We start from the raw sequence: 47,669 nt of genomic DNA, 5'->3' as shown, positions 1-47,669 counted from the left end.
CGCCCCCCGCCGATCCCAACGCCCCGGTCCCGCCGCCGGTGGATCCGAACGCGCCGCCGCCACCGCCGCCACCGCCGGCGCCGCCACTCGATCCCAACGCGCCGCCGCCCCCCGCCGACCCCAACGCACCGCCCGTCGATCCCGACGCGCCCGCCCCCGAGCCGGGCCGCGTCGACAACTCCGCGGGTGGCTTCAGCTACGTGGTGCCCGCGGGCTGGAAGGTCGCCGAGGCGCAGCAGCTGTCCTACGGCCAGGCGCTGCTGACCAAGCTGCCCCCGGAAGGTTCGCCGCCGGACGCGCAGCCGCCGAACGACACCAGCGTGCTGCTCGGCAGGCTCGACCTGAAGCTCTTCGCCGGCGCCGAGACCGACAACACCAAGGCCGCCCAGCGGCTGGCCTCGGACATGGGCGAGTTCTTCATGCCCTTCCCGGGAACCCGCGTCAATCAGCAGACGGTGCCGCTCGACGCCGCCGGCATGACCGGTGTGGCCTCCTACTACGAGGTGAAGTTCACCGACACCACCAAGCCCAACGGCCAGATCTGGGCCGGTGTCGTCGGTGCGCCGACCACCGCGGGGACGCCCCGCGGGCAACGGACACCCGAGCGCTGGTTCGTCGTGTGGCTCGGCACCGCCGCCAACCCGATCCCGCAGGGCGAAGCGGTGACCCTGGCCAACTCGATCCGGCCGTGGACGCCTCCGCCGCCGCCACCTCCGGCGGACCCGAACGCGCCGCCGCCCCCGCCGGACCCCAACGCGCCGCCACCGGATCCGAACGCAGCGCCGCCGCGGCCCGCGGTCGGGGTGCCGGTCCCGGTCGACCCGAACACGGCCCCCGGGATGCTGCCGCCCGCTTAGCGCGCCTGCAACCACCATCTCGGTGGTAATCGTGTCCGATTGCGATGCCTTCCCATCGCCGAACCGTTACCCGTGACCGGTATATCTGGGTCACGGACCGACAGCGACCGCTGCGGGCCGGGCTGGCAACAGACGGGAGATTTTCATGGAGTTGGTTGCGGCTACCGAGTTCCTCGCACGCTCATCGACCCTGACGAGCGTGGGATGGATCGGCTACATCATCATCGGCGCCATCGCCGGGTGGATCGCCGGCAAGATCGTCAAGGGCGGCGGTTCGGGCATCCTGATGAACATCGTCATCGGCATAGTCGGTGCCCTCCTGGGCGGGTTCCTGCTCAGCTTCTTCCTCGACACCGCAGGCGGTGGCTGGTGGTTCACGCTGTTCACCGCGATCCTCGGGGCGGTGATCCTGCTGTGGATCGTCGGCCTGGTCACGCGCAAGAACAGGGTCTAGCCGAGGATCGTGGCATCGTGGGGTCGTGACCGACCCCACGATGCAGGCCTGGCAGGTGCGCCGGCCCGGCCCGATGTCCACCCGGCCGCTCGTGCACGCCACGGTCGCGGTGCCACAACCCGGCGCCGACGAACTGCTCGTGGCGGTGCGCGCCTGCGGGGTGTGCCGTACGGATCTGCATGTCGCCGAGGGTGACCTGGCGGTCCACCGGCCGAACGTGATCCCGGGGCACGAAGTGGTGGGCGAGGTCGTTTCGGTCGGTGCGGACCTGGAGTCGGGCTCAGCGGCCCGGTTCTCGGTGGGCGACCGTGTCGGGATCGCGTGGTTGCGCCACACCTGCGGGGTCTGCGGGTACTGCGCGCGCGGCCAGGAGAACCTGTGCCGCGAATCCCGCTACACCGGCTGGGACGCCGACGGCGGCTATGCCGAGTTCGCCACGGTGCCTGCCGCTTTCGCGCTCCACCTCCCGACCGGCTACTCCGACACCGAACTCGCACCTCTGCTGTGCGCGGGCATCATCGGCTACCGCGCGTTGCTGCGCGCCCAGCTTCCCGCAGGCGGCCGGCTCGGCATCTACGGCTTCGGCGGCAGCGCGCATCTCACCGCCCAGGTGGCGATCGCCGAGGGCGCGGAAGTTCACGTCATGACCCGTGGCGAGCAGGCCCGCGAACTCGCGCTCGCGCTCGGCGCCGCATCGGCCCAGGGGGCCGACGCACCGCCGCCGGTGCCGCTGGACGCCGCGATCCTGTTCGCACCCGTGGGGGAATTGGTGCTGCCCGCCCTCGAGGCGCTGGACCGCGGCGGCACCCTGGCGATCGCCGGTATCCACCTCAGTGACATCCCGACGCTGAACTATCAGCGACACCTGTTCCAGGAACGTCAGGTTCGTTCGGTGACGTCGAACACCCGCGCCGATGCGCAGGCGTTTCTGGACTTCGCGGACCACCATCACCTCGAGGTCACCAGCCCGCACTACCCCCTCGATCGAGCGGACGAGGCCCTCGCCGATCTCAGTGGCGGGCGGATCGCCGGTGCCGCGGTACTGATCGTCTAGAGACGCTCAGGTACCGCTCGCGGCGCCCTCAGGACAGATGCCACACCATGGCGGCGGCCAGAGCGCCCAACCCGTTGAGCGACCAGTGCAGCGCGATCGGCGCGATCAGGCTGCCGCTGCGCCGCCGCAGCCAGGTGAACACGAAGCCCGCCGCAGCGGTCGCCAGCACTGCTCCGACCACGCCGACGACGGTGCCGAACACGCCGCCACCCAGGATCTTGGTGAAGCCGACGTTGCTCGCCGTCAGACCCATCGATGTCGCGATGTGCCACAACCCGAACAGCAGCGACCCGGCGGCCGCGACACCGCGCCAGCCCCACGCACGGTCCAGCGCACCGTGCAGCACACCCCGGAAGGCGAGTTCCTCGGGGATCACGGTCTGCAGCGGGATGATGATCATCGAGGCGATCAGCGCGCCCGACAGCGTCGCGTAGTTGTTGTTGAGGAACATCGGTCGCGTCCACGGCAACAGCGCACCGACCGCGATCACCGTGCCGACCAGCGCCACAGCGGCAATCGCGTAGCCGGCGCCGGAGCGCCAGTGCTCCCGGCCCAGCCCCAGCTCCGTCCAGCCCAGCCCGCGCGAGCGGACCAGCAGCAGCAGCGCGACGGCGGCCGCGGGCACGACGGCGACATTGGCCCACGGTGTCGTGAAGTGCGCCAGAAGATTCGTCAGCGCGAGCACCACGACGACGATCGCGATGTCGGCGTAGATCCGGAAGTGGTGCAGCGCGGCCAGTTGAGCGACCAACGGATGCTGGGCGACCAGCGGGTGTGGCTCCGGGGCTGCGGCGACCGCGCTGACGTCAGACATAACCTCTCCACACTACCGCCCCCCGGTATCCCCGCAGGTCAGGTGTGACGCATTCGCCAGAGCAGCCGCCTATTCGTTGTCGCCCCCGGTGTCGGCGGTCCCGGCGATCTGGTCGGTGTCCAGGCCCGCCTCCTTCGCCGCCGGCCACACCCATTCCTTGACCTCGGGGATGTCGTCGCCGTGGGCGCGGGTGTACTCGCGGGCGGCGATCCGTTTGTCGGCCATCTCCTGACGCAGCGTCGCGCACGTGGACCCGAGGGCAGGCACCCGGTCGATGACGTCCATCACCAGGTGGTAGCGGTCCAGATCGTTGAGCATCACCATGTCGAAGGGCGTGGTCGTGGTGCCCTCCTCCTTGTATCCACGGACATGGAGGTTGCCGTGGCCGGTGCGCCGGTAGGTCAGCCGGTGGATCAGCCACGGGTAACCGTGGTAGGCGAAGATGATCGGTTTGTCGGTGGTGAAGATCATGTCGAAATCGCGGTCACGCAGGCCGTGCGGATGCTCTGTGGAGTCCTGGAGCCGCATCAGATCGACGACGTTGACGAACCGGACCTTCAGGTCGGGCAGCCGGGTGCGCAGGATGTCGGCGGCGGCGAGCGCTTCCAGGGTGGGGACGTCCCCGGCCGCGGCGATCACCACGTCCGGATCGGTACCGAGCACTTCGGTCCCGGCCCATTCCCAGATCCCCAGCCCGCGGGTGCAGTGCGCGATGGCCTGGTCCATGGTCAGGAAGGTGGGAGCGGGTTGCTTGCCGGAGACGACGACGTTGACGTACTGGCGCGACCGCAGGCAGTGGTCATAGGTCGACAGCAGCGTGTTGGCGTCCGGCGGCAGGTACACGCGCACCACGTGTGCGCTCTTGTTGACGACATGGTCGATGAACCCGGGGTCCTGATGGGAGAACCCGTTGTGGTCCTGGCGCCAGACATGGCTCGACAACAGGTAATTCAGGCTCGCGATGGGCCGCCGCCACGGGATGTCGTCGGTGACCTTGAGCCACTTGGCGTGCTGGTTGAACATCGAGTCGATGATGTGGATGAACGCCTCGTAGCAGTTGAACAGGCCGTGCCTGCCGGTCAGCAGGTAGCCCTCCAGCCAGCCCTGGCACTGATGCTCGGAGAGCATCTCCACCACCCTGCCTGCGCGCGCGAGGTGTTCGTCGACCTCGGAACCGTACAGTTCGGCGTTCCACTGCTTGTCGGTGGTGTCGAACACCGCCTGCAACCGGTTGGAGGCCGTCTCGTCGGGCCCGAAGATGCGGAAGTTGTCGGGGTTGCGCTTGATCACCTCGGTCAGCCACTGGCCGAGCACGCGGGTCGCCTCGGCGACCGTCGCCCCTGGCGCGGGCACCTCCACGCCGAACTCGCGGAAGTCGGGCAGCCGCAGATCCTTGAGCAGCAGACCGCCGTTGGCGTGCGGGTTGTCGCTCATCCGCAGCTGACCGGGCGGCGCCAGCGCGGCGATGTCGTCGAGCAGCTTCCCGTCGTCGTCGAACAACTCCTCGGCGCGGTAGGACGCCAGCCAGTCGGCGAGCACGCGGAGGTGATCGGCGGTGTCGCGCGCGTTGGCCAGCGGCACCTGGTGGGCGCGCCAGGATCCGGTCGTCTTCTTGCCGTCGATGTGGTCCGGCCCCGTCCACCCCTTGGGGGTGCGGAACACGATCATCGGCCAGGCGGGCCTGGACTCGTCGCCGTCCGCCGCGCGCGCCTTGATCTCGGCGATCTCGTCGAGCACGTCGTCCAGCAGTGAGGCGAAGCGACGGTGTGCGTCGGCATGATCCGTCTCGGCCTCGTCCGGCACCTCGAAGAAGTACGGATTGTGGCCGTAGCCGACCATCAGGGCGCGCAGCTCGTCGGCCGGAATGCGGGCCAGCACCGTGGGATTGGCGATCTTGTAACCGTTCAGGTGCAGGATGGGCAGCACCACGCCGTCCTTGGCGGGGTTCGCGAACTTGTTGGAGTGCCAACTGGTCGCCAGTGCACCGGTTTCGGCCTCGCCGTCGCCGATCACCGCGGCGACCAGCAGGTCGGGGTTGTCGAACGCCGCGCCGTAGGCGTGGGAGAGGGCATAGCCGAGTTCACCGCCTTCGTGGATCGAGCCGGGGGTCTCCGGCGCTACGTGCGAGGGGATGCCTCCCGGGAAGGAGAACTGCCGGAAGAGCCTGCGCATCCCTTCGGTGTCGGGGGTGATGTCGGGGTAGATCTCGCTGTAGGTGCCGTCGAGGTAGGCGTTGGCGACCAGCCCGGGACCGCCGTGGCCGGGACCGGTGATGTAGACCGTCGACTGTGCCCGCTCGCCGATGGCGCGGTTGAGGTGCGCGTACAGGAAGTTCAGGCCGGGCGTGGTGCCCCAGTGCCCCAACAGGCGGGGCTTCACATCCTCGGGGGTGAGAGGGGAGCCCAGCAGCGGGTTGTCGAGCAGGTAGATCTGACCCACGGACAGGTAGTTCGCGGCCCGCCACCACCGATCGATTCGCTCCACCGACTCGTCGCTCAGCGGGTTGCGGTCGACGGTCTTCCACGCGGTCGAGGTAGTCATCTGTCCATCCAACTCTGCATCGGGGTGACGTCCAACCCGTACCCGATGGCGCGGACGTTAATCTTTCGCCCACCGTTAGGGTGAGCGTCACCGCGAGCAGAAGGGCAGGACGAGTGGATGGCCGAGGGAGCGTTGCTGGCATCCCTGCGGGTCCTCGACCTGTCCACCGGCGAGGGTGACGCCGTCGGCCGGATCCTGGCCGACCTCGGCGCCGACGTGCTCAAGATCGAACCGCCCGGCGACAGCCCGGCTCGACGCGCGGCACCGCTGGTCGCAGGCGCCGGTATCCCGTTCGCACTGCACAACGCCAACAAGCGCTGCGCCCGGCTGGATCCGGGCCGTCCGCAGGACCGTGAGCGGCTGATCGAACTCGCCGGCGGCGCCGACATCGTGGTCGACTCCGGGAATCCCGGTGGCGCAGCACGGTTCGGAACATCGTGTGCCGCGCTCGCCGAGCGCTTCGGTCATCTGGTGACGCTGTCGGTCACCGACTTCGGCGCGACGGGACCTGACGCGGCGTGGCGCGCCACCGACGCGGTGCTGTATGCGATGTCCTCGGCGCTGTCGCGCACCGGGCCGACGTCGGGCACCCCGGTGTTGCCACCGACCGGTGTCGCGTCGGGGACCGCCGCGGTTCAGGCGGCGTGGGCGGTTCTGGTCGCCTACTACGATCGGTTGCGTTGCGGGGAGGGAGAATTCATCGACTTCTCCCGATTCGAGGCGGTGGTGCAGGCGCTCGACCCGCCGTTCGGTTCCGAGGGTCAGGCGGCGGTCGGCCTCAAGGCCCCCACCGAGTTGTGGCGTGGCCGCCCGCGCAACCAGCAGATCTACCCCATCTTCGGGTGCCGGGACGGACATGTGCGGATCTGCCTGCTGTCGGCCCGGCAGTGGCGGGGGATGCGGGCCTGGCTGGGCGAGCCCGCACAGTTCTCCGGACCCGAATTCGACACCATCGCCGCGCGTTACGCCGCCTCCGAGGAACTCAACGCGGCCGTCGCCGAGTTGTTCGCCCGCGAGACGATGGCCGACCTGGTGGCTGAGGGGCAGACCCGCGGGGTGCCCGTCGCAGCGGTGCTCACACCCGTAGAAGCGTTGTCGGAAGAGCACTTTCAGGTGACGGGTGCGCTGGCCGGTGCCACGATCGCTCCCGGGGCCGAGGTGACGGTCCCGGTGGGTCCGCTGGTGATCGACGGTGACCATCACGGCTACCGCCGGGGGGCACGGCCACCGGGCGCCGACGAGGCCGAATGGTCGGTGCCGCGGTCGTCACCTGCGACGCCCCCCGGGGAGGTGACGAGCCGGCCGTTTGACGGCGTCCGGATCCTCGACCTCGGGGTGATCGTCGCAGGCGGCGAACTGGGCCGGCTGTTCGCCGATCTGGGCGCCGAGGTCATCAAGATCGAGAGCCCGGCGTATCCGGACGGGCTGCGACAGGCACCGCCGGGCAAGCCGATGAGCCGGTCGTGGGCACTGACGCACCGCAACGAGTGCAGCCTCGGCCTGGACCTGCGGCATCGGTCCGGCGCCGACCTGTTCGGCAGGCTCGTAGCGGGTGCCGACGCCGTGTTCGCCAACTTCAAACCGGGCACGCTGGCTGCCCTCGGCTTCTCATATGACCGGCTGCGCGCGCTGAACCCCGGCATCGTGCTGGCCGAGAGCAGCGCGTTCGGGGACCGGGGGCCCTGGAGTGCGCGGATGGGTTACGGCCCACTGGTGCGCGCATCCACCGGCGTCACCCGGCTGTGGACGTCGCCCGACGCCGAGCCGGACAGGTTCTACGACGCAACGACGATCTTCCCCGATCACGTGGTCGCCAGGCTCACCGCGATCGCCACGCTGGCGGTGCTGATCCGCCGCGGCCAGACCGGTCGCGGCGGGCACGTGCACATCTCACAGGCAGAGGCGGCGATCAATCAGCTCGCCACCGCGTTCGTGGCCGAATCTGCCAAGGCCGCAGGACTTCCCGTGGCAGAGGACGACGCGATTCATGCGGTGCACCCGTGCGCCGGCGACGACGAGTGGTGCGTGGTCTCGATCCGGGACGCACAGGACCGGGCGAGGGTCGCCGAAGCGATGGGGTGCTCCGGGATACCCGAGGGCCGCGCCGAGGCGATCGCCGCGGTGTCCCGCTGGACGGCCGGGCGGGACAGGAACGAGGTCGCCGCGCAACTGCAGGGGCTCGGGGTGCCGGCCGGGCCGATGAACCGTGCCGCCGACGTCGCGAGCGACCCGCACCTCGTCTTCCGGAAGTTGTTCTCCGACATGACCCATCCGCTCCTGGACAAGCCCATACCCAGCGAAACCGGGCCGGCCCCCTACACGCGCATACCGCGGGCGCCGCTGCGGCCCGCGCCCATGCCCGGCGAGCACACCCGGGTGGTCTGCCGGAAGATCCTCGGGTTGACCCCCGACCGCATCGACGAACTCATCGCCGACGGCGCGCTGTTCGCGTGGCGCCAAGACGACCGAGAAACAAACTAGGAAGGCCCGCTCCATGCCCCTCGACCCCAGGACACCGGTTCTCGTCGGCTACGGCCAGGTGAACCAGCACACCGAGGACCCCAGCGTCGAACCCGTCGACCTGATGGCGGCGGCGGCACGGGAGGCCGCCGATCCGCGGGTGCTCGAGGCAGTCGACGCGGTACGCGTCGTCAACCTGCTGTCGTGGCGCTATCGCGACCCTGGTCTGCTTCTCGCACAGCGGATTCGCGCCGACAAGGCGGAAACCCGGTACACGGGGATCGGAGGGAACGTACCGCAGACGCTGGTGAACCTGGCGTGCCTGGACATTCAGCAGGGCAGGGCCGACGTGGTGCTGATCGCGGGGGCGGAGACGTGGCGGACGAGGAGCAGGCTGCGCGCCGCGGGGAAGAAGGCGCAGTGGACGAAGCAGGACGATTCGGTGCCGATCGCGCCCGGCGCCGACGACGGCGTGCCGATGGCGGGACCCGCCGAGATCCGGATCAACCTGGACCGGCCCGCCTACGTCTATCCGATGTTCGAGCAGGCGGTGCGGATCGCCGCGAGGGAGACAACCGACGAACATCGTCGTCGCATCGGAGAGCTGTGGTCGCAGTTCAGCGCAGTCGCCGCGACCAACCCCCACGCCTGGAGCCGGGAACCGCTTGCGGCCGAGCAGATCTGGCGTCCGTCCCCGAATAACCGGATGATCAGCTGGCCTTACACCAAGTTGATGAACTCGAACAACATGGTCGACCAGGGGGCCGTTCTGATCCTGACGTCGGCCGAGAAGGCCACCTATCTCCAGATTCCCTCGGACAGATGGGTTTTCCCGTACGCGGGAGCCGACTCGCACGACACCTACGCGATCGGTGAGCGCGCGGAGTTCTCCACCTCGCCTGCCATCAGGATCGCGGGCAAGCGGGCGCTGGAACTCGCAGGCGCCGGGGTGGACGACGTCGAGCTGGTCGACGTCTACTCCTGCTTCCCGTCGGCGGTGCAGATCGCCGCCAGGGAGCTCGGGCTCCCCATCGGCGATCCCGACCGGCCGTTGACCGTCACCGGCGGCCTGACCTTCGCCGGTGGCCCGTGGAACAACTACGTCACCCACTCCATCGCCACGATGGCCGAACAGCTGGTGTCGAAACCGGGCACGCTCGGCCTGATCACCGCCAACGGCGGCTATCTGACCAAACACAGCTTCGGCGTGTACGGGACCCGGCCGCCGGAGCATGAATTCCGTTGGGAAGACGTCCAACCCGCCGTCGACCGCGAGCCCACCCGCACGGCTCTGGTGGACTGGAGCGGCACGGGCACGGTGGAGTCGTGGACGACACCGGTGGACCGGGACGGACGCGCGGAAAAGGCGTTCCTGGCGGTGCGGACCTCCCAGGACGCCGATGCCGCCCGGGTTCTCGCGGTGATCCCCACCGCAGACGAAGCCGAGGCCACCGTGACCGGCGACATCGCCGGCGCGGCGGTCCAGGTGCGTCCCGACGGCACCGCGTCGCTGCGTTGACGACGGTCAGAGCAGGCCGAGGGCGGCCACCGCGTCGCGTTCGGCACGCAGTTCGGCCAGCGAGGCGTCGATGCGGGTGCGCGAGAACGGGTTGATGTCGAGGCCTTCGACGATCTCCCACCGGCCACCGGCCGAGCGGCACGGGAACGAGCAGACCAGGCCCTCGTCGACGCCGTACACGCCGGGGGAGGGCAGCGCCACCGACGTCCAGTCCCCGTCGGGCGTGCCGTGCACCCAGTCGTCGATGTGGTCGATCGCGCCGTTGGCGGCCGACGCCGCAGAACTCGCGCCGCGCGCCTCGATGATCGCGGTGCCCCGGCGCGCCACCGTCGGGATGAAGTCGTCGGTCAGCCAACGGGTGTCGGCCGCGTAGTCGGCTCCGGACCGGCCTGCGACGACGGCGTGGAAGACATCCGGGTACTGCGTCGGTGAGTGGTTACCCCAGATCGTCATCTTGCTGATGTCGGTGACGGACACATCGGCGTGCCGGGCCATCGCGGATATCGCCCGGTTGTGGTCGAGGCGGGTCAACGCGGTGAACCGGTCGCGGGGGATGTCGGGCGCGTGGGCGGCGGCGATCATCGCGTTGGTGTTGGCCGGATTGCCGACCACCAGCACTCGCACGTCTGCTCCGGCCCCGGCGTTGAGCGCCTCACCCGCGGTCGCGAAGATCTGCGCGTTGGCCTCGAGCAGGTCGGCGCGCTCCATGCCCTTGGTGCGAGGTTTGGCGCCGATTAGCAAGGCGACGTCGACTCCGCCGAATCCCGTGACCGGGTCGTCGTAGATCTCGGTGCTCGCCAGCAGCGGGAACGCCCCGTCGTCGAGCTCCATCACCACGCCCTCGGCGGCGCGCACCGCGCCCGGTACCTCGAGCAGTCGCAGCGCGACCGGGGTGTCGTGGCCGAGCATCGCACCCGCGGCGATGCGGAACAGGGCGGCGTAACCGATCTGCCCGGCCGCGCCGGTGACGGCGACGGTGACCAGAGATTTCTGTGAGGTCATGTGGCCAAACCTAGACGGCGCGTCAGGGGGCGTCGGCGGGCACGTCGGTGTAGGTCATCGCATGGCCTTCGGCGGAGAAGGTGAAGCCCTTTCCGCTGGCCTCGGACATGCACGAGACGCCGTTGGCCTCCTGCACGTTGCAGCGGAACCCGGCCACCGCCAGGATCCGGTTGAACGGCAGCACGGTCGCAGCGCCCTGATCCGGTCCGAACTCCGGCGGCGACTGTGCGACGAACCGCGGGTCGCCGCCACGATCCACCACGATCGCGTTCGGGACGCCGGGTTCGCCGTCCGAGCCGTCCACCTCGTCGGGTGCGCCGGTGATCGCGACCGCCGATGTCGGGCTGTTGGCGTTCTCGCAGCCCGCCTTGGCGCGCGGCAGGATCGCACACTGCCAGCGACCGCTCGGGGTGGTGAAGTAGTAGCCGGTCGCGCCGTCGACCCGGGCGGCGAAGTGGAACGCGTTGGCCAGGTGGGCGTTGCTCGGTCGGGTTGTCGACGGGGCGGGTTGGGCGGTGGGTGTCCCGGCCGGCGGGGTGTCGTCGGTGTTGACCACCGACGGCCCCCCGGAGCAGGCGGCGACCAGCAGCAGCGGCGCGCAACCGTAGGCGAGTTTCATGGCAGACATGTCGGTGTTCCAGCGTGCCGCAACGACCGCAGAGTTCCGCGCCGGGGTGTCGTCACGGCGCGACCAACTGCTTGAGCGTGCGCGCGTTGCGCACCGCGTGGCCGCCGAGGTCGTTGTTGAAGTAGACGACGACGTCGTGGCCGCGGTCGTGCCAGCCGAGGATGCGGTCGGCCCATGCGCGCAGTTCGTCGTCCGGGTAGCTGCCGTGGTAGAGCGCCTGCTCGGCGGGACCGTGCAGGCGCAGGTAGGCCAGTCGCGCGGTGACGCGGGGGACCGTCGACAGCCCGGCGCCGCTCATCACCACGTACGCGGCATCGTGGCGCTCGAGCAGGCGATACACCGCCGGGTCGTCCCAGGACCGGTGACGCAGTTCCATCGCCACCGGGATCCGGTCGGGCATGACGGTGAGGAAGTGGTCCAGCCGCTCGTCGTCGCGTTCGAGGTCGGGATGCAGTTGGACCAGCAGCGCCTCACCCCGGTCACCGAGTGCCGTCCAGCACCGCTCGAAGCGTTCGACCCATGGTTCGGGGGACTTCAACCTCCGGAAATGGGTGAGGCCGCGGTGCGCCTTGACCGTCATCGTGAACCCCTCGGGCAATCGCTCGCGCCAGCCGGCGAACGTCGCATCACGGGGCCACCGGTAGAAGCTGGCGTTCAGCTCGACGGTGTCGAACTCGGCGACGTAGAGGGCCAGCCGCTTGCCCACCGGAGTGCCGGCCGGGTACAGCACGTCGACCCAGTGGTCGTAGGACCAGCCCGACGTGCCGATCCGGATCATCGCAGCTGCGCGCGAAGGTCGCCGTTCAACGACACCCGCACCAGCGCGGCGGCCAGCGTGGCGCTGCGGCGGGGCGCCAGCGAGGCGAGCTCGGCGGGATCGTCGGGCAGGCCGAGCTCGGCCGCGGTGGCGATGGCGCGGTCGTCGAAGTACGGCCGAACCCACGTCCAGATGTCCTGGACCTCACGCAGGAAGATGTCGGCCCCGGTGGCGCCAATCCCCTTGAACTCCTGCAGGAGTCGGCTCGCTGCGGCGATGTCGCACCCACTGGCCGTGGCCAGCCTGCGCAGGTCGCCACCGTATGCTTCGGTGACGGCGGCGGCGATGTCCACCGCTCTGGTGGCCGAGCTCTCGTCGTAGCGGACGTAGCGGGCGCGGCCGAACGTGGAGATGAGTGTCGACCGTTCGGCGGAGAGCATCGCGCGCGGCGTGCGAAGCCCTGCCCGGTACAGCTCGCGGGCGGCCCGCATGGCGATGGCGGCGTCGATCGGCTTGCTGGCGAGCATGCACAGGATCAGCAGCTGGAACAGCGGCATCGGCTTGTCCCGCAGCCGGATCCCGGCTTCCTCCGCGTAGGTGGTGCCGGCCTGTCCCAGGAGCCGCTCGACGACACGCTGGGGTGTCGATGAAGCCATTCGATGGTCTTACCCGGTGTACCGCCGGGAAAACACCGGACTACTTGGGCGGCAGCCCCTTGGCGACGTCCGCGCCGCGGTCCACCCATTCGGACAGCTGCCGTTTGGTTTTCACCCCGTCGCGATGTACCCGCAGCCAGCCACGCGTTTCCCGGCCGGCCATGACCATCGGTTCGACGTGGTTGCGCGCCAGCAGGCGATCGGTGTCGTCCCGCGGCACCCGCACCATCAGACCGCCCTTGGAGCTGACGACGGCCATGTTGCCGTTGAGCAGGAACGCCAACCCGCCGAACATCGCCTTCTCTTCGACACCGCGCTCCGGCGCCATCAGCTCACGGACGCGGTCAGCCAACTCGCCGTCATAGGCCATGCTGCGACCGTAGCGCGGGCCACCCACAGCGGCTCATGCCGCGACGGCGGTCGCCCCGGCGGCAGGCTCCAGTGCCAGCGCGACGATCTCCGCGACATCGGTCATGGGCTTCACCTCCAGCGCCTCCAAGACCTCGGCGGGCACGTCGTCGAGATCCGGCTCGTTGCGCTGCGGGATGAACACCGTCGACAACCCTGCCCGTTGGGCGGCCAGCAACTTCTGCTTGACCCCGCCGATGGGCAGCACCCGGCCATTGAGCGTGACCTCACCGGTCATCCCGACGTCGGCACGCACCTGGCGCCCGGTGGCCATCGAGACCAGCGCGGTCACCATCGTCACACCGGCCGACGGGCCGTCCTTGGGCACCGCGCCCGCGGGGACGTGCACGTGGATGCGGCGGTCCAGCGCCTTCGGATCGACGCCGAGCAGTTCGGCGTGGCTGCGGACGTAGGACAGCGCGATCTGCGCCGATTCCTTCATCACGTCGCCCAGCTGACCGGTCAGCTGCAGCCCGGGCTCGCCGTCGGTCGCGCCGGCCTCGATGTAGAGGACGTCGCCGCCGAGGCCGGTGACCGCGAGACCGGTCGCCACGCCGGGCACCGCGGTGCGCTCCTGCGAATCCGGGGTGAACCGCGGACGACCCAGGTACTCAACCAGATCCGGCTCATCAATGATGAGGCTGGTGATTCCACCGGCATCGAGTTTGGTGGTGACCTTCCGCAACGCCTTGGCCAGCAGCCGTTCGAACTGCCGCACACCCGGTTCGCGGGTGTAGTCCGCGGCGATCTTGCGCAGTGCGGCATCGGTGACGGTCACTTCGTCCGTGGTGAGCGCGGCGCGTTCGGCCTGCCGGGGGAGCAGGTAGTCACGGGCGATGGCGACCTTGTCGTCCTCGGTGTAGCCGTCGATCTGCACCAACTCCATGCGGTCGAGCAGCGCCGACGGGATGTTCTCGATGACGTTGGCCGTCGCCAGGAACACCACGTCGGACAGGTCCAGATCGAGATCGAGGTAGTGGTCGCGGAACGTGTGGTTCTGTGCGGGGTCGAGCACCTCCAGCAGCGCCGCCCCCGGGTCGCCGCGGTAGTCCGAGCCGACCTTGTCGATCTCGTCCAGCAGCACAACGGGATTCATCGAACCCGCCTCGCCGATGGCCCGCACGATGCGACCGGGCAGGGCGCCGACGTAGGTGCGCCGGTGGCCGCGGATCTCGGCCTCGTCCCGCACACCGCCGAGGGCGACGCGCACGAACTTGCGTCCCAGCGCCCTGGCGACCGATTCACCCAGCGAGGTCTTGCCGACACCGGGGGGACCGGCCAGCACCATCACCGCGCCGGAGCCGCGGCCGCCGACCAGCGCCATGCCGCGCTGGGCACGACGCGCGCGCACCGCCAGGTACTCGACGATGCGGTCCTTCACGTCGTCGAGACCGTGGTGGTCGGCGTCGAGAATCTCTCGCGCCGACTTCAGGTCCGTCGAGTCCTCGGTGGTGACGTTCCACGGCAGGTCCAGAACGGTGTCCAGCCACGTGCGGATCCAGCCGCCCTCAGGGCTCTGCTCGCTGGAGCGTTCCAGCTTCCCGACCTCCCGCAGCGCCGCCTCGCGGACCTTCTCGGGCAGTTCGGCGGCCTCGACGCGCGCACGATAGTCGTCAGTGCCCTCTTCGCCGTCCGATCCCAACTCGCCGAGTTCCTTGCGGATCGCGGCCAACTGCTGGCGCAGCAGGAACTCCTTCTGCTGCTTGTCCATCCCGGACCGGACATCCTCGGCGATCTTGTCGTTGACCTCAACCTCGGCCAGGTATTCGCCGGTCCACTCGATCAACAGCCGGAGGCGACGGCTCACATCTTCGGTTTCCAGCAACTGCCGCTTCTGAACGTCGGTCAGGTACGAGGCATAACCGGCGGTGTCCGCGAGCGCCGACGGGTCGGTGATCTTGTTGACCACGTCGACGATCTGCCACGCCTCGCGGCGCTGCAGCATCGCCAGCAGCAGCTTCTTGTACTCGGCGGCCAGCGCCTGGGCGTCCGGGCCGGCTTCGACATCTGCGACCTCGGTCACCGACACCCACAGCGCCGCGCCCGGACCGCTGGTTCCGGACCCGATATGGGCACGCCTCTCTCCGCGCACGACCGCGGCGGCGCCGCCGCCGGGTACCCGGCCGACCTGGACGACGGACGCGAGCACGCCGTAGGTGGGGTAGCGGTCGTCGAGACGCGGGGCGATCAGCAGCTTGCCGCTGTCGCTCGCCTGAGCCGCGTCGACCGCAGCGCGGGCGGCGTCATCCAACTCGATCGGCACCACCATCCCGGGCAGCACGATCGGTTCGCTGACGAACAGGACGGGCACAGCACTCGCCGTTGTCGTGGCTTCAGCCATTGATCCTCCAAAGTTGAACCTGATGCGCTCAACCCTGGTATCGGGTCGTTTGTTCCCCCGCATCGCTGAGAGCAGAACCCGTCGTCACGGAATAGCACCCGCCTGCGTTCGTCGTACCCGTCATGACCACAGCGGTGTTGCGACGATGACCGAGGATCCGATCAGCGGGATGGTGGTGGCGATCACCGGGGCCAGCAGCGGCATCGGCGAGGCGACTGCCAGGCTGCTCGCCTCCGCCCCACGGTCCAGGGCTGATACCGGCCGACTCGCGGTTCCCCCGGGCAACCACCCGAAAGGGCGATACCCGGACCCGGACATGGCGCTACAACTGTCCCGCATGCCCCTCTGGCGCTTACGCGACTTTCACGATGACGACCTCGACCAGGCCATCTCGGTCTGGGATCAAAGCCGCGAGCCGACCGAAGCGACGCCGGCCTTCCGGGTCTCCGAGGTGGTGTCGGCGGCGCGCTCTGGTCAGCCGGCGGTCGTCGCCGTCGTGGGCGATCAACTCGTCGGAATCGCCGTCGCCCAGATCAATGGCGATCGCGCATGGATAACGATGGTGGCGCTGAGCAACCGCTGGCGCAATCGCGGAATCGGCAGCGCCCTTCTGGCCGAGCTGGAGTTGCGGCTCCGCGCGCTCGGGGCACGGCGGATCAGCGCACTGCTGCCCGCGTCGGCCACCGGAACCGCCGCCCTGCGCAACACCGGCTACACCGAACGAACCGATCTGAGCTTCTTCGAAAGTGTCGATCACATCGGCCCGTCGGACGCCGGCCTCCTGCACGCGCTCGGCGGCAGGATCATGGGCCGTGGGCTGTGGGATGCCATGGCAGGCATGGAAACCGAGAAGCGGATGATCGAGCGCCGGATAGTGCTGCCGCTGGCCCGGCCCGAGGTGGCCGCCCGGTACGGGGTGTCACCACCCAAGGCGGTCATCCTGTTCGGGCCTCCGGGAACCGGAAAGACGAGCTTCGCCAAAGCCGTTGCCGGACGACTGGGCTGGCCGTTCGTCGAGCTCTTCCCATCACGTCTGGCCGCGACGGACGTCACCATGCCCACGGCGCTTCGCGAGATGTTCGGCAGCCTCACCGAACTCGAGGCTGCCGTGGTGTTCATCGACGAGGTCGAGGAGATCGCGGGGGCGCGCTCGGGCATCCCGTCCGATCCCGCCCACGGGGTGACCAACGAACTCCTCAAGCTGATCCCGGCGTTCCGCACGCAGCAGGAGCGGCTCCTGATCTGTGCCACGAACTCGGTGCGCTCCCTGGACTCCGCCTTCCTGCGGCCCGGGAGATTCGACTACATCATCCCGGTCGGCCCGCCGGATGCGCTGGCGCGCAAGGCGATCTGGACCCGCTATCTCGGTCCGACCGCGGGGTCGGTGGAGGTCGACAAACTCGTCGAGGCCACCGACATGTTCACCCCGGCGGACATCGAGTTCGCCGCCAGGAAGGGCGCCCAGTGCGCGTTCGAGCGCGAGATCGAGTCCGGTGACGGCGACCCTGCACGCACCGACGACTACCTGGCGGCGATCTCCGAGACCCGGCCGACGTTGACCGATGGGATGCTCACCGAGTTCGACGAGGACATCGAGACCCGAACCCGGTTGTGACACCGGTAGACCCGACACAGCAGGGAGCCTGCCGTTCGGGGGAAACGGCAGGCTCCCTGGGTTGTGGGTGGTCGCTAGGCCTGAGCCTGAGCTCCCAGCACCCGCTGGATATCGGGCTTCATCTGCAGAAGCTGCTGACCCCAGTAGCCCCAGCTGTGCGTCCCGTTGGACGGGAAGTTGAACACGCCGTTGGTGCCGCCCGCCGCGATGTAGTTGTCGCGGAAGCTGATGTTGGTCCGCAAGGTGAATCCCTCGAGGAACTGCGCCGCCATCAGGTTCTGGCCCGGGGTCCCGGCGTCCAGGTCGGACGGTGTGCCGGTGCCGCAGTACACCCAGATCCGGGTGTTGTTGGCCACCAGCTGGGCGATGTTGACCATCGGATCATTGCGCTTCCACGCCGGATCCGACGACGGACCCCACATGCTCTCGGCGTTGAAGCCACCCGCGTCGTTCATCGCCAGGCCGATCAACATCGGCCACCAACCCTCGGACGGGTTCAGGAAGCCCGACAGCGAAGCGGCGTAGATGAACTTCTGCGGATAGTAGATCGCGAGGTTCATCGACGCGCTGCCCGCCATCGACAGGCCGACGACTGCGTTGCCGTTCTGCGACACACCGCGGTTGGCCTCCAGCCACGCCGGCAGCTCCTGCGTCAGGAACGTCTCCCACTTGTAGGTGTAGTCCTGGCCGTTGCCGCGAGACGGCTGATACCAGTCGGTGTAGAAGCTGGACTGGCCGCCGACCGGCATGACGGTCGAAAGGCCCGACTGGTAGTACCACTCGAACGCCGGGGTGTTGATGTCCCAGCCGTTGTAGTCGTCCTGCGCGCGCAGGCCGTCGAGCAGGTAGACCGCGTTCGGGCCGCCGCCCTGGAACTGAACCCGGATGTCGCGATTCATCGACTGGGAGAACACATCCAGATACTCGACGGGAAGACCCGGCCGGGAGAACGCTCCCGCGGTGGCCGAACCCCCGGCGAAGCCGATCAGTCCGGGAAGTGCTGCTGCCGCCATGGCGGCAACAGCCACCCGGCGCAGCAATGTCTTCCCGGTACCTCGAAACTTCTCTGTCAACCTCATAACGGCAGCCAACCCACCTTTCTGTACAAGTCCCGCTCGCCTGGAAAAACGCGGTCGCGTTGCAGGGGTAATGCAACACGGTCGACCCGTCCGATCAGGCTTCCGACACAGCGAATGGACGTCGCGTTTGGCTAACGATTGCGCCTCGGCGCGGACTCACCCCGTGCGCATTCTTGGTGTGGTCAGTGTGAAAGAAGTGATAGCGAGGCTGATCGGAAACCCCGTTGAGCATGCACTTATCTGCACCGGCGACCCCGGGAATCCGTGACACCCGGGCAGGCGCTCCGGCCGTACATCCGGCTCTGGCAAACACCCGTTGAAGCCTGCGGCGCTAACTGCAATGCTCGACGGTGCGATGACTGGACCTTCCCGCGGACCGTCCCGCGGTGGCGACCCGTTCGACCTCGACCGCTTCGTCGAGGCGCAGCGCCGTGTCTATCCGACGGTGCTTGCCGAGTTGCGCGCCGGAGCCAAGCGCAGCCACTGGATCTGGTTCGTCTTTCCTCAGCTGCGCGGCCTCGGCCACAGCGCGACGGCGCACCGATTCGGGATCTCCTCACTGGACGAGGCGAGGGCATACCTCGATCACCCGGTTCTCGGTCCCCGGCTGCGGGAGTGCGCCGCGTTGCTGGCCGCCGTCGAAAACCGTTCCGCACGACAGATTCTCGGCTATCCCGACGATCTCAAGGTGCGTTCGTCGATGACGCTCTTCGCGCGCGCAGGCGACGACCGGGTGTTCCGCGAGGTTTTGGACACCCTCTACGACGGCCAGGAGGATCCCGCCACCCTGGCGCTGCTGGCGTGACCGATCAGCGAGGCGCCAGGATCAGCCAGCCGTGGGCGGGTACGACGGTGTCGGCGACCACCTCAGCCGGCGGCGCGCCGGTTCCCGCGACCACCTCGGCGGCGGAGAACCCCGAATCCGCAAGGGACAGCGGCATCGGCTCGTCATCGACGTTGAGAGCGACGACGAGCGCGTCGTCGCCGCGGCGGGTCACGTAGACGTAGCCGCGGTTGGTGACGTGCAGGGGCGTGGTCCGCGCCGTGTGCAACCAGGGGTGGCGGCGCCGGAGCCCGATGAGGTGCTGATGGGCACGGAAGAGCTGTCGACCGTGCTCGCCGACTCCCTCATGGGGAGAACGGAATTCGGGCCGCACGGCATCGTCGCCGCCGAACCGTTCCTCCTTGACGCCGCGGTAGGCGCTCTCGTCTCCTGCGTAGACGCTTGGCGTTCCCCCGGTGGTCAGCAGAATCGCCAGGGCATGCTCGACGTGGGCCGGGTTCTCCAACTGGCTGGCGATCCTGGTGACGTCGTGGTTGCCGATGAACGTCAGCGGCACGAAGGTGTCGAGGAATTCGTTGTGCCGCGTCAACGTCCAGTCCAATTCGTGGAAGTTGCCGTCGTTGAGGCTGCTCCAGATGGCCTTCCACAGCTCGTATTGCGTGACCGAATCGAACCCGGCGTCGCGGACGTGGGCGCCGTAGTCACCGTGGATGACCTCCCCGACGAACCAGGCCTGCGGGAACTTCTCCCGGACGCGGGGCAGCACCTGCGCCCAGAACCGGTCGGGGACCGCGTAGGCGGCATCCAGGCGCCAGCCGTCGGCGCCGCGGCCGAGCCAGTGGCACATGACGTCGACGGTGTAGTCGATGACCTCGGCGTGCGAATGGTTGAGCGAGATCAACCCTTCATGGCCCTCGAAGGTCGCGAACCGCCCGTGTCCGAGGTCCCGGAACCACGACGTGTCCCCGCCCGCTGCCGCGTCGCGGTAGCGGGGGAAATCGGTTCCGACATGGTTGAACACGCCGTCGAGCAGCACCCGCAGCCCCCGGGTGCGCGCTTCGGAGACCAGACGATCGAAATCCGCCTCGTCACCCAGTCGGGGGTCGAGGCGGTAGTGGTCGGTGGTGTCGTAGCCGTGCGTGCGCGAGGCGAACACCGGGCCGAGCGCCAGCCCGGAGGCGCCGAGTTCGAGCGCGTAGTCGAGCCAGTCGACGATCCGCAGGAGCCGGTGCTCGCCGGCGCTGGGGGCGGGGTCGGCGGGGTGGGCGCCGACGAAGCCCAGCGGGTAGAGCTGCCACCAGATGACGTGTTCGACCCAGTCCGGCTCGGTTGCCTGGGTCATAGCAGCGACCCGAACGGCTCGTCGCCGCCCTGCAGGGCGATACGCGCGAGACCCGCGCACCGTCGCAAGTGGGTGAGGTCGTCGGCGCTGATCGACACAGCCCGGAGTCTACGCAGCCGAACTGAGCTCAGCTGCAGCAGTCGTCGGTGTCACCGACCTCGAGACGGCATGCGCACGACGCCCGGATCGGCACGTCGGCACGCGCGGCCGCGAGCTCGAGCTGCTTTCCTATGATGACCGCTTCGGCGTCACGCCCCAGCCGCGTCAGGCATTCGTGGTATCCGTGCAGGCTCCACACGTTGCCCGGGTGCTGGCATGGCCTGCTCAGCGTCGGGTCCAGCCCGAGATCCGCGGCGTACACCTGAGCAGCCTGCTCCACCCGACCCTGTTCGAGCAATAGCGCACCGAGCGCGTGCCGGGTGGGCTGCATCCAGCCCCAGGGTTCGTCGTAGGGCAACGCGTCGTCCAGCTCGACCGCGCGGCGCAGATGGGCGAATGCCTCATCGAATTTCCCTGCTCGATAGTCGATTTCGCCGTCGAGCATGGCTGCGGCGATCCCCAGGATGTCGCGGCTGGTGTTGTTGAACAGGTACCGGCTCTCCGGGATGCGTTCGTAGGCCTCGGTGAACGACGCGCGCTCGGCCCGCGCCTGTGCGAGCTGTCCCTTCGCCGCATGCGCTACCCCGCGGCCGTAGTGGATGGTGGCGGCGGTCGTGCAGTACAGCACGGTGTCGCCGGGAAGCGGGGTGGCGATCAGTTCGTCCCAGCGGCCGAACCGCACCAGCACGTGTATCCGCAGCGGCACGAACGCCTCCAGCCAGTCGGCCATCGGCGGTGATTCGATCGCCAGCAGATCCGGCGTGAGCTGACCGGTGAGCTCGTCGGCCGCCTGCAGCGCGATCGCCGAGTTGCCCTCGAACATCGCCGAATACACCACGAAGTGCAGGTTGTGCGCCCGGTAGAGGGAGTAGAAGTTCAGCGGGCCCGCACGCTCGACGAAACGCCGATCCACCTGCACCGCTGACAGATTCGACGCCACCGAGTCGCGGTAGTTGCCGCACAGCACGTCGATGTGACTGGGCATGTGTCGCAGGTGTCCTGCGTCGGGCACCAGATCCCGCAGGAGGTCCGCGGCGGGCAACGCCGCCTGCGGCGTCGTCGACATCTCCATCATGTGCAGGTACAGGTGCAGGATTCCCGGGTGTTCCCGGCCCGCGGATGTGGCCAGGGCGTCGTCGAGGATCCGCTTGGCCTCGATCACCCGCGAACCGGGCGCCGGGTCGCCGGTTCGGCTGTCCCACAACGCCCATGCCGTGACGTTCAGGAGCGCATCGGCGGCCAGCGCGGCCGCGTCCACGTCGCCGGGATAGGTCTGTGCCAGGGCGCACATCGCGTCGGCGTAGGCGGTGTGGCCGGCGACCAGCGCGTCGGCGCCGGCCGGATCGTCCGTCGGAAAGCGCAGCGCCAGCGCGTCGACCAGGCCGCGTTCGACGGCCGACGCGCGACCGCCGGCGGCCAGCCGCAGTTCCATGCGCGCCCGGGCCAGCGATGCGGCCAGGTCGACGGGGTCGAAAGCCTCCCAGGGCTTGTTGTAGTTGGGTCCGACGGCGTACGCGATGCCCCACCGGGCGATCGCCAGGTCGCCGTCGAGTTCCAGCGCACGCTCGAAGCAGCGGATGGCCTCTTCGTGGTTGAACGCATAGGACCAGATGAGGCCGCGGTCGAACCAGACCTGGGCCACCTCCGACGGGGTGTCAATCGATCGGTGATAGGACCCGAGGTCGTAGTACGGCTCGGTCGCGCCCGCGGGAGTGGTTACGGTCATGGCTCGCACGATAATTCAGTGGCGAGCCCAGCGCCCCGGAACGGATGACAGTGGCGGCGACGGCGAGCACACATCCGGCACCCGCCCAGGCCGCCAGCGTGACGAGGGGGGTCATGGCTGCGTTGCCGCCGAAGTACTCCACGCTGCGCAGCAGCGCGACGCCGGAGCCTTGGGGCACGATCGCATTGAACGTCGTGTAGAAGCCGCTGAGCAGCGGCTTGCCGACCGGCCCCGCGGCGGCGGCGTTGCCGATGATCACCAGGAAGGCCGTCAGCGCGGCCGAGGCGATGGTGCCGAACGCGGCGGCCACGCCGGTCACCGCGCCCGCGACGGCCATCGCGTACAGGAACAGCGCGCCGAACACCTGCCAGGTGTGGCCGGTGAGCGCGCCGAGGATCACGTCGACGTAGCACGTCACGCCGCCGGCCAGCACCGCCGCGTAGGCGGCCAGGCTCAAGGTCCGCCAGGCGAGGGTGGACGGCTTGCGGACGGCGCCCATCATGGTGCCGAAGATCGTCGCGCCGACCGATGCGCCGATCGACAGGAAGATGACGGCGTAGAACACCACGGTGCCCTGAGGGTCGGCGGCGGTGGTCGGGGCGACGTCGGTGACGTCGGCGGTCAGACCGGCGTCGGCGGCGATGGTGCGTCCGACCTGTTCGGCGGCACTGGCGACGCTCCGGCCGCCGCCACCCGCGACGACGATGTCCAGATGGCCGGGTCCGTCGACGACGAACGCGGCGTCGGTCTCGCGGCCGAACACCTGATCGTGGGCGGCGGCCGCGTCGGCGACCTCGGTGACGGTGAGCGCGTCCTGATCGCGGACGACGTCGACGAGTTGCCGGGGGCCCGCGACCGCCACGGCCATCTGGTGCAGCGTCGGCTTGGCGAACGCCCCGGAATAGCTGGCGATCATCGCGATGACGAACACCGCCAGGGCCGCCATGACCAGGGCCATGTTGCGAATGTCCGTGCGCGACGGCCGGTTGTCGGGCTTGTCCGTGACGGGAGTGTGGTGCTTGCCCACGGTCGATCCTTTCGGGGTCAGTTCGTTGCGGCGGGCCGCGCCAGCAGCGCATCGACGGTGTCGAGCGCCGCGGTCGCGCGGCCGAGAAGATCGGTCTCCGGTTCCGATTCGCGAGCATCTTCCATCCAGGACCGCAGAACCTCCTGGAATCCGCCGACCAGGAAGCGGCTCACCGCGTCGGGTTCCAGGCCGGCGACCGCCCCGACGACCGGCATCGCGCGGGAGGCGAGTTCCTCGCAGGCCGGCAGCAGTTCGGCGCGGAACGCCGCCACCACCCGCTGGGTCACCGCGCTGGGCACGACGTTGCGGTACATCGCGCGGTGCTCGGCGGCCAGTCCGAAGATCCTCAGGATGCGGGCTCGGGGCTCACCCCCGAGGTCGGCGGTCGCCGCGGCGAACGCCACGGTGAACGCCGAGGCGACGGCGTCGTCGCGGTCGGCGAAGTGCCGGTAGAAGACCTGCCTGCTGACGCCGGCCCGGGTGACGAGGTCGCCGACGGTCAGTTGGTCGACGGGTCGTTCGTGAGCCAGCGCGAACGCCGCGTCGCGCAACTTGGTGCGGACGCGTTCGGCGCGGGGATCGGCGCTGTGCGTGCGGCTGGCCACGGATCGACGGTAACCGATTTCGTAGACAAACGACCACGAAAAGATAGGTTAGCTAAGACACCGATGCGACCAGGTGTGACGGGCGCCTCGTGGCCGCGGCGACCGCCTCAGTGCCCGGCCACGACGTCGGCCTCGTCGACCTCGACCGGATCCTTGGCGCCCGGCAGGAACCAGAAGGCGACACAGACCGCACCGAAGAACACATACCCGAGCGCCACCTGCGGGCTGGCGGCCCATGCCACCTCCGGTGCGTGGATGAGGCCGATGAACGACAGCACCGCGCCGACCGCCGAGGCGATCGCGGCGTAGAGGAACTTCTTCTCCAGGATGAAGGTCACCATCGTGCCCAGGATCAGGCCGACCAGCACGGCGCCCTCGCCCAGCGTCTTCAGCCCGTCGTAGACCACCCCTGCGCCGTTGAGGGCCTCCACGGTCACCTCGGCCGCCGAGGTGCCCGCCGCGTTGAGCGCGTTGTCGATCAGACCGTGCGCCCACTGCGCGAGATTGGGCAGGATCGCCGCCACCACCGCGACGGCATGCAACCGCGGCACCGCCTGGAATGCCTGCGCCCCGATCAGCAGGCCGATGTAGAGGAGGATCGGCACGATCGCGGGTACCGGCAACAACGCGTCGAGCACGCCGAAAAGCCCGACGAAACAGAGAATCCCGATGACGACGCCGCTGGCCAAGGAGTAGCCGGCGCGCCCGCCCGCGTCCTTCCATCCGGGGTGCCCGATGTACACCGCGGGCGGGAACGGCGACCCGAACGCCGAACCGATCACCGCGCCCGCCCCGTCGGCGAGGAGCACGCTGCGCAGGTTGAAGTTGTCCCCCGCGGCGGCGGCGCTCTCGACGTTGCTCATCGCCTCGGTGAAGTTGTAGACACCGAGCGGGATCGCCGTCCCGAGAAGCGGTGCGAGATCCGACAATCCGTTGAACAGCAGGTCGATCCGCAGATCCGGGATGCCGATCGCGATGTCGCTGACCGCCTGTCCGACGTCGGGCGCCGACATGTATCCGCCGGCCCACCCGATCGCGGTGCCGACCAGCAGGGCCAGCAGCCCGATCGGGATGCCGCCGGGAATCTTCACGTTGGTGAAGAAGCCGATCAGGATGATGGCCAGCACGGGCAGCCCGATCCACGCCGCTTCCCACATCTGGGCGGCGGGCCGCATCGAGATGAAGGTGATCGAGATCCCGGCCAGCGTGCCCAGCATCGCCGCGCGGGGAGTCAGCTTGCGGATGTAGGGCCCGACGAACGCCCCGATCATGACGATCACGCCGATCAGGAACGCCCACGCCAATCCCGCCTGCCATGCCTGGATCGGGTCGTCGGTATTGAGGTAGACGGGGAGCATCACCACGAAGATCACGATGAACAGGTGCGGCACGCTGGGGCCGTACGGCAGCGCGGTGACGTCAGATCGGTTCTCCCGCCGGGCGAGTCGCCGCGCCAGGAACGTGTAGTACAGGTTGCCGAGGATGAGCGCGACGCCCAGCGCGGGCAGCACGGTGCCCAGGACGTCGCCTGCGGGGACGGCGATGACACCGATCATCAGGCCGGTCAGCGTCAGGACGTTGACCAGGATGTTGAAGCCGAGGCCGAAGAATGCGTTGGTGTCCCCTCGGGTCCACCACGGGACGGCGACCGGCTTGTCGACCGACGGTTCGGTCGGGGGAGTGGCGGGCGGATTGGTGACGTCGGTGCTCATCGGATCCTCTCTCAGACTGCCTGGACGGGGGTGGTGGTGAGGCGACCGAGCGCCGGGATGACCGCCGCGGTGTCGGCGACCCACCCGAAGATGCCGCCCTGCGCCTTGATCATCTCCAGCCCGATGCGCTGAAACTCCGGGAAATACGAACCGACACAATCGGATACGACGAGGCATTCGTATCCGCGGTCGTTGGCCTCGCGGGTGGTGGTGTGCACACACACCTCGGTGGTGACGCCCGTGACCAGCAGCTGGGTGATACCCGCGCTTGTGAGGACCTCGGACAGCTCGGTGGCGTAGAACGCGCCCTTGCCCGGCTTGTCGATGACGACCTCGCCGTCGATCGGGGCGAGTTCGTCGACGATGTCGTGGCCGTACTCGCCCCGGATCAGGATGCGGCCGTACTTTCCCTGGTCGCCGATGCGCTTCGAGGGCGCTCCCCGATTGAGCTTGGCGGGCGGGCAGTCGGCGAGATCGGGCTGATGGCCTTCGCGGGTGTGGATGACCATGACGCCCGCCGCACGGGCAGCGGCGATGAGGGCGGCCAGCGGCGGGACCACCTTGAGCAGCTGGTTGACGTCGTTGCCGAGGCTCTCGCCGAACCCGCCGGGCAGCAGGAAATCTCGTTGCATGTCGATCACGATGAGCGCGGTCCTGCCCGCGACGATCGGGAACGCAGACGGCTCGGCGGGTACGTCGATGGTCAGTGTCACAGGTGCTCCTCGGCGGCGATCGAGACGGTGGCAGGTGATGTGAGCCCGGCATGCCTTCGCGGTTCGTCGAGCAGCTGCGCGGCGAGCTGCAGCACGATGTCGTCGCTGAGCGCCCGGCCGAGCAACATGGCGCTGCAGGGGCGACCATCGGCGGTCACGCCGAGGGGAATCGCGGCGCCCAGCAGGTCGAGGAGATTCCCGAAGTGCGTGTAGTGGCCCAGCATCGTGTTGCAGTCGATGGGTGCGGCCAGGACCTCGTCGACGGTGAACGTGGTGCCGATGGTCGGTACCACCAGCACGTCCATGTGTCGCCAAACACGGCCGACGGCGGCCTTGAGCTCCTGCAGCGTCTGCAGTGCCGCGAACGCGTCGACGGCGGTGTACCGGTGTCCGCTCGAGAGGATCTCGCGCACCACGGGATGAATCGAGTCCGGTTGCGCGGCAAGAAAATCGCCGAACTCGACGAGCCGCTCGGCCACCCACGGCCCCTGGTAGAGCAGTGCTCCCGCGGCAAGGAACGGCTCCAGCGAGACGTCGACGATCGTCGCGGCGCGCGCGAGATGCTCCCGGAACGCCAGGTGCGCGCGCCGCATCTCGCCGTCGCCGAAGAATTCCAGCTCGGACTCGGGCGGCAACCCGACCCTGATCGGAGCGCCGGAGTAGCGGGGACCGCGCTCGCGCGACCAGGGGTCGTCGTCGTCGCGGCCTGCCATCACGTCGAGCACGCGGTCGACGTCGTCGATCGAGCCTGCCATCACGCTGATGCAGTCGAGCGATTTGCAGGCGGGAACCAGGCCGACGGTGCTGATCAGCCCGCGTGACGGCTTGAAGCCGACGACGCCGTTGAGCGCGGCGGGCACCCGTCCGGATCCGGCGGTGTCGGTGGCGACGGCGAACGGTACCTGCCCGAGCGCCACCGCCAGCGCCGAGCCGGAACTCGAGCCGCCCGAGATCATCTCGTGGCCGTAGACGCTGCGCGGGATGGTGTGGGGCGTGCGGGTTCCGTTCAGTCCGGTCGCGAACTGATCGAGGCTGGTCTTGCCGACATAGAGGGCACCGGCGTCGAGGAGCTTCTGTACCGCGGGGGCGGTGGATGTCGCGAGATAGGCGTAGTCCGGGCACGACAGGGTGGTGGGGACACCTTCGACGTCGATGCTGTCCTTGACGCCGAACGGCACCCCGTAGAGCGGCAGCGTGCGGGCACCCGGCCGCTTCTCGATGGCCTCGGCCGCGGCGATCAGTTGATCGCGGGGAACCGTGGACAGCCAGACGCCGTCGTCGCCGCGTGCCGCGATCGCGTCCGCCACCCGGGCAGCGGTCTTTGTGGGCGAGCCTGTGCCGCCGGCGTGCGAGGCCAGGATCTCGGCGACGGAGGGCCCGATGGAGGGTCCGCTGGAACGGAGGGCGTCGACCATAACTGTCGATTGTCGACAGAATGATGGCGAACTCGGGTCCGCCGTGTGTCGTTTGTGTTAGCGCTCGGCCGCCGGACCGGCCGCGGCCCCGGGCTCCAACCCGAGGTAGTGCAGGTGGCCGTGGTCGCGCAGCGCCTCGACGACCACGGCGGGATCGTTGCGCTCCAGGGCCGACAGGATCGCCTTGTGCCGTTCGATGCCGTCACCGCCTTCGCGGTGACGGGCCTCCTCGCGCAGGTTCTTGGCCATCGGGAGCTGCAGTTTGAGCAGGATCGGTTCCAGCGTGATGTCCAGCTGGCGGTTGGCGGCCAGTCCCACGACCGCGGCGTGAAAGGCCCGGTGGGCGTCGTCGCGCTCGAGGGCGTCCCGGGCGGCGTCCATCCGTTCGAGTGCGGCGCGTACGGGCTCGAGGGCATGCCCGGGATCGGGAAGCGGCAGTGCGGTTTCGATGGCGTGCCGTTCGAGGACGTGACGGAGCCCGAACAGCTGCAGGATGTCGGTCGGCGACCATTCGGTCACCCGCGATCCGCGCCGGGGGAGGTGTTCGACCAGGCCCTGCTGCGCGAGCAGCCGCAGCGCCTCACGCAGCGGCGCCCTGCTGATCCCGAAGTCGCCGCACAGCTGCTCTTCGACGATCTTGTCGCCAGGAGCGAGGTCCCCGCTGAGGATGGCGTCCCGCAGCCGGTGGCTCGCTACTTCGACCAGGGTCGCGGGCAACGGAAGGCGCGACGGGTCGTCACTCGGCGCGGCCATGGGTCACCATGGTAGGAACTATTGCACGCCCCGTCGACAGAGAGCCGTACCCTGTTGTCCCGCAACCGCTCTCATGGACCCTCGTCGTCTTCGGGGAGTAGGTAGCGCTCGGGGTGGTGGTAGTTGTTGACTCGTCGCAGGCCTCGGTCGAGCGCTGGTGGTGGGAGAGCCATTCGGTGCGGCCGTCGGGGCGTTTGCGGGTGGTCCAGCCGGTTTTCTCGATGAGCCGGTTGTCGGGTCCGCAGGCGAAGGTGAGTTCGTCGATGTTGGTGTGGCCGTCGTTCCTCCAATCGGTGACCGCATGATGAGCCTGGCACCACTAGCCCGGCGCGGTGCAGCCTGGTCGCGTGCAACCCCGGTCCCGGGCATGGAGCACGATCCGCTGCGCGGCTGACGCCAACCGCTTCGTGCGGCCCAGCCCCGGTCCCGGGCATGGAGCACGATCCGCTGCGCGGCTGACGCCAACCGCTTCGTGCGGCCCAGATACAGCGACTCGCTGGTGTGCTTGTCGTAGATGTGGAGGTAGTGGTAGGCACGGGCGGCCATCCGGATCAGCGTCGGGATCGGTAGCCGGGTGCCGCCGCCGGTGACCGCCAGCCCCGCACCCTTCTCGAGGTCTTGCACCGTCGCGGTGGCGATCACGGTGACGGGTAGCCCGTTGTGTCTTCCGAGATCTCCAGACGCCAACGCCATCTGTCCCATCGCGACGAGCGCGTCGTGGTTGCGCTGAGCCTCCGAAACCCACAACCAGGGAAATCACAGTGGCACAAGTGAATTCAGTGGGCTCGCGCCGCCGGCTTGACGAACCACCTATTCAGCCACCGGTCCAACCGGACAGGATCGACACCCGCGGCGGCGAGGTAGGCGTCGGGGCGCACCAGCAGCCACGTGCCAGGCGCCTGGACAAACCCTCTCGGACCGTGACGACACCTTCCCAGGTGCGCCCCAACTCGACGACCGCTTCAGACTCGTCGCCGACAAACAGCGTCAGCCCCGACAGGTCGAGCGCGTCGTACAACCCTCCGACATCGGGCACTCGCTCGCCTGCGCGGAGTTCGCCGACACCGCCGCCGTTTTCGGCGAACGGGGCGTCGCGGTAACCGGCGGAAAGCTGGCCGAACATCGACGCGGCGGCATTCTGGACCCGGTCACGGGAGAGTGCCCTCGGAGCCATCCGGATCCGCACCGCGTGCACCACGGGATTGGTGGAATTGAAAATTCTCGTGCCGATCTCAGTGAAGCGGATGAGCCGGCGGATGACGGGGAGCCGCTCGGAATCGTAGGTGTCGAGCAATTCCGGCATCGCCCGTCCGTCGAGCACCATGGCGAGCTTCCAGGAGAGGTTGATCATGTCCTGGATGCCGAGATTCATGCCCTGCCCACCGGCCGGACTGTGGACGTGGGCGGCGTCGCCACCGAAGAACACCCGGCCCGATCTCAGGGCGCGCACGTGCCGACTGTTGATGCGGAACCGCGAACTCCAGTTGGGTGTGTGCAACCGCGCAGGGATGTGCGCGGCCCGGTCGTAGAGGAACTGGATCTGCGCGACGGTCGGCTCTCCGTCGTCGCCGATGATCTTGTCGGGATCGGTCGCCATGAGCCGAAACCTGCGGTGCCCCATCGGGAAGACAGCGATGAATCCGCCCCCGGCCAGGAAGATCGAAACCTGATCCTGCGGGACGTCGCCGTCGATGTGCAGGTCGGCGAGCACGTAGTTGTGGGGGAGTGTGCGTCCGGGAAACGCCACACCCAGCGCCTTGCGTAGGGTGCTGTGCGGACCGTCGGCTGCGATCAGGTACGACGCGGTGAGCACCTCCTCGGGACCGTCGCCGCTGCGCAGCGTCACCTCGACGGGCTGCTCCGGGCCCGCACGACGTACCGAGAGCACTTCGACGCCGCGTTCCACCTTGACGCCCTGCCGAGTCAGCTGTTCGGTGAGAAGGCGTTCGGTCTCGGACTGCGCAAGCATCAGGATGAAGTTGAATTCGCTTGGCATCCGCTGCAATTCGATAGGCGCGAGTTTGTGTCCCCCGGCATACAACGCGGCAGAGTTCGCCCGGTTTCCCAACGCGAGCATCCCCTCGCCGACACCGCGGACGCGGAGCAACTCCAGGGTGCGCGCCTGGACTGCCAGGGCGCGGGACTCAGACGACGGCCGCGCGGCGCGGTCGACGATTCGCACCGCGACTCCGAGGCGGGAGAGTTCCAGCGCCGCGGTCAGGCCGGTGGGTCCGGCACCGACGATCAGGACGGGCACTTCCGGGGACTGGACCATCGCGGGCTCCTCACCACTAAGTCAACATCTGGTGACTTATAAGATACGCGGGTTCGAGACGATGTCAACACCCGGTGACTTATGCTGACCGCATGGTCCGCACACGCGCGCGTAATGCCGAGGGAACCCGGGCGGACATCCTGGCGGCCGCGCGCCGTCGGTTCGGGAGTGGCGGCTACGAGCGGACCACGCTGCGCGCGATCGCCGGCGACGTCGGCGTTGATCCCGCGCTCGTCATCCGATACTTCGGCAGCAAGCAGCAGTTGTTCGCGGCCGCCGCCGAGTTCACCATCCATCTGCCGGACCTGACCGGCCGCTGCCCCGACGACATGGCCGATGCCCTGCTGGAACGGTTCTTCGCCGTCTGGGAGGCAGACACCACGTTCGTCGCACTGCTCCGCGCGGCGATGACGAGTTCCACCGCGGCAGCGACCATGCGTCAGGTGTTCGCGACGCAAGTGGCGCCCACCATCGCCGCCGTGGCCCGCGATCACCCCGGACCCAGGGCGGCCCTGATCGGTTCGTTGGTACTGGGGATGGCGACGACGCGCTACGTCCTGGAAGCCCCGGCGGCGAAGGCGATGAACCACGACGAACTAATCCGGTGGGCCCGGCCGGTGATCCGCGACCTCCTCGTCGGCCCCGCTCCACCGTGACGAACTCCGAACGTGTTCTAGTCGAGGAGTGCTGGACTACACACACGTCGAGAATCTCAGCGCGGCCGATGTCGAACGACTCAAGGCTGTCTACGAACCCCTGACACGGGCGGTGCGCGAGCTCGTCGACGCGACCATCCGCACCGAGGTCGACGCCGACGAGGTGGCGGCCGCCACCGCCGAGATCGATTCCGCCACCTCGCGGTTGCGCGCCAAACAGCGCGACCAGTCGTTCGGTATCCAGTTCGGCTCCGACGGGGACTCGATGCCGTGGGGCAACGCCCCGCTGGGTCGCGTGCACGCCGAGGCCCGGGTCACGCACACCGAGGGGTTCAAGACCTACGTGGTGGGCCATCTCGGCGACGACACGGGCGTGACCGTCGAAGCCGAGGGAGTCTTCATCGAGCCGCGGTGGGCCCGGGACTGACCGCGATCGCCGACAGGTGGCGGGTGATCGTCGCGACCTCGGCGACCAGCACCCGCGCCGGACCCGTCCCGGAACCATCCACCGATACCGCGTCGCGCAACCGCTGCTCGGCGGCCGCCAACTCCGCGGTGTCCACGGTCCACGGCGACGCCGGCGTCGGCGGCTCACCGCACAGCAACTCCACGTATTCGTCGACAGCCAGCACGAACTCACTGCGCCACGCTGTCGAGGGGTTGCCGGGGAAGCTGGCTTCCAGCGTGGTGCAGGACGTCGTGACCGCGTTCAGGGCGGCGCGGTACGACTGAAGCCAGTGCCGCAGCTCACGCGTCTCCAAGCGGGTGGCGCCCGCCGCGGCCTCGAACGCGGCGCGCGCGCGGAACGCCCGCTCCCAGGCCGCGGCCAAGGCGTCGGAGGGGTGATCCAGGTCGTGGACATAGGCCCTGATCACCGTTGCCGCATAGTCGATTTCCGTCTTCAACAACTCGCCTGCCCGCTGGCTCAACCTGGTGAGGCCGTCGTCGGGCAGCAGAACGTGGGCGAGCACCGCCATCGCACCACCGACCACCGTGGCGAACAACAGCTCACGCATGGTCGCGGCACCGGATGCCCGGTCGATGTTGACCAGGAACACCGCGGCGGCGGTCAGCGCCGCCGAGAACGCCAGGTAACCGAATCCGGCGACGGCGTAGGCGACGCCGACGAACACCACCGCCAGCACCGTCGACACCGCGCCTCCTGGATTCAGCAGGAGCACCGACGACGCCACCACGATTCCCACGACATTGCCCGCGAGGCGACCCACGCACCGCGTGTAGGTGTGCGCGGTCTCGGGCCGAAGCACCATCAGAACCGTGAGGGGAATCCAGTAGCCATGGGTGACATCGGCATAGCGCGCAACAGCGACGCCGGCAGCCACCGCGACGCCGACGCGCACGGCGTGCCGCAACACCGGTGAATGCCGGTCGAGGTGACTGCGCATCAGCGCGATCGCCGACCGCGCCGAAGTTCTCAGCTCGGGTCGCCGAAGCCGGACGACATCGGGGGAGGACGGCACGAAATCCCCGAGCCGAATCGCGGCCGCCTCGTGAAGTTGCGTCGACAGCCGCTGCGCCACAGCGGCTTCAGGTCCAGACAGCTCGCCCACCGCAGCGTCGAGGCGGCGAATCGCCGCGTCGGCGTCGTCGCGGGAGCGGGGGGTCTCCGCGACCGCCGCCAGCGTGTCTGCTGCCGCGGTCAGCACCTTCCTCGCCGCAGTCGGGCCGGCGAGGTCGGTCAGCGTTGTCGCGATCCGCTCTGGTAGCAGGTACCAGTCGCGATACTCGGCGGGGCGGCGCCGCGCCTGGCCGTCGACGAGGGTGAACGCGGTTCGCAACGCGATCAGCGGTTCGGTGTCGACGGCCGGCCCAGATGACGCGGCGGGATCGCCGGTGCCGTCGGCGAGCCTTCCCGCGTCCGCGGCGAGCGACCGATAGGCCTCGGTGAGCGCGTCGCGTTGCACGCGCCAGCGGCGCTGCGGCCAGACCGCGATGAGGCCCGCCTGCACGAGGCCACCGGCGACGACGACCGCGAAGGCACCCAGCGTCGACGACGTCGTCGGCGCGTCGGGCGCAGCGACGACCACGAGCGCAGCCGACACCGCCGCGATGGAACCCGCAGGGACACCGAGCGCCCACGGCATCGCCGCACCGAAGCTCCAGATCGCGGCCATCACCACGAACAGTGCGGTGTACGCCGATGTCAACGCGCCGAGCAGGACCGCGGATCCCATCAACACCGACACCCCGACGACCAGCAGGATCCGGCCCCGTGGGCTGTCCTGCAGCGCGGTGGCACCCGCGACCGCCGCCGCGACGGCCGTGGCGGTCGCCGACGCCGGCGGACCCCAGGACAGCGCGAACAGGGTGACCGCGACGACGCCCAGCAGGCTGCGCAGGACCGCGCCGATGTCCGGCATGGCCGGTCGCAGCGTCAGGCCCTTGATCACCCGTACATTCTGGCCCGGGCTATGTTCGGCCAGTGGAGAAAGTCATCATCACCCTTCGGGGAACTCCCGGCGACGAAGCGTGGTGCACCCGCCTGCGGACCGATGTGGCCCGCACGCTGCTCGACACAGGGGTTCCCGGCCTGGCGATCAACGTCCGCGACGCGGCGGTCACCGAGTCGCTGATGACCCTCACCACGCTGGACCCGCCGGTGATCGCATTCGTCAGCATGTGGACCCCCCAGTGTTACGGCACCCAGATCCACACGGCCACAACGCTGTTGAGCGAACTCTGCGACCAGGTCGCGGCGTACCTGGTGACCGAGTCGGTGCCGCTCACCCCTCCGCGCACCGATCCCGGCGAGCGCACCCCCGGTTTCGCGAACGTCGCGCTGCTGCGCCGACCCGCCGAGATGGACGAAGCCACCTGGCTCGCCCGCTGGCATGACGACCACACGCAGGTCGCGATCGACACCCAGTCGACCTTCGGCTACACGCAGAACGCCGTGGTGCGCGCGCTGACCGACGATGCGCCCGCGATCTCGGCGATCGTCGAGGAACTGTTCCCGATCGAGGCGACGGCAGATCTGCACGCGTTCTTCGGCGCGGCCGACGACGACGACCTCAACGATCGGATGGCTCGGATGGTGGCCAGCACGTCGGCGTTCGGCGCCAACCGCGACGTCGACACCGTGCCGACGAGCCGCTACGTGCTTCGCACACCGTTTGCACCGGCCGATACGCTGCAGCCGTGACACTGCAGATCAGCGACGACAACCGGGTCCGCACCCTGGTTCTGAACCGGCCCGAGGCCCTCAACGCGTTCAACGAGGGGCTCTACCTCGCCACCGCGACCGCGCTGCGCGAAGCCGCCGTCGACCCGGACGTCGCGGTGGTCCTGATCACCGGGGCGGGTCGCGCGTTCAGCGCAGGCAACGACCTCAAGGAGATGCAGGCGCGCATCGAGGATGCGTCGATCAACACGGGCAGCCACTTCTCGACGATGATCGCCGCGCTGACCGAGCTGCCGAAACCGCTGATCTGTGCGGTCAACGGCGTCGGGCTGGGGATCGGAACCACGATCCTCGGCTACGCCGACCTGGTGTTCATGGCGTCGACCGCGCGGCTGAAGTGCCCGTTCACCAGCCTGGGTGTGGCGCCGGAGGCGGCGTCGTCCTATCTGTTGCCGCAGTTGATCGGCAGGCAGAACGCGGCCTGGTTGCTGTTGTCCTCGGAGTGGGTCGACGCGGCGGAGGCGCAACGCATGGGCATCGCGTGGAAGGTGTGCGAGCCGGACGACCTGCTGCCCGAGGCCCGCAGGCACGCCGAGATCCTGGCGTCCCGCTCGATTCCGAGCCTGGTGGCGGTCAAGCAGACGATCGTCGACCCGTACCGGACCGGCATCGCCGAGGCCACCGAACGCGAGAATGCGCACTTCATGGAGTTGCTCGGGGGTGCCGCCAACGCCGCTGCTCTCGCGGATTTCACCGGGCAGGGCAAGGCCTGACCGTCAGCGGGTGATGCTCTCCGGCGTGGCGTCGGCGGCGGCGAAATGCGCTTCGATCATCGCCCGCAGGGTTCGCCGGCATCGGCCACAGTCGCCACCGGCGCCGCACGCGGCGGCGATCTCCCTCGACGTCCTGGCGCCGTTGGCCACCACCTCGCTCACCACGTGACTCGTGGTTCCGGTGCACAGGCAGACAAACATCGGTTACCCCTGCTCGCCGACACTCATGAGATGGGCGAACCTGCCGACGAACCGAGTGGGGTAGGCACCCAAACCGGCTTTGCTCATCCATTCCGCGGCCGCGTCCGGATGCTCGATCCACTGCCGGGCACTGACCTCGTCGGCGATCTCCTGCAGGATCAGCACCTCCTGCCCGTCGTCGAGGGCGCGGTAGACCCAGATCTTGCGGACCCCGCCCGCCTTGAACCGGTCGAGACCGTCGTTCACCTTGACCATCAGCGCCTGCACGTCGTCGACCGAGGACATGACACCCACGACGACGCGGCCGATGTGCTGCTCGGGGGTGGGCGGATCGAGGTCGATCTTCTCGACGACCTCGCCGCCGAAAATCGGCGGGATGTCGTCGGCCCCCGAGATGTTGAACCACTCGAATATGGCAGGCGATCTCAGCACATCCCGAATAGAGTGCGAGTGCCGAATTCCGATGGTCACCAGGACTCGGCGCGGTTCCCAGATCGATTCATACAGGACCACGTGATGGGCGCCCATCGACGCCAACCCGTCGTGATGCTTTTTGAGCCATTTCCACATCAGGTCGACATCGTCGACGCGGAAATCACAGGCGAGAATGAATGAGTGCAGGTCGTACTCACCCATTGGCTATCCTCACCTGCCTTCACGTCCCGATACAGTTAGCGGAGTCTAACCTTACTTAGCCTAGGCAGTCCAGGGAACCCGGCTGATCTGGGCGCCGACTGCGCCCCCTGTCGGCAAACACCGCGAGAACACGCCTCGCGCAGTCACAATGATGCGCGCTCGGTGGCCCGTGTGCACTAGATTGAAAGTCCTCGCACACAGCCCGTGTAGATAGCGCACGCGATCAGTCATCAAGGTGTTTAGGAGCGATCATGCAAGGCGATCCCGAGGTTCTGAAATTGCTCAACGAGCAATTGACGAGCGAACTGACGGCGATCAACCAGTACTTCCTGCATTCCAAGATGCAGGACAATTGGGGCTTCACCGAATTGGCGGAGCACACCCGCAAAGAATCGTTCGAAGAAATGGTGCACGCCGAGGAGATCACCGATCGGATCCTCATTCTCGACGGGCTGCCCAACTATCAGCGGCTGTTCTCGCTGCGTGTCGGTCAGACGCTGCGCGAGCAGTTCGAGGCCGACCTCGCGATCGAGTACGAGGTGGTCGGACGCCTCAAGCCCGGCATCATCATGTGTCGCGAGAAGGGCGACGCCACGTCGGCGAACCTGTTCGAGAAGATCCTCGCCGACGAGGAACTCCACATCGACTACCTGGAAACCCAGTTGGAGCTGATGGGCAAGCTCGGCGAGGAGCTGTACTCCGCCCAGTGCGTGGCCCGCCCGCCGAAGTAGCGGTTCGGAGTAGGTCTGCGCGGGAAAGCCCGACCTGGGCACCGTAACTTTCCTAGATCGTCTAACGATGTAGTGGGAGTCATTTCGGTCATCCAGGAAGGCAGGTATGACGTCCCCGTCGGCCCGTCCCGCCAAAGGCGAGCCCCCCAGAAGCGCGCTCCCCGAAAGCGCGCCCAGCGAGGCGGCGCCGGTCGGCTCCCAACGCCGGAACCTCATCTTCGTCGCGGTGCTCCTCGGCATGATGCTCGCCGCCCTGGACCAGACGATCGTGGCCACGCCGCTGCCGACGGTGGTCGCCGACCTCGGCGGTGCGGGACATCAGTCCTGGGTCGTCACCAGTTACCTGCTGGCGTCGACGATCGTCACCGCGATCGTCGGGAAGCTCGGTGACCTGTTCGGCCGCAAGCTGGTGTTCGGCGCCGCGATCGTGTTCTTCCTCGCGGGCTCGGTGCTGTGCGGCATCGCCTCGTCGATGACGATGCTCGTCGCGTCCCGTGCGCTGCAGGGCGTCGGCGGCGGCGCCATCATGGTCACCGCCATGGCCCTGATCGGTGAGGTCATCCCGCTGCGGGACCGCGGCCGCTATCAGGGCGCCCTCGGCGCCGTGTTCGGCGTCACCACCGTGATCGGACCGCTGCTCGGCGGGTACTTCACCGATCACCTGAGCTGGCGCTGGGCGTTCTGGATCAACGTTCCCATCGCGGTCGTCGTGTTCTTCGTCGCCGTCGCGACGATCCCGGCGCTGGGCCGGCGGGGCCGTCCCACCATCGACTACCGGGGCATCGTCCTGATCGGGGTGGGCGCCTCCGGGCTCACGCTGGCGACCAGCTGGGGTGGCAGCACCTACGCGTGGACCTCCCCGGTGATCATCGGGCTGTTCGCCGGATCGGCGATCGTCCTGGCGGCCTTCGTCCGGGTGGAGTTGCGCACGGCCGAACCGATCCTGCCGATCCGGCTGTTCGCCGACCCGGTGTTCACGGTGTGTTGCGTGCTGTCGTTCATCGTCGGCTTCGCGATGCTCGGTGCGCTCACCTTCCTGCCCACGTTCATGCAGTTCGTCGACGGGGTGTCGGCGACGGAGTCCGGCCTGCGCACGCTGCCGATGGTGGCGGGGTTGCTGCTGACGTCGACGGGCAGCGGGGTCCTGGTCAGCCGCACGGGCAAGTACAAGATCTTTCCTGTGGCCGGGACCGCGGTGATGACGGTGGCCTTCGTGCTGCTGTCCCAGATGGACGCAAGCACACCGTTGCTCCAGCAGAGCGCCTACCTCTTCATGCTGGGTACCGGCATCGGGATGTGCATGCAGGTGCTGATCCTCATCGTGCAGAGCACGGCGAGCTTCTCCGATCTCGGCGTCGCGACGTCCGGTGTCACCTTTTTCCGCACCATCGGAAGTTCCTTCGGTGCAGCCATTTTCGGCTCGCTGTTCGCCAACTTCCTCGGCGGCCGCATCACCGCGGCGCTGGCCATCGGCGGGGCGCCGCCTGGCGCCGCGGAGTCTCCGCAGCTGCTGCACCAGCTCACGCCCAAGGCGGCGGCGCCGATCGTCGATGCCTATGCCGATTCGCTGGGAATGGTGTTCCTGTGCGCGGCCCCGGTGGCGCTGGTCGGATTCGTGGTGGCGCTGGCGCTCAAGCAGGTGCCGCTGCGCGAGATGGAGGTGGGCTCCGCCGTCGACATGGGCGAGGGGTTCGGCATGCCCGCGACCGATTCACCCGAGAAGATGCTCGAGACCGCCGTCGGCCGGGTGCTGCGGCAGTCCCCGGAGATCCGGCTGCGCAGCATCGCGGGAACGCACGGCTGCGAGTCCGACGTGGCGCTGCTGTGGGCGTTGATCCAGATCTACCGCCAGAGCCAGGTTTTCGGGTCCGCACGGCTGACCGAGATCGCCGAGCGGCTGCGGGTGCCCGCCGAGGTCCTCGAGCCGACGTTCGGCCGCCTCGTCGACTGCGGGCACGCGTTGCGCACCGGTGACCGGGTGTGGTTGACACAATCGGGTGCCCGCCAGGTGGACATCGCGTCCGCCGCGCTGGTCAGCCGGATCGTTGAGAAGCTGGCCTCCTCTCCGACGTTCGAGGGCCGCCCGGACCGCGACGATGTCGAAGCCGCGCTGGAGCGGATCGCACTGCGGGTTCTGGTGCAACGCGACTGGGACGACGACCGGACCGAACTCCCCACGACGGCGAAATGACGCGGCGTACGATGCGCGAATGAGCCGAATTGGAGACTTCTCCGACGACGACGTCACCGGGTTCGCGGTGAAGTCACCGGAACTGGGCGCAGCGATGGCCGGCTTCAGTCACGCGGTGTACACCAAGGGCAGGCTTCCGTTGCGGGTCCGCGAAGCCGCCCGCATCGTGATCGCGCACGCCAACGAATGCGTCGTCTGCCAGAACACGCGGGACTCCGAGGGGGAGTCCGCCGGTGTCGACGAGCAGTTCTACGACCACGCGACCGAGTGGCAGACCTGGCCCGGATACAGCGACGCCGAGCGCATCGCGATGGAGTTCGCGCATCGCTTCGCCACCGACCACACCGGCCTTCGCGACGACGAGGACTTCTGGGAGCGCGCGGGTGCGCACTTCGACGACGACCTGCTGACGGACCTGGCCATCTCGTGTGCGATGTGGGTCGGCATGGGACGCATGCTGCGGACCCTCGACATCGGTCAGAGTTGCAAGATCACGCTGTAGATTCACCTGGCGCGGCGGCACTGTGACTGGTAGGGATTGCTGACATGGCCGCCAAACCCCTCGCTGCCGCAGCCGTCGCCCAGCTCGAGGCCGACGGCGTCGCCACCCTGATCGGCACGGTCGTCAACCCTGCGGGACTCACGCATGCCAAAACCGTGCCGCTTCGGCGGATGGGAGCGTTCGCCGATCCGGGGCTGGGCGCCAGCCCGGTGTGGCATGTGTTCGCCATCGACCAGGCGGGCATCGTGTTCGGTGAGTCCACCGGGGTCGTGGGGGATCAACGAATCCGTATCGACCTGGGCGCCTTACGCATCCTCGGTGACGGATTGGCCTGGGCCCCAGGCTCTTTCCATCACCAGGACGGGTCACCGGCCCTGCACTGCAGCCGCGGGGCGCTGAGCCGGGTTCAGGCGAAGTTGTCCGACGCGGGCATCGAGGCCCAGATCGGCCACGAGATGGAGTTCGTGCTCGTGGGTCCCTGCGGTGAGCGGCTGCCCTCGCATCTGTGGGCACAGTACGGCCTCGCGGGGGTCCTCGAGTTCGAGGGATTCGTCCGGGATGTCACCGACGCCGCCAACGCCTCGGGGGTGGCGATCGAACAACTTCATCCCGAGTACGGCGCCAATCAGTTCGAGATCTCGCTGGCCCCGCTGCAACCCGTCGCGGCGGCCGACCAGCTGATCATGATGCGCATCATCGTCGGTCGGGTGGCCCGGCGCTACGGCATGCGGGCGAGCCTGTCGCCGGTGCCATTCGCAGGAAGCGTCGGATCCGGTGCACACCAGCATTTTTCGCTCACGCGGGGGCAGACGCCGCTGTTCTCGGGTGGCGAGGAGCCCGGCGGGATGACGGCTGAGGGCGCGGCCGCGGTCGCCGGAGTGCTCGCCGGTCTCGAACAGGCTCAGGGGGTGCTGTGCGGCTCGATCCTGTCGGGACTGCGGATGCAACCAGGTTCCTGGTCGGGTGCCTACACCTGCTGGGGCACCGAGAACCGGGAGGCATCGGTGCGGTTCCTGCCCGCAGGGCCGGCCAACCCACGCGGCGGCAACGTCGAGGTGAAGGTGATCGATCCGTCGGCGAATCCCTACCTCGCGTCGGCCGCGATCCTCGGTCTGGCGCTCGACGGCATCGACCGGGGGCTGGCGGTGCCCGGCCAGGTCACCGTCGACCCCTCCTCGCTGAGCGAGACCGAGCGCGACGAGGCGGGCATCGGCCTGCTCACACCGGATCAGTCCGAGGCGATCGATGCGCTCGACGGATCCCCGCTGCTGCGTGCTGTTCTCGGCGACGAGGTGGTCGACGCGGTCGTCGCGGTCCGGCGCTACGAGCACGACAACTTCGCCGACCTGGACGCCGATCAGCTCGCCGAGAAGTTCCGGCTGGCCTGGAGCGTGTGAGTGACGGCGCTGCGCGAGCACGCCGCGGCCGTGCCGTTGGTCGACCACCATGTGCACGGCTGCTGGCTCACTCCCGGTGACCGTCCCGGGCTGGAGAACGCGCTCAACGAGGCCAACACCGAGCCACTGGCCGCGTTCGACTCGGCCTTCGACACCCAACTCGGGTTCGCGGTGCGGGCGCACTGCGCCCCGCTTCTGGGTTTACCCCGCCACGCCGATGCCGACGAGTACTGGCGACGCCGGTGCGAGGTGCCCGAGCCCGAGCTGGCCAGGTTGTTCCTGTCCGCGGCGCACGTCTCCGAATGGCTGGTCGACACCGGATTCGCCGGTGGGGTGGCCGATCTCGACGACATGGCGCGACTCGCGGTCGGCGAGGTGCGCGAGGTGGTGCGGCTGGAGTCGGTCGCCGAGCAGGCCGCGGCCGCGCCGGGGGACTACGCCTCGGCGTTCGACGACATCCTGTGGCGGCGGACCCGCAACGCCGTGGCGACCAAGTCCGTGCTGGCCTACCGCGGGGGCTTCCTCGGCGACCTTTCTGAGCCCTCTCCCGCCGAGGTCGCCGCGGCGGCCACCCGCTGGCGGGACGAGGGCGGAACCCGCCTGACCGATCGGGTGCTGCTGCGCTTCGGCCTGCACCGAGCGATCCGGCTGGGCAAGCCACTGCAGTTCCATGTCGGGTTCGGCGACCGCGACTGCGACCTGCACGCCGCCAATCCCGTTCACCTGCTGGACTTTCTGCGGGTCAGCGGGGACATCCCGGTGGTGCTGCTGCACTGCTATCCGTACGAGCGCGAGGCCGGCTACCTGGCGCAGGCGTTCAACAACGTCCACCTCGACGGCGGCTTGGCCATCAACTACCTCGGCGCGCGCTCGGCCGCGTTCATCGCACGGTTGCTCGAAATGGCCCCGTTCCGCAAGATCCTGTACTCGTCGGACGGTTTCGGGCCCGCCGAACTTCATTACCTCGGCGCGAACCTCTGGCGCACCGGCATCGCCGCCACACTGCAGCGGTTCATCGACGCCGACGAGTGGAGCCAGGCCGACGCGGTCCGGGTCGTCGATCTGATCGCGCACGAAAATGCCGGGCGCGTCTACGAACTCGGGGGATAGCGCACCCGGCGGATCAGCCTTCCGGGCCGGGTGATCTTCACTTACCCTTCACACCAGGTCGGTCGCATCGAACACCCACGACATGTCCGCGTTCGCGAAGTCCGCGAGCCACGTCGGCGGCGCGTTGTCGGCCAGCGCCCGCATATCCCAGTAGTCCTTCCACAGGGAGATCCTGCCGTCCTCGACGCGGTGCACGGTGACGAACTGCAGTACCGCGACTTCGCCTGTGGCCCAATGCCATTCCTCACGGTGCTCGTACATGACATCGCTACCGTTGCTGACCATGAGACCGGTGAAGTTCTGGTAGGAGGCCAGCGGCTCCAACCCGATCTTCAGCCGTTTGACGATGTCCTCGGGTCCGCGTGCGGCCGCGGCGGGGCCCACAGGCATGTCCAGATAGATGCAGTCCTGCGACAGATAGGTCTTCAGGCCGTCCCAGTCGCGCGCCGACAACGTCTCCCACATCCCGTGGACCGTTGCCTCGACCGTGGACTTCCCGTCCCGGACCTCGTCAACCGACACTTGCCAACGCCCCTTCCGGTGCGACCACCGCGGGCGCCTTGTGGGCGGCGCGCAGGAACCGCCCGGTGCGCTGCCTGCCGACGAGCGGAGTTGCCTCGCCGTTGACGAAAACCACTCTGCCACAGACGAACACCGCGGTGACGGTGTCGTCGTTGCGATTCACCATCCGTGACAGCCCGCCATACTGGTCGACCGGTTCCTCGGCGTAGTCGTCCAGCGCCGAATCCAGATGCTCGGGGTCGACGATGACGATGTCGGCACGGTCGCCCACCCGGAGATGGCCGGCGTCGATGCGATACCAGTCGGCCAGTTCACCGGTGAGCCGGTGCACGGCGTGCTCGACGGTCATGAACGGGTGACCGGCGCGCTCGGCGTCGCGAACATGACGCAGCAGTCGCAGCCCCATGTTGTAGAACGCCATGTTGCGCAGATGGGCGCCGGCATCCGAGAAGCCCATCTGGATGGCGGGGTCGCGGGCGAGCTTCTTGAGCACCTCGGGGCGGTGGTTGGAGATGGTCGTTCGCCATCGCATCGCCTTGCCGTGCTCCAGGATCAGGTCGAGGAACGCGTCGACCGGGTGCACGCCGCCCCGGTCGCGGCCCACCTCACCGAAGGACTTCCCGATCACCGACGCGTCGGGGCACTCGACGATCTCGGCGTCGAAGAAGTCGCGGTGCCACACCCGCAGACCGAACTTGCTCTCGTACTCCTTGCGGAACTGCCTGCGGTAGGACTCATCCCGCAGCATCTCGTTGCGGTCGACCTCGTCCTGGAGATGCAGCGCCGCCGCACCCGCACCGAACTCCTCGAAGATGACGAGGTCGATACCGTCGGCGTAGACCTCGAACGGGACCGGCAGATGCTGCCAGCGGAAGTTCCCGCCCATCCGGTTGATGAACCGCGCCATCGGGCCCAGCGTCTTGACCGCGATCGGGTTGGATTTGACGTCGGCGGCTGACAGCAGGCTGGTCTTCAGCGGATTACGGACGATGCCGAGCGATTGAGCGAGCTGGGAACCGAGGTTGAGCGGGTTCTGGATGTCGGGCCCGGACTGCAGGACCCGCCCGGAGCGGCGCAACAGCGACTTCAGCCGGCGCAGCTCGCGCGGCTTGGCGTAGGTCGACGGAAGGGTGCGTGAGCGGCATACCGCCCCGTCGAGTTTGTCGAAAAGTAGCTGCTGCGAGGACATTCCCACGAATCCGGCGCGCAGCGCCTCGGTGAGCATGCGCTCCATCTGCGCCTGTTCGCTTCTTGTCGGGCGCACGTCGCGCCGGGTCGCGCGGTCCAGACCCATCGTCGCGGCACGCATGTCGGAGTGGCCGAGGAACGCCGCGACGTTCGGACCGAGGGGGCGCGATTCCAGTGCGGCGATGTACTGCTCGCCGTTGGCCCAGGTCTTGGCCTGGTTCACGGCGTCGATGACGTGCTCGCGGGGGATCGCTTCGACGCGGCCGAAGATGTCTCCGGCGTCCTGACCGTCGACGTACACGGTCGACAACGAGCAGGATCCGAGCAGCACGGTGGTCACGCCGTGCCGCAGCGACTCCGACAGCGAAGGTCCACCGAGCACCTCGACGTCGTAGTGGGTGTGGATGTCGAGCATGCCGGGCAGCACCCACTTGCCTGCGGCGTCGATCACCTGTGGGCAACCCGTCTCGTCGAGGTCGCCTGCGGTGATGGCGGCGATGTGGCCGTCGCGGATGCCGAGGGTGCGCACTGCCGAGGGCGCGCCGGTCCCGTCGAACCAGCGTCCGTTGCGGATGATCGTTTCGTATGTCGCAGCCGTGCTCACACCGCTCATCGAACAGCGCGTCCCCCTCGGGTGTCAACGAAATCTGTGAACAGATTTTCTCGAGTGTCTACTGACGTTCTGAACTGCGGCGACGCAATGGGCGCATAATCGGGGAGGTGACCCCGCTGCAGCGCTACATCGCCGAGGAAATCGCCACCGATCACGTCGACGGTCTGCTGTCGCGCCGGGAGGCGTTGCGCCGGCTGGCGCTGCTCGGGGTCGGGGGCGCCGCCGCGACGGCGCTGATCGCCGCCTGCGGCCAGAACCAGCAGAGCAACGACGCGACCGCGACCTCGTCGGCGACGTCGGGCTCGCCGACGACCGGCGCCCCGCCGCCCGGCATGGAGGCCGCGCTGCCCACCACGCCGGTGACCTGGGACGGGCCGCGCGGTGAACTGCAGGGCGCTTGGGCGCAAGCACCCGAACCTCGGGGCGGGATCCTGGTGATCCACGAGAACAAAGGACTCAACGACTGGGTCCGGTCGGTGGCGGGCAGGCTCGCCGGCGCCGGCTACTCGAGCCTCGCGATCGACCTGCTCTCGGCCCGGGGCGGCACCGCGACCTTCGCCGACCCGGCCGAGGCGACGGCGGCGCTGGGCGATCTCGCCCCGCAGGACATGGTCGCCGACCTGAAGTCGGGCATCGCCGAGGTGCAACGCCGAACCCCCGGCGCGGTCGCGGCGGTCGGGTTCTGCATGGGCGGCGGGCTGGTGTGGCGACTGCTCGCGAGCGGGGCGCCCGAATTGGCCGCGGCCTTCCCGTTCTACGGCCCCACGCCCGACGATCCCGACTTCTCCCGCTCCGACGATGTCGCCGTGCTCGCGTTCTACGGCGAACTCGACCAACGGGTCAACGCCACCGAGCCCGCAGCCGCGGCAGCGCTCTCGGACGCCGGCCTGGTGCATGAGCTCGTGACCGAGCCCGGCGCCAACCATGCGTTCTTCAACGACACCGGTGACCGGTACGACCCCGCCGCCGCCGCGGATGCGTGGCGCAGAATGCAGGAGTGGCTGAGCACCCACGTCGGGTGACGCGCACCCACAGGCAACCTGCTGTTCGGCGACTGGCCGACCCGGCGTTGCGTCCCGCACACGCTCTCGGGTTCTGATGCAGCAATGCGGGTGGTGCAGGTGGCGAACTTCTACGGACCCAGGTCGGGAGGCCTGCGCACCGCGATCGATCGACTCGGCGCCGAGTACTGCGCGGCCGGGCACACGGTCTTCCTCGTCGTGCCCGGGCAGCGCGCCCAGACGACCACGCTGCCGTCCGGTGTGGTCCGGATTTCCCTGCCCGCCAGGCTGATCCCTCTCACCGGGGGCTACCGGGCCGTGCTACCGGGTCCGGTCACCGCACTGCTGGAGCGGCTACGCCCCGACGCGCTCGAGGTCTCGGACAGGCTGACGCTGCGCTCACTGGGCGGTTGGGGCCGCTTGCACGGCGTCTCGACCGTGATGATCTCGCACCAACGGCTCGATCGGCTTGTCGGACAGGTTCTCCCGGCACCGCTGGCACGGACGGTCGCCGACGCCGCGAACCGGCGCACCGCAACCGAGTACGACGCCGTGGTGTGCACCACCGCGTTCGCCCGCGAGGAGTTCGACCGAATCGGCGCGACGAACCTGCTGACGGTGCCGCTCGGCGTGGACCTAGACCAGTTCCACCCCCGGCGGCGGTCGACGGCCGTGCGCGAACGCTGGGCAGGACCCGACGACCTCCTGCTGGTGCACTGCGGACGGCTGTCCGTCGAGAAACATGCCCACCGCAGCATCGATACCGTTGCCGCACTGCGGGATTCGGGCGTAGACGCCAGACTCGTCGTAGTGGGCGAGGGGCCGCTGCGCGGGCGGTTGCAGCGCCAGGCAGACGGGCTGCCGGTCGAGTTCACCGGGTACATCGGATGCCGCGAGACCGTGGCAGGCATCCTGGCCAGCGCCGACGTCGCGCTCACTCCGGGTCCGCACGAGACGTTCGGACTGGCCGCGCTCGAGGCGCTGGCCTGCGGCACGCCGGCGGTCGTATCCCGGACCTCGGCGCTGGCCGAGATCCTCACCGCCGACAGCGGCGCCGCCGCCGACAACGATGCCCACGCGATCGCCGGTGCGCTGGCCTCGGTGATGTCCCGGCCGGAGGCACAACGCCGCCGCAGCGCACGGCGACGCGCCGAGCAGTTCAGCTGGCCCAGGTCGGCGGCGGGTATGCTGCGCGCACTCGGCGCGAACTGACGACCGCCAGGCTGCACCGTTGCCGTCCAATGCGGGTCGCTGCGCACCCGGTGTGGCATACGATCCAGGGATGTTCCGGACGTTCGCCGTCCTCGCGGCCACCACGCTGGTCCTCGGCTCGACCGTGGCTGTCGCCGGCGCCCAGCCCACGCCGTCGCCTTGTGACTACGTGCTGACCCCGCCCAGCGTGGTGAACGTGTCCGGCACCGACGTGGTGACAGCGACCGTCTCGCCCGGGGCATGCGACGGCGCGGTGGCGTACCAGACGGTGGCGTGCATCCAGATGCAGGGCGCCAGCGGCCCCGGCCAGTGCGCGCAGAACACCGGGATCCTGCCCGCCCAGGTCTTCTTCCAGCCCTACCGGCCGGGCACCACGTACACCTCGACGGGACGCGGGTGCGCGTCCAAGGGGAATCCGCCGCAGAGGTTCTGCCAGGAGAGCGGTCCGATCACCGTCACGCTGTAGTCAGGTCATGAGCAGCGCGACCGCCCGCGTTTGCCAGGATCCGGTTTAAGCGACGCAGCGCTCGGGCATCCATCGAATCAACGGGGCCGTCAACGTGACGGCCCTCGAAGCGAAGGAGCCGGCATGGACACCAACAATGCGGTCTGGATCGTGGTCGCCGTTCTCGTCGCGGTCGTGGTCATCGGCCTCGTGGTCCTTGCCACGCGGAAAGCCGGCAACAAGCGCCGCGCGCAGGAAGCCGACCGCATTCGGGAAGAGGTCGATCAGGAAAGCCGGCACGTCGAGAAGCGGGCGGCCATGCTCGAGGAGACCGAGGCCAAAGCCCATGCGGCCAAGGCTGAGGCAGATGCCAAGGCGGCCGAGGCCGCCAGGCTGGCGAACACCGCGGCCTCCCATCGCGACACGGTCACCAGCGCCCGTGAGGATCTCGATTCCCGCCGTGAGCACGCCGACAAGATCGACCCCCGTAGCCCCCGCACCTCCCGCGATGACGACGCGAACTCCGCTGAGCGGATGAAGCCGGACGCCTCCGCGCGCTAGGAGCGTGGGTCAGTAACACGCCGGGCGGGGTGCCTGGGCCGGTGGCGGGTGTAGGGGATCATGGGGTGTGCCTGATGATCTCGATGCCGACGGTGGGCCGGTGGCGGGTGTAGGGGATCATGGGGTGTGCCTGATGATCTCGATGCCGACGG

At 68.8% G+C, this 47,669-nt stretch carries 43 protein-coding genes and 1 pseudogene; 20 read left to right on the top strand and 24 right to left on the bottom strand.

The window, feature by feature from the left end; genetic code table 11:
* The 3 genes from H7I57_RS20745 to H7I57_RS20735 form a co-directional block, all read left to right on the top strand.
* Positions 1 to 857, top strand: an 857-nt coding sequence (locus H7I57_RS20745; protein ID WP_264025728.1) for an APA family fibronectin-binding glycoprotein, incomplete at its 5' end; no start/stop codon positions are given.
* Between the two features lie 145 nt (positions 858 to 1,002).
* Positions 1,003 to 1,311, top strand: a complete 309-nt coding sequence (locus H7I57_RS20740; RefSeq protein ID WP_264025727.1) for a GlsB/YeaQ/YmgE family stress response membrane protein — start codon at positions 1,003 to 1,005, stop codon at positions 1,309 to 1,311.
* 40 nt (positions 1,312 to 1,351) lie between these two features.
* Positions 1,352 to 2,365 carry a zinc-binding alcohol dehydrogenase family protein gene (locus H7I57_RS20735; protein ID WP_264025732.1) on the top strand — a complete coding sequence of 338 codons (1,014 nt, stop codon included), beginning with the start codon at positions 1,352 to 1,354 and terminating at the stop codon, positions 2,363 to 2,365.
* A 28-nt stretch (positions 2,366 to 2,393) separates the two neighbouring features.
* Here the strand turns inward: H7I57_RS20735 and H7I57_RS20730 are convergent, their stop codons facing one another.
* Positions 2,394 to 3,179, bottom strand: a complete 786-nt coding sequence (locus tag H7I57_RS20730; protein WP_264025725.1) for a CPBP family intramembrane glutamic endopeptidase — start codon at positions 3,177 to 3,179, stop codon at positions 2,394 to 2,396.
* A gap of 69 nt (positions 3,180 to 3,248) precedes the next feature.
* Complete coding sequence (locus tag H7I57_RS20725; RefSeq protein WP_264025724.1) at positions 3,249 to 5,720, bottom strand: phosphoketolase family protein; 2,472 nt, start codon at positions 5,718 to 5,720, stop codon at positions 3,249 to 3,251.
* A gap of 117 nt (positions 5,721 to 5,837) precedes the next feature.
* Here H7I57_RS20725 and H7I57_RS20720 point away from each other — a divergent pair, with 117 nt between their 5' ends.
* Together H7I57_RS20720 and H7I57_RS20715 are read left to right on the top strand one after the other, a co-directional pair.
* Positions 5,838 to 8,201 (top strand): CaiB/BaiF CoA transferase family protein, encoded by a 2,364-nt coding sequence (locus H7I57_RS20720; RefSeq protein ID WP_264025722.1) that lies wholly within the window; start codon positions 5,838 to 5,840, stop codon positions 8,199 to 8,201.
* A gap of 13 nt (positions 8,202 to 8,214) precedes the next feature.
* On the top strand, positions 8,215 to 9,699 hold the full coding sequence (locus H7I57_RS20715; RefSeq protein WP_264025721.1) for an acetyl-CoA acetyltransferase: 1,485 nt from the start codon (positions 8,215 to 8,217) through the stop codon (positions 9,697 to 9,699).
* A 6-nt stretch (positions 9,700 to 9,705) separates the two neighbouring features.
* Here H7I57_RS20715 and H7I57_RS20710 read toward each other — a convergent pair whose 3' ends face one another.
* From H7I57_RS20710 to lon, 6 genes are read right to left on the bottom strand one after another with little or no spacing between them, the layout of a single operon-like run.
* Positions 9,706 to 10,701, bottom strand: coding sequence for a malate dehydrogenase (locus H7I57_RS20710; RefSeq protein ID WP_264025720.1), 996 nt, complete (start codon positions 10,699 to 10,701; stop codon positions 9,706 to 9,708).
* A 22-nt stretch (positions 10,702 to 10,723) separates the two neighbouring features.
* Entirely contained in the window at positions 10,724 to 11,329 is a 606-nt protein-coding gene (locus H7I57_RS20705) for a hypothetical protein (protein WP_264025719.1), read from the bottom strand.
* A gap of 52 nt (positions 11,330 to 11,381) precedes the next feature.
* Positions 11,382 to 12,107: a DUF72 domain-containing protein gene (locus H7I57_RS20700; RefSeq protein ID WP_264025717.1), complete on the bottom strand. Its 726-nt coding sequence runs from the start codon at positions 12,105 to 12,107 to the stop codon at positions 11,382 to 11,384.
* On the bottom strand, positions 12,104 to 12,742 hold the full coding sequence (locus H7I57_RS20695) for an endonuclease (RefSeq protein WP_264025715.1): 639 nt from the start codon (positions 12,740 to 12,742) through the stop codon (positions 12,104 to 12,106). The genes H7I57_RS20700 and H7I57_RS20695 overlap by 4 nt, the downstream gene beginning before the upstream one ends.
* A gap of 40 nt (positions 12,743 to 12,782) precedes the next feature.
* Complete coding sequence (locus H7I57_RS20690) at positions 12,783 to 13,112, bottom strand: TfoX/Sxy family protein (protein WP_264025713.1); 330 nt, start codon at positions 13,110 to 13,112, stop codon at positions 12,783 to 12,785.
* A 33-nt stretch (positions 13,113 to 13,145) separates the two neighbouring features.
* Entirely contained in the window at positions 13,146 to 15,491 is a 2,346-nt protein-coding gene (gene lon, locus H7I57_RS20685; protein ID WP_264025711.1) for an endopeptidase La, read from the bottom strand.
* Positions 15,492 to 15,828: 337 nt separating this feature from the next.
* Between lon and H7I57_RS20680 the strand changes: the two genes are divergently transcribed.
* A complete protein-coding gene (locus tag H7I57_RS20680; RefSeq protein ID WP_264025731.1) occupies positions 15,829 to 17,106 on the top strand; it encodes an ATP-binding protein in 1,278 nt (425 codons plus the stop codon).
* A 74-nt stretch (positions 17,107 to 17,180) separates the two neighbouring features.
* Here H7I57_RS20680 and H7I57_RS20675 read toward each other — a convergent pair whose 3' ends face one another.
* Positions 17,181 to 18,185, bottom strand: coding sequence for an esterase family protein (locus H7I57_RS20675; RefSeq protein ID WP_264025710.1), 1,005 nt, complete (start codon positions 18,183 to 18,185; stop codon positions 17,181 to 17,183).
* Positions 18,186 to 18,540: 355 nt separating this feature from the next.
* Here H7I57_RS20675 and H7I57_RS20670 point away from each other — a divergent pair, with 355 nt between their 5' ends.
* On the top strand, positions 18,541 to 18,990 hold the full coding sequence (locus tag H7I57_RS20670) for a DUF1810 domain-containing protein (RefSeq protein ID WP_264025709.1): 450 nt from the start codon (positions 18,541 to 18,543) through the stop codon (positions 18,988 to 18,990).
* A 4-nt stretch (positions 18,991 to 18,994) separates the two neighbouring features.
* On the opposite strand, the gene H7I57_RS20665 is transcribed toward H7I57_RS20670, so the two are convergent.
* From H7I57_RS20665 to H7I57_RS20615, 10 genes and pseudogenes are all read right to left on the bottom strand, one after another.
* A complete protein-coding gene (locus tag H7I57_RS20665; protein WP_264025707.1) occupies positions 18,995 to 20,311 on the bottom strand; it encodes an alpha-amylase family protein in 1,317 nt (438 codons plus the stop codon).
* Positions 20,312 to 20,438: 127 nt separating this feature from the next.
* Positions 20,439 to 22,136 carry a tetratricopeptide repeat protein gene (locus H7I57_RS20655; RefSeq protein ID WP_264025706.1) on the bottom strand — a complete coding sequence of 566 codons (1,698 nt, stop codon included), beginning with the start codon at positions 22,134 to 22,136 and terminating at the stop codon, positions 20,439 to 20,441.
* Positions 22,066 to 23,163, bottom strand: a complete 1,098-nt coding sequence (locus tag H7I57_RS20650; RefSeq protein ID WP_264025704.1) for a hypothetical protein — start codon at positions 23,161 to 23,163, stop codon at positions 22,066 to 22,068. Before H7I57_RS20650 ends, H7I57_RS20655 begins: the two co-directional genes overlap by 71 nt.
* Positions 23,164 to 23,180: 17 nt before the next feature.
* Positions 23,181 to 23,768: a TetR/AcrR family transcriptional regulator gene (locus tag H7I57_RS20645; protein ID WP_264025702.1), complete on the bottom strand. Its 588-nt coding sequence runs from the start codon at positions 23,766 to 23,768 to the stop codon at positions 23,181 to 23,183.
* A 107-nt stretch (positions 23,769 to 23,875) separates the two neighbouring features.
* Positions 23,876 to 25,480 (bottom strand): SulP family inorganic anion transporter, encoded by a 1,605-nt coding sequence (locus tag H7I57_RS20640; RefSeq protein ID WP_264025700.1) that lies wholly within the window; start codon positions 25,478 to 25,480, stop codon positions 23,876 to 23,878.
* A gap of 11 nt (positions 25,481 to 25,491) precedes the next feature.
* A complete protein-coding gene (locus tag H7I57_RS20635) occupies positions 25,492 to 26,193 on the bottom strand; it encodes a cysteine hydrolase family protein (protein WP_264025698.1) in 702 nt (233 codons plus the stop codon).
* Positions 26,190 to 27,608 carry an allophanate hydrolase gene (locus H7I57_RS20630; RefSeq protein WP_264025696.1) on the bottom strand — a complete coding sequence of 473 codons (1,419 nt, stop codon included), beginning with the start codon at positions 27,606 to 27,608 and terminating at the stop codon, positions 26,190 to 26,192. Before H7I57_RS20630 ends, H7I57_RS20635 begins: the two co-directional genes overlap by 4 nt.
* 57 nt (positions 27,609 to 27,665) lie before the next feature.
* The gene (locus H7I57_RS20625; protein ID WP_264025693.1) at positions 27,666 to 28,361 is read right to left on the bottom strand and encodes a GntR family transcriptional regulator; all 696 of its coding nucleotides are present in this window, start codon (positions 28,359 to 28,361) and stop codon (positions 27,666 to 27,668) included.
* Between the two features lie 71 nt (positions 28,362 to 28,432).
* Positions 28,433 to 29,093, bottom strand: a pseudogene (locus H7I57_RS20620) (HNH endonuclease signature motif containing protein); the annotation flags it as partial.
* Positions 29,094 to 29,175: 82 nt separating this feature from the next.
* Positions 29,176 to 30,636 (bottom strand): FAD-dependent monooxygenase, encoded by a 1,461-nt coding sequence (locus tag H7I57_RS20615; RefSeq protein ID WP_264025691.1) that lies wholly within the window; start codon positions 30,634 to 30,636, stop codon positions 29,176 to 29,178.
* 92 nt (positions 30,637 to 30,728) lie between these two features.
* Here H7I57_RS20615 and H7I57_RS20610 point away from each other — a divergent pair, with 92 nt between their 5' ends.
* Positions 30,729 to 31,292 carry a TetR/AcrR family transcriptional regulator gene (locus H7I57_RS20610; protein ID WP_264025689.1) on the top strand — a complete coding sequence of 188 codons (564 nt, stop codon included), beginning with the start codon at positions 30,729 to 30,731 and terminating at the stop codon, positions 31,290 to 31,292.
* 28 nt (positions 31,293 to 31,320) lie between these two features.
* Positions 31,321 to 31,719, top strand: a complete 399-nt coding sequence (locus tag H7I57_RS20605) for a hypothetical protein (RefSeq protein WP_264025687.1) — start codon at positions 31,321 to 31,323, stop codon at positions 31,717 to 31,719.
* On the opposite strand, the gene H7I57_RS20600 is transcribed toward H7I57_RS20605, so the two are convergent.
* Positions 31,691 to 33,703: an FUSC family protein gene (locus tag H7I57_RS20600; RefSeq protein WP_264025685.1), complete on the bottom strand. Its 2,013-nt coding sequence runs from the start codon at positions 33,701 to 33,703 to the stop codon at positions 31,691 to 31,693. The genes H7I57_RS20605 and H7I57_RS20600 overlap by 29 nt on opposite strands.
* Positions 33,704 to 33,735: 32 nt before the next feature.
* Between H7I57_RS20600 and H7I57_RS20595 the strand changes: the two genes are divergently transcribed.
* Together H7I57_RS20595 and H7I57_RS20590 are read left to right on the top strand one after the other, a co-directional pair.
* Entirely contained in the window at positions 33,736 to 34,455 is a 720-nt protein-coding gene (locus tag H7I57_RS20595; RefSeq protein WP_264025683.1) for an EthD domain-containing protein, read from the top strand.
* Positions 34,452 to 35,207, top strand: coding sequence for an enoyl-CoA hydratase/isomerase family protein (locus H7I57_RS20590; protein WP_264025680.1), 756 nt, complete (start codon positions 34,452 to 34,454; stop codon positions 35,205 to 35,207). Before H7I57_RS20595 ends, H7I57_RS20590 begins: the two co-directional genes overlap by 4 nt.
* 3 nt (positions 35,208 to 35,210) lie before the next feature.
* On the opposite strand, the gene H7I57_RS20585 is transcribed toward H7I57_RS20590, so the two are convergent.
* Together H7I57_RS20585 and H7I57_RS20580 are read right to left on the bottom strand one after the other, a co-directional pair.
* The gene (locus tag H7I57_RS20585; RefSeq protein WP_264025679.1) at positions 35,211 to 35,408 is read right to left on the bottom strand and encodes a (2Fe-2S)-binding protein; all 198 of its coding nucleotides are present in this window, start codon (positions 35,406 to 35,408) and stop codon (positions 35,211 to 35,213) included.
* Between the two features lie 3 nt (positions 35,409 to 35,411).
* Positions 35,412 to 36,044 (bottom strand): fatty-acid--CoA ligase, encoded by a 633-nt coding sequence (locus H7I57_RS20580; protein WP_264025678.1) that lies wholly within the window; start codon positions 36,042 to 36,044, stop codon positions 35,412 to 35,414.
* Positions 36,045 to 36,295: 251 nt separating this feature from the next.
* Here H7I57_RS20580 and bfr point away from each other — a divergent pair, with 251 nt between their 5' ends.
* The 5 genes from bfr (at position 36,296) to H7I57_RS20555 (ending at position 41,975) form a co-directional block, all read left to right on the top strand.
* A complete protein-coding gene (gene bfr, locus H7I57_RS20575; protein ID WP_264025677.1) occupies positions 36,296 to 36,775 on the top strand; it encodes a bacterioferritin in 480 nt (159 codons plus the stop codon).
* Positions 36,776 to 36,881: 106 nt separating this feature from the next.
* Positions 36,882 to 38,966: an MDR family MFS transporter gene (locus H7I57_RS20570; protein WP_264025676.1), complete on the top strand. Its 2,085-nt coding sequence runs from the start codon at positions 36,882 to 36,884 to the stop codon at positions 38,964 to 38,966.
* Between the two features lie 19 nt (positions 38,967 to 38,985).
* The gene (locus H7I57_RS20565) at positions 38,986 to 39,468 is read left to right on the top strand and encodes a carboxymuconolactone decarboxylase family protein (RefSeq protein ID WP_264025674.1); all 483 of its coding nucleotides are present in this window, start codon (positions 38,986 to 38,988) and stop codon (positions 39,466 to 39,468) included.
* A gap of 44 nt (positions 39,469 to 39,512) precedes the next feature.
* A complete protein-coding gene (locus H7I57_RS20560; RefSeq protein ID WP_264025673.1) occupies positions 39,513 to 40,865 on the top strand; it encodes a type I glutamate--ammonia ligase in 1,353 nt (450 codons plus the stop codon).
* Positions 40,866 to 41,975 carry an amidohydrolase family protein gene (locus tag H7I57_RS20555; RefSeq protein WP_264025671.1) on the top strand — a complete coding sequence of 370 codons (1,110 nt, stop codon included), beginning with the start codon at positions 40,866 to 40,868 and terminating at the stop codon, positions 41,973 to 41,975.
* Positions 41,976 to 42,023: 48 nt separating this feature from the next.
* On the opposite strand, the gene H7I57_RS20550 is transcribed toward H7I57_RS20555, so the two are convergent.
* A complete protein-coding gene (locus tag H7I57_RS20550) occupies positions 42,024 to 42,440 on the bottom strand; it encodes a nuclear transport factor 2 family protein (RefSeq protein WP_264025730.1) in 417 nt (138 codons plus the stop codon).
* Between the two features lie 46 nt (positions 42,441 to 42,486).
* The gene (locus tag H7I57_RS20545) at positions 42,487 to 44,289 is read right to left on the bottom strand and encodes an N-acyl-D-amino-acid deacylase family protein (protein WP_264025669.1); all 1,803 of its coding nucleotides are present in this window, start codon (positions 44,287 to 44,289) and stop codon (positions 42,487 to 42,489) included.
* Between the two features lie 116 nt (positions 44,290 to 44,405).
* Between H7I57_RS20545 and H7I57_RS20540 the strand changes: the two genes are divergently transcribed.
* From H7I57_RS20540 to H7I57_RS20525, 4 genes are all read left to right on the top strand, one after another.
* A complete protein-coding gene (locus tag H7I57_RS20540) occupies positions 44,406 to 45,320 on the top strand; it encodes a dienelactone hydrolase family protein (RefSeq protein ID WP_264025668.1) in 915 nt (304 codons plus the stop codon).
* 84 nt (positions 45,321 to 45,404) lie between these two features.
* Positions 45,405 to 46,511 (top strand): glycosyltransferase, encoded by a 1,107-nt coding sequence (locus tag H7I57_RS20535; RefSeq protein ID WP_264025666.1) that lies wholly within the window; start codon positions 45,405 to 45,407, stop codon positions 46,509 to 46,511.
* Positions 46,512 to 46,581: 70 nt separating this feature from the next.
* Positions 46,582 to 46,977 (top strand): hypothetical protein, encoded by a 396-nt coding sequence (locus H7I57_RS20530; RefSeq protein ID WP_264025664.1) that lies wholly within the window; start codon positions 46,582 to 46,584, stop codon positions 46,975 to 46,977.
* Positions 46,978 to 47,100: 123 nt separating this feature from the next.
* Positions 47,101 to 47,517 carry a hypothetical protein gene (locus tag H7I57_RS20525; RefSeq protein WP_264025663.1) on the top strand — a complete coding sequence of 139 codons (417 nt, stop codon included), beginning with the start codon at positions 47,101 to 47,103 and terminating at the stop codon, positions 47,515 to 47,517.
* The last annotated feature ends 152 nt before the right edge of the window (positions 47,518 to 47,669 follow it).

The organism is Mycolicibacterium pyrenivorans, from assembly GCF_025821625.1.
In the GTDB taxonomy this organism is placed as follows: Bacteria; Actinomycetota; Actinomycetes; order Mycobacteriales; family Mycobacteriaceae; genus Mycobacterium; species Mycobacterium pyrenivorans.
The sequence above is the reverse complement of the archived record's forward strand: the minus strand, read 5'-3'. Positions and strand labels throughout refer to the sequence as shown.

What these genes read in the sequence shown, in the direction of transcription:
- bfr (WP_264025677.1), top strand. Translation starts at nt 36,296, where the DNA reads ATGCAAGGCGATCCCGAGGTTCTGAAATTGCTCAACGAGCAATTGACG.
- H7I57_RS20640 (WP_264025700.1), bottom strand. Translation starts at nt 25,480, where the DNA reads ATGAGCACCGACGTCACCAATCCGCCCGCCACTCCCCCGACCGAACCG.
- H7I57_RS20675 (WP_264025710.1), bottom strand. Translation starts at nt 18,185, where the DNA reads ATGAGGTTGACAGAGAAGTTTCGAGGTACCGGGAAGACATTGCTGCGC.
- H7I57_RS20725 (WP_264025724.1), bottom strand. Translation starts at nt 5,720, where the DNA reads ATGACTACCTCGACCGCGTGGAAGACCGTCGACCGCAACCCGCTGAGC.
- H7I57_RS20610 (WP_264025689.1), top strand. Translation starts at nt 30,729, where the DNA reads ATGGTCCGCACACGCGCGCGTAATGCCGAGGGAACCCGGGCGGACATC.
- H7I57_RS20705 (WP_264025719.1), bottom strand. Translation starts at nt 11,329, where the DNA reads ATGTCTGCCATGAAACTCGCCTACGGTTGCGCGCCGCTGCTGCTGGTC.
- H7I57_RS20740 (WP_264025727.1), top strand. Translation starts at nt 1,003, where the DNA reads ATGGAGTTGGTTGCGGCTACCGAGTTCCTCGCACGCTCATCGACCCTG.
- H7I57_RS20680 (WP_264025731.1), top strand. Translation starts at nt 15,829, where the DNA reads ATGCCCCTCTGGCGCTTACGCGACTTTCACGATGACGACCTCGACCAG.
- H7I57_RS20585 (WP_264025679.1), bottom strand. Translation starts at nt 35,408, where the DNA reads ATGTTTGTCTGCCTGTGCACCGGAACCACGAGTCACGTGGTGAGCGAG.
- H7I57_RS20615 (WP_264025691.1), bottom strand. Translation starts at nt 30,636, where the DNA reads ATGGTCCAGTCCCCGGAAGTGCCCGTCCTGATCGTCGGTGCCGGACCC.
- H7I57_RS20550 (WP_264025730.1), bottom strand. Translation starts at nt 42,440, where the DNA reads ATGTGGGAGACGTTGTCGGCGCGCGACTGGGACGGCCTGAAGACCTAT.
- H7I57_RS20535 (WP_264025666.1), top strand. Translation starts at nt 45,405, where the DNA reads ATGCGGGTGGTGCAGGTGGCGAACTTCTACGGACCCAGGTCGGGAGGC.
- H7I57_RS20560 (WP_264025673.1), top strand. Translation starts at nt 39,513, where the DNA reads ATGGCCGCCAAACCCCTCGCTGCCGCAGCCGTCGCCCAGCTCGAGGCC.
- H7I57_RS20730 (WP_264025725.1), bottom strand. Translation starts at nt 3,179, where the DNA reads ATGTCTGACGTCAGCGCGGTCGCCGCAGCCCCGGAGCCACACCCGCTG.
- H7I57_RS20625 (WP_264025693.1), bottom strand. Translation starts at nt 28,361, where the DNA reads ATGGCCGCGCCGAGTGACGACCCGTCGCGCCTTCCGTTGCCCGCGACC.
- H7I57_RS20565 (WP_264025674.1), top strand. Translation starts at nt 38,986, where the DNA reads ATGAGCCGAATTGGAGACTTCTCCGACGACGACGTCACCGGGTTCGCG.
- lon (WP_264025711.1), bottom strand. Translation starts at nt 15,491, where the DNA reads ATGGCTGAAGCCACGACAACGGCGAGTGCTGTGCCCGTCCTGTTCGTC.
- H7I57_RS20525 (WP_264025663.1), top strand. Translation starts at nt 47,101, where the DNA reads ATGGACACCAACAATGCGGTCTGGATCGTGGTCGCCGTTCTCGTCGCG.
- H7I57_RS20695 (WP_264025715.1), bottom strand. Translation starts at nt 12,742, where the DNA reads ATGGCTTCATCGACACCCCAGCGTGTCGTCGAGCGGCTCCTGGGACAG.
- H7I57_RS20580 (WP_264025678.1), bottom strand. Translation starts at nt 36,044, where the DNA reads ATGGGTGAGTACGACCTGCACTCATTCATTCTCGCCTGTGATTTCCGC.
- H7I57_RS20530 (WP_264025664.1), top strand. Translation starts at nt 46,582, where the DNA reads ATGTTCCGGACGTTCGCCGTCCTCGCGGCCACCACGCTGGTCCTCGGC.
- H7I57_RS20655 (WP_264025706.1), bottom strand. Translation starts at nt 22,136, where the DNA reads ATGACCGTAACCACTCCCGCGGGCGCGACCGAGCCGTACTACGACCTC.
- H7I57_RS20700 (WP_264025717.1), bottom strand. Translation starts at nt 12,107, where the DNA reads ATGATCCGGATCGGCACGTCGGGCTGGTCCTACGACCACTGGGTCGAC.
- H7I57_RS20570 (WP_264025676.1), top strand. Translation starts at nt 36,882, where the DNA reads ATGACGTCCCCGTCGGCCCGTCCCGCCAAAGGCGAGCCCCCCAGAAGC.
- H7I57_RS20720 (WP_264025722.1), top strand. Translation starts at nt 5,838, where the DNA reads ATGGCCGAGGGAGCGTTGCTGGCATCCCTGCGGGTCCTCGACCTGTCC.
- H7I57_RS20715 (WP_264025721.1), top strand. Translation starts at nt 8,215, where the DNA reads ATGCCCCTCGACCCCAGGACACCGGTTCTCGTCGGCTACGGCCAGGTG.
- H7I57_RS20630 (WP_264025696.1), bottom strand. Translation starts at nt 27,608, where the DNA reads ATGGTCGACGCCCTCCGTTCCAGCGGACCCTCCATCGGGCCCTCCGTC.
- H7I57_RS20690 (WP_264025713.1), bottom strand. Translation starts at nt 13,112, where the DNA reads ATGGCCTATGACGGCGAGTTGGCTGACCGCGTCCGTGAGCTGATGGCG.
- H7I57_RS20670 (WP_264025709.1), top strand. Translation starts at nt 18,541, where the DNA reads ATGACTGGACCTTCCCGCGGACCGTCCCGCGGTGGCGACCCGTTCGAC.
- H7I57_RS20710 (WP_264025720.1), bottom strand. Translation starts at nt 10,701, where the DNA reads ATGACCTCACAGAAATCTCTGGTCACCGTCGCCGTCACCGGCGCGGCC.
- H7I57_RS20735 (WP_264025732.1), top strand. Translation starts at nt 1,352, where the DNA reads ATGCAGGCCTGGCAGGTGCGCCGGCCCGGCCCGATGTCCACCCGGCCG.
- H7I57_RS20665 (WP_264025707.1), bottom strand. Translation starts at nt 20,311, where the DNA reads ATGACCCAGGCAACCGAGCCGGACTGGGTCGAACACGTCATCTGGTGG.